Below are 54,780 nucleotides of genomic sequence, written 5' to 3'. Positions count from 1 at the left end.
CACTGCTTCGCAAGCGCCCGAACGCACAGCCGCCAGCGGCTGGGCCGGACCCCGGAGGGGGGTTTACGGCGTCCCCCGCAACCGGACCCACCCCGCCATCCCACAGGAAACCCGCTTTTGACGTTGACGTTGACGTTGATTTCAGCAGGTGCAGGGCTGCAAGCCCTGCAAGAAGACCCAACTACTCCGGCGGGGTATCGCGTACCAGGTGGATGTCAGTCGGGGTCGACAGCGGGATCCCCCGCTCGGCCAGTATCTGCAGCAGGCTGAAATACAGATCGCTGCGCGTGCCATACACCTGCCTCGGGCTGGCCACGTAAGCGAAACTGTTGAACGTGATCTGGCCGCCGGCAATGCTGTCGATGAACACCGACGGCGCCGGCTGCGCCAGCACCGCCTGGTGCGCGCCATAGGCATCCAGCAGCGCCTGCTTCAGGCCCGCCACGTCAGTGCTGGTCGGCACCGCGAACTGGATCTGGATGCGGCCCTGGTTGTTGCCCATCGTCATGTTGCGGATGGTCTTGGTGATCAGCTCCGAGTTCGGCACGATCAGCGTCGACTTGTCGCCCACCTGGATCTCGGTCGATCGCACGTTGATGCGGCGGATGTCGCCTTCCTGGTCACCCAGCTTCACCCAGTCGCCGATCTTCACCGGGCGCTCGGCCAGCAGGATCAGGCCCGACACGAAGTTCTGGATGATCGCCTGCAGGCCAAAACCAATGCCCACCGACAACGCACTGGCCAGCAGCGCCAGGTTCTTCATGTCCAGGCCCATCGCGGTCAGCGCCCACAGGCCCACCAGGATGATGCCCACGTAACCGGCAATGGTGCTGATCGAATTGCGCGCGCCCAGGTCCAGCTCGGTCTTGGGCAGGTAGGTGTCGGTCAGCCAGCGCTGCATCAGCTGGGTCAGGCCTACGCCCACCAGCAGCACCAGCACGCCGGTCACGATGCGGCCCGGCTGCAGCGTCAGGTCCTTGTTGATCGTGATGCCGTTGGCCAGCGCAGCGATGCGCTCGACGATCGTGCCGACGTTGCCGAACGGCGCAGCCAGCGCCAGCAGCGCGATCAGCACCACCAGCGCGCGCAGCATCGCCGACAGCAGCACGCCGGCCTGCTCCAGCCGCGAAACACTCAGGCCGGTACTGAGCAGGATGGTCTGCCCGACCTTGCTGTCGGCGTTGAGAAGCCAGGTGCTGAAGTCATCGACGAACTTGAACAGCAGCATCGCCGCCAGCACCACGATGGCACCGCCAATCAACTGCTCGTTGACGAACTTGGCGAAGTTCACGTAGCCCAGCAGGCTGGCGATGATGGCGGCGGTGACGGCCAGGTTGCCGGCGACGCGCGCCAGCACCAGCCAGCTGCTGCGACGTACCGGCACTGCCGCACCCACGCCATCGGCCTGCGCCTCCAGCTTGGCCTCGGCTTCGGCATTCTGGCGGCGGTGCAGGCGCGACAAGGTGACCAGCATGGCCATGATCAGGCCAAGGTAGGTCAGCGCGATCACGCCGTCCAGCGCCACCGTGGTGACGTCGCTGGTGCGCGTGGCCCGGTCGATGGCCACCAGCACCGTGCTGAACCAGGCCAGCGCGGCCGCACCCCAGGCGTACTTGCGCAGCTTCAGCGCGGCGGTGTCATCCAGGTTCAACAGCCGCCACGATGGCCGCGTCGGCACCAGCAGGCAGGCGCTGAGCGCAGCAATGAAGGCCGCCACGAAGGTGGCCTGCACCACGCCGTCGGCCACGTTCTGCAGGCGCGGGGCGATACCACCGATGGCGTTGAGCGACGCGATGAACACCACCACCGCATAGCCCGGCAGCAGGGTGCCGACCAGCAGCAGCCACATGGCCAGGCCGGAGCGGCGCAGGCGCCCGTCAGGTGCACGGTCGGAGGCGGCGAAGCGCCGGCCCAGCGCGCGCAGCCACAGGCGCAGCGGGAACATCATCACCAGCGCGGCCAGCAGGCCCAGCAGCGGCGTCCACCAGCCTTCCTTGTTCAGCGCGGCCACCAGGGCATCACGGCCCTGTGCGGCCAGCGGCGTGACCCGCGCGATATCCACCGGCAACTGCTTGGCGACCTTGCGCCACAGCGACGGCGACAGCGGCGAATCGACCTTCTGGCCCAGTTCCTCGGTGCGCTGCGCGGTGCGCTGCTTCTCGATGTCGGTGGCCAGCTGGCCGGCACGCACGGCGCTGGCTTTTGCCTGCGCGATTGAAGACGCCAGCGCATCACGCTGGCGGGTCAGGTTGCGCCGCTGCGTCGCCAGCTCCGGCGGCTCGGTGGTGCCCTCCGGTGCCGTGCCCAGCTGGGCCAGCTGCTCGGTCAACTGGTCCAGCTGCGGCTGCAGGCTCTTTTCCAGGGCCTCGGCATCGCGGCGTACCTGCGATGCGGTCTCGGACAGCATCGCCAGCGTTTCCGTGGCCTCGGCGGCATCGCGCTTGCGATCCACCTCTTTCAGGCTGGCATCGAACTGGGCCAGCTGCTGCTTCGGCGTCGGGTCATCATCCTGGGCCAGCACCGGCGCAGCCAGCAGCAGCGCGCCACACAACAGCAGCGCCAGCGAAGGGCCACGCCCCAGGATCGTTCGGAAGAAGGAAAGCAAGCCAGCCACACCGGTTCGCGCGGACCACCGCGCCTGCGCGCGACTATACGGCACGGCGGGTAAAGGCTGGATGGAGGGCGCTGCGAACCTCGGCGACGGAGGTAGAGTCGACCGTTGGTCGACTGCCGCGCGCAGCGCGGGATTTCCAGGGCGTCCCGCCGGAAGCAGTCGACCAGCGGTCGACTCTACCCGGCCCTCAGTACTTCAACCGCAGCTCTTCCACCTGGGGCTGCTGCAGCGCGTACCAGTCCTGGAATTCCTCTTCGCTGATCTCATCCGGCGCGTACACCGCGATGGGATGCCAGTCGTGGTCGGTCGGCAGCGGCTGCCGCGGGCCGGCGCGCAGGCTGTAGCTGACGCCTTCGTAATCGACCACATCGTCCACCTGCGGCCACTGCTCGCGGGCAAACGCGGTTTCACTCTTCAACAGGATCACCTGGTACATCGGCACCTCCACTTCGCGGGTATGGGAAAAAACGCGGCGCTGGCGCAAGCATAGCGCCGCACCGACGGGCACTGGCACGCCGCGCGGGCGACGCAATGTTCTGGACGTGGCGCTCGCCCCGGTTTCACCTGCCCATGGCGAGCCCGACGGCAAGGTGGGACACCGTTTCCCCCAGCGCTGAACACGATGACCGACCACCCGCCGCTGAAGACCGTCGCCGACCTCAAGCTGCCCCGCTACCTGGGCACCTGGTACGAGATCGCACGCCTGCCCATGCGCCACGAGCCGGACGGCTGCACCGATGTGTCCGCCCACTACCAGCTGCTCGACAACGGCAATGTGCAGGTGCACAACCGCTGCCGCATAGACGGCGAGGTGGAGGAAGCCATCGGCGAAGCCTGCCCGGTGGACAATGACAGCGCCCGCCTGGCCGTCAGCTTCCTGCCCAAGGGCCTGCGCTGGCTGCCCTTCACCAAGGGCGACTACTGGGTGGTGCAGGTGGCCCCGGACTACAGCGTCGCCCTGGTCGGCAGCCCGGATCGCAGGTACCTGTGGCTGCTGGCCCGCGAACCGCAGCTGGATGCCACCGTGCGCGACCATTATCTGGCCACCGCGCAGCAGCAGGGCTTCGATCTGTCCGAACTGATCCACACCCCGCATACCGGCCACCCCACTGCCTGAGCCCCCCATGGACCTGAAGAGCGGTTACCCGTGGTGGGCCGTAAGCAACGGGCTGATCCAGGCCTTCCCGCCGCTGCAGCAGGACCTGCGCTGCGATGTGCTGGTGGTGGGCGGCGGTGTCACCGGCGCGCTGATCGCGGATGAATTGTCGGGCCACGGCCACGAGGTGGCGCTGATCGAGCAGCGCGACATCGGCTGGGGCAGCACCGCCGCCAGCACCGCGCTGCTGCAGTACGAAATCGACACCCACCTGCTGGACCTGGCCGGCCAGTACGGTGCCGACGCCGCCGAACTGGCCTACCGCGCCTGCGCCGATGCCATCCCGGCCCTGGGCGAGGTGGCGCGCGGGCTGAGGAACGTCGATTTCCAGCGCATGGACAGCCTGTACCTGGCCAGCCGCCACCGCGATGTGCCGGTGCTGATGGCCGAGGGCGCCGCACGCCGGCAGGCCGGGCTGGATGCGCGCTGGCTGGAACCGGACGACCTGCAGCAGCGCTTCGGCGTGGACGCCGGCGGGGCGCTGCTGACGCGCCAGGCCGCGCGGGTCGATCCGTATTGCCTTACCTATGGCCTGCTCAAGCGCGTGCGCCGCCGCGGCGGCCATGTGCATGACCGCACGGTGCTGCACCGCCTGGACGCCACCGCGCGCGGCGTCACCGCCCGCACCGAGGCCGGGGCGACGATCCGCGCCCGGCACATCGTGCTCGCGATGGGCTACGCCAACCAGCGCTGGATCGACCAGCGGGTGGCACGCAACCGCAGCAGCTATGCCTTCATCACCGACCCCATCGATGCCGGAGTGCTGGGCCCGCTGCAGCGCACGATGGTGTGGGAAAGTGCGCGCCCCTACCTGTACCTGCGCGCCACCGGCGAAAGCCGGCTGCTGGTGGGGGGGCTGGACGATGCCATCGACATCCCGGCGCGCCGCGACCGGCGGGTGCAGGGCAAGGCGAAGCAGCTGATGAAGCAGCTGCAGCACTGGTTCCCGCAGCTGGAGCCGACCCCGGCGTTTTCCTGGGCCGGCACCTTCGCCGAGACCGCCGACGGCCTGCCGTTCTTCGGCCCGCATCCGCAGTGGGGGCCGCGCGTGCACCTGGCCATGGCCTACGGCGGCAACGGCATCACCTATTCGATGATCGGTGCGGGGCTGCTGCGGGCGCGGATCGAGCGGCGCCGGCACCCGCTGCAGGATCTTTTCGGGTTCGACCGGGTCTAAGGGAATCCGGGCCTGGCCCGGATCTACCACAAGCCGGCGGCGACAGGCATCATTCAAGCTGCGCCTGTTAGCGTCGGCCTGTACCGCCGCGCGTGGCGCGGTCCCTGCCCGTTGGAGCATCGTGATGATCCGTCCCCTGACCCTGCTGCTGTGCCTGGCCAGCCTGCCCGGGACCGTCCTTGCCCAGTCCGCCGCGGGCGCCACGGCCCCGCAGTCGAACGGCCTGGACCTGTCCGTGCCGCAGGCACCGATGCGCTACCTCAACGACCCGACCGTGCAGCAGGACCCGCCCGGCACCTATTACGGTGACAAGAGCGGCCCGCGCGTGCACGACGATGCCAGGATCGCCGACGTCACCGACGACAAGCTGAAGGTGTCCGGCAGCTTTACCACCGGCATCGGCTACTCCAAGGGCTACGGCAACTCGCACTACAACGCCGCTACGTTGAACCTCAGCAAGAACTACACCACCGATGAGGGCAAGACCCGCGGGGTCAACCTCAACATCCATGTCAGCGAAGGCAACGGCCCGGGCTTCGGCCCATATGGCGGTGGCTTCTATGGCCGCGGTGGCCCGGGTTACTGGGATTACCCGCCGCCGTACGGCTGGTAAGCACCCGCTGCGCTCGCCGGGCATGGCCCGGCGCTACCGCCAGAGCCCACGCTCGGCTGCGCCGTGCGCCCGCCGGGACCGACGTCAATCCAGCCAGCCATCACGCTCGCTGTGCAGGATCCGCCCATCGTGCCCGCTCAGGCGCACTTCCACGCGCTGGTTGCGGGCGTTGCGCGCTTCCAGCGACCAGGTCGCGCCATCGCGTTCCAGTGAATGGATCTCACGCAGGCCATGGGCCTGTGCCTTGGCCAGCACCTGCTCGGTGCCCAGCAGCGCGCGGCCATCGTGCTCGTCGAAAATCTCGCCGGTCTTCGGGTCGACATAGACCTCGCTGAAGCGGCCATCGGCACGGCTGACATCCGCCTCCCACAGGCCATCATCGCGCTCGATCTCATGGATCTGCGTGTAGCCGGCCTTGCGCAGGGTCTGCTCGACCTGGGCCATGCCCAGCGGTGCCGCCTGCGCGGCCGGGGCGAAGGCCAGGGCGACGACGGTGGCGAGGGTGAGCGACTTCAACATGGGGGTTCTCCTGTTCGGTGCCGGACCATCCCGGCACCGCCACGATGCCCGGCCTGGCTAACAGCCCCTTAGCCAGCGCTGTTAGCCAATGGTTAGGACACACCGGCACACTCGCGCCCTCCTCCCTGTATTGTCGCAACCGACCGTGCTGCTTCCTTTCGCCCTGCCGCTGCTGCTGGCCCTGGCCAGCCCCACGACCGCCGCCCAGCCTGCCAAGGACCCGGCGCAGGATGTCGCGCGCCGGGCCGTGCAGCAGGGCCGCTATGTCGCGCTGGAAGGCGTGGTGCGCGATGCGCTCACGCGCCACCCCGGCCAGCTGCTGGAAGTGGAACTGGACGATGGCGTGTACGAGGTGGAAATCCTGCGCGCCGACGGCGTGGTGGTGGAGCTGGACTATGATGCGCGTAACGGCAGGCTGCTGAAGACGGAACTGGACGACTGATGCGCATCCTGCTGGCCGAAGACGATGCGGCGCTGGCCCAACGCCTGCAGCCACTGCTGGAACAGGCCGGTTACGTGGTGCAGGCCGTGGCCGATGGCCGCCAGGCCGAAGAGATCGGCCAGATCGAGGACCTGCAGGCCGCCATCGTCGACCTCGGCCTGCCCGGGCTGGATGGCCTGAGCGTGATTGAACGCTGGCGCGGCAACGGCCGCAGTTTCCCGGTGCTGGTGCTGACCGCCCGCGGGCGCTGGCACGACAAGCTGGCCGGTTTCGATGCCGGCGCCGACGACTACCTCACCAAGCCATTCCAGGCCGATGAACTGGTGCTGCGCCTGCGCGCCCTGATCCGCCGCAGCCATGGCCACGCCAGCCCCCGCCTGCAGTGCGGCCCGCTGCAGCTGGACGTCAATGCCGGCCGCTTTGAAATGGGCGGGCAGGCATTGGCACTGAGCCCGCAGGAGTTCCGAGTGTTGAGCTATTTCATCCACCACGCCGGCAGCGTGATCAGCCGCGACCGTCTGGGCGAGCAGATCTTCGAAGGCGGCTACGACCCCGATTCCAACGCGCTGGACGTGCTGCTGGGGCGCGTCCGCCGCAAGCTGGGCGTGGACCTCATCCATACCGTGCGTGGCCAGGGTTGGCGGCTGGCCGAAGCATGAGCGCGCGGCAACCCTCGCTGCGCCGGCGGCTGCTGCTGGTGGCCGGCATCGGCCTGGTGCTGGTCTCTGTGCTGGCCGGCGTCCTGCTGGGCGAGCTGTTCAAGCGCAGCGCGCGCGACCGCCTGGATGGCGAGCTGCAGCAGGACATGCTGACCCTGCTGGCGCAGGCCGAGATCGATCCGGACGGGCAGCTGCGCTTGCGCCAGGAGCCGAACGACGCGCGCTTCCAGCGGGTGTTTTCCGGTGCGTACTGGCAGATCGCCGACAGCCACGGCAAGGTGCTGCTGCAGTCGCGATCGTTGTGGGACCAGACCCTGCCCGCCACCGCAGCGGGCCCGGCCGAGCGTGACCTGTCCGGGCCGATGCAGCAGTCGCTGCGCGCGCGCGTGCAGCAGGTGCGCCTGCCGCGTGCCACACAGGCGTATGTGGCCCTGGTGGCACATGACCGGCAGGCGCTGGATGCCGATGTCGCCGCCTTCCGCAACCGCAGCGCGCTGGCGCTGGGCATCCTGGTGGCGGCGTGGCTGGCGGTGCTGGCCAGCCAAGTCCATTTCGGCCTGCGCCCGTTGCGTGGGCTAGGCCAGCAGATCGAACGCATCCGCCGTGGCGAGGCAGAGCGCATCGACCGCCGCCAGCTGGACCGCGAGATCGCGCCGCTGGCCGATGAGCTCGATGCCCTGCTCGACCACCACCAGCGCATGGTGGCGCGTGCACGCAGCAGCGCCGAAGACCTGGCCCATGCCTTGAAGACCCCGCTGAGCGTGCTGGCCGCCGAAGCCCAGGGCGAAGGCCGCGACTGGCGCCGCACCCTGCACGAACAGGGCGCGCGCATGCGTGCCAGCATCGACCGCTACCTGGCCGCAGGCCTGGCCGTCGACCATCGGCAAAGCAGCGAGGTGGCCCCGGCCGCCGAAGCCCTGTGCCGCTTGATGACCCGCGTGCATGGCGGCCGCCGCATCCGCTTCCAGATGGATGTGCCGCGCGGTATCGCCTTTGCCGGCGCCGTCACCGACCTGGAGGAAATGCTGGGCAACCTGCTGGACAACGCCGGCAAGTGGGCCCAGGGCGAAGTGCGCCTGCGTGCGCTGGCGCAGAACGACCGGCTGCACATCGAAGTGCGCGACGACGGCCCCGGCCTGGACAAGGCCAAGCTGGAAAGCGTCCTGCAGCGCGGCGTGCGCCTTGACGAGCGGGTGGAAGGCAGCGGCCTGGGCCTGGCGATCGCCGCGGAGATCGCGGCCAGCCACGGTGGCTCGCTGCGCCTGTCCAACGAGAACCCCGGATTACGCGCGCGGCTGGAGCTGCCGCTGGCGGCGCCGTAACGCTGCTGTAGAGCCGAGCCCATGCTCGGCTGGCTCCGCTGCAGCCAAGCATGGGCTCGGCTCTACAGTGGACCGCGAACGGCAGCCGAGCATGGGCTCGGCGCTACAGCGCTCAGCGGTGGTGCATCCACCAGCAGTCGATGGCATCCAGCGCGATGTGGATCATCAACCCGATGCCCACCAGCCGCGTCTTCTTCGGCACGCACAGGCCCGCATACACGGCGATGGCCGGTGCGGTGTGCAGCGGGTGGAAGCCGATGCTGCAGCGGTTGGGCGCGTAGATCGGGTCGGCCAGCAGATGGTCCAGGTCGATGATCCACCCAAGCAGCAACAGCAGCCAAGCGGACGCAAACCGCTTGCGCCAGAACAGCCATGCCAGCAGGGCTGGCACGGCGGCATGCAGGAACAGATGGAAGATCGCGCGCGCGCTCATCGGCACAGGTAGCGCCGGGCCATGCCCGGCGTTCCCATGGACATCACGCCAGCGGTTCGTCGGACAGGTAGGTGTAACCGGTCAGGCCGGCTTCCAGCGCCTGCGACAGCTCCTGCGCACGTTGGGGCGACAGCTCGGCCGCCGCCACGCGCTGGGCGTAGGCCGCACGCAGGTCGTCCAGCTTGTAGCCCACGTAGTCCAGCATCACATCGGTGGTGTCACCGCGGCGCTGCTGGGTAATGGCGTAGCCATCGGCATCGGCCACCACTTCCACCGCGTCGGTATCGCCGAACAGGTTGTGGATGTCGCCCAGGATCTCCTGGTAGGCGCCCACCATGAAGAAGCCGATGCGGTAGCTCTCGCCGTGCTTCATCGCGTGCAGCGGCAGCGATGTGTCCAGGCTCTCGTTCTCGACATAGGTCTTCACCATGCCGTCCGAATCGCAGGTCATGTCGGCGATGATGCCGCGGCGGTCCGGGGTCTCGTTCAGGCGTTCGATCGGCACGATCGGGAACACCTGGTCGATCGCCCACGCATCGGGAATCGATTCGAACACGCTGAAGTTGACGAAGTACTTGTCAACCAGGCGCTCGTTCAGTTCATCCAGCGCCGGGCGATGGCTCTTCTCGTCGTAGCTCAGGCGCGCACGCACGCCGTGGGCGATGGCGTAGAACAGATCGTCGATACGCGCACGCTGCGGCAGGTCGATCTGGCCCAGCGCGTAGCTGGCCAGGCCTTCGGCGTGGAAGTGCTGCGCTTCCTGGAACAGTTCCACCGCCGGGCGCGTGTCCAGTTCCTCGTGGATCTCGCGCAGGTGGCGGATCGAGGCCGGCTCGTCGTCGTGCTGGTCCGGCACGCGGCCTTCCTGCGCCTGTTCCACTTCAGAGACGTTGGCGATCAGCACCGCGTGGTGCGCGGTCATCGCGCGGCCGCACTCGGTGACGATGCGCGGCGGGGTCAGGCCGTGCTCTTCGCAGGCGTTGGCCAGCGGCTGCACGATGTTGCTGGCGTACGAATTGAGCCCGTAGTTGATCGAGCAGAAGCTGCGCGAACGGGTGCCTTCGTAATCCACGCCCAAGCCGCCGCCCACGTCCACGTGGGTGATCTTCGCGCCCAGCTGTGACAGCTCGACGAAATAGCGGGTGGCTTCGCGCATGCCGTTGGCGATGTCGCGCACGTTGGAGATCTGCGACCCCATGTGGAAGTGCAGCAGGTTCAGGCAGTCGGCGTATTCGGTATCGCGCAGCGACTTCCACAGGTCCAGCAGCTGGCGCGGGGACAGGCCGAACTTGGCCTTGTCGCCACCGCTGTTCTGCCACTTGCCGGCGCCCAGCGAGGCCAGGCGCATGCGCACGCCCAGGCCCGGCTTCACGTCCAGTGCCTTGGATTCCTCCAGCACCAGCCTCAGCTCGGACGGCTTCTCGATGACGATGAAGGTCTGCAGGCCCAGCTTGCGGCCGATCAGGGCCAAGCGGATGTACTCGCGGTCCTTGTAGCCGTTGCAGACGATCAGGCCACCCGGGCGCGACAGCGCCAGCACGGCCATCAGCTCGGGCTTGCTGCCTGCTTCCAGGCCGAAGCCTTCACCGTGGTGGCTGGCCAGGGTGCCGGCCACGCCGCGGTGCTGGTTCACCTTGATCGGGTACACGGCGGTGTAGCCGCCCGGGTACTCCCAGTCCTGCTGGGCCTGGGCGAACGCCGCCTGCAGCTTGCCCAGGCGCTGGCCGAGGATGTCCGGGAAGCGCACCAGCAGCGGCAGCTTGGCGCCGCCGGCACGTGCAGCGTCCACCACCTTGGGCAGCGACACCACCGGGCCATCTGCCCCGGTCGGTCTCACTACCATGTGCCCGGCCTGATCCACATCGAAATAACCATCCGCCCAATGCGGGATCGAGTAGGTCTTGCGGGCTTGGTCGAGGGACCAATCGGTCATTGCAGTCGGCCTTGTTGGCAATAAAAGGGGGGGCATGATAACGCCTATATGCCCACAGGTTCGTTATCATGCGCGCCCGCGCCCGTGGCAGGTCTGAACCTGAACGGGCCGATCCGTCCGGATGTGGCATCTGTGCCACGCGGCCCCGCCCGCCAGCCCGGCTTCAACCCTCCGAACAGGACCGTAATCCAATGACTGACAGCAGCAACTGGTACATCGAACACTTCGAACGCACGGGCTCGGCCATCGGCTTCCGCATCACCGGCAAGCTGGACGAGGTGCAGTCGCCGTTCCAGAAGATCGAGATCTTCCAGACCACCGACTGGGGCAACCTGATGACCATCGACGGGGCCATCATGCTGACCAGCAAGGACAACTTCTTCTACCACGAGATGATCAGCCACCCGGTGCTGTTCACCCACGCCGCGCCCAAGCGCGTGGTCATCATCGGTGGTGGCGACTGCGGCACCCTGCGCGAAGTGCTCAAGCACAAGGGCGTGGAGAGCGTGACCCAGTGCGATATCGACGAGCAGGTCACCGTGATGGCGCGCAAGCACTTCCCGGAACTGTGCGATTCCAACGATGACGCCCGCGCCGAGCTGCTGTTCGACGACGGCGTGGCCTACATGGCCAACTGCCCGGCCGGCAGCGTGGACGTGGTGATCGTCGATTCGACCGACCCGGTCGGCCCCGGCGAAGGCCTGTTCAACAAGGCCTTCTATGAGAGCTGCTTCAAGGCCCTGAAGGACGACGGCATCCTGGTGCAGCAGTCCGAATCGCCGCTGATGCAGCTGGAGCTGATCAACGAGATGCGCACCGAGATGGGCAAGGCCGGCTTCGGCTCGTTCAAGACCCTGCCGTTCCCGCAGCCGTGCTACCCCACCGGCTGGTGGAGCGTGACCATGGCGCGCAAGGGCGAGAGCGGCTTCGACTTCCGCCAGGCCGACTCGGCTGCCAAGACCTTCAACACCCTGTACTACACCGCCGCGCTGCACACCGGCGTGCTGGTGACCCCGCCGTTCGTGGCATCAGCCCTCAAGGGCTGATGGCAAGGTGTGCCGACCAACGGTCGGCACCTACCGGGGCTAATGCGTGCCGACCAACGGTCGGCACCTACCGACAGCGCGGTTTTTTGCTTTGCGGTAGTGCCGGCCGCTGGCCGGCAACCCCATGAACAACCGTTCGGTCAGATCGCCCAGATACCGGCAATCACCGCTACCACCAGGCCCCACTTGATGACCTGGTAGGCCACCACGCTGCGCTCGCGCAGCGCCTTGGCCTTCAGGCGCACCTTGTACACGCCACCGAAGGCCTTGTTGACGCCACCGGTCGGATCACCCGGCAGGTTCGGCGAGGCACCGCCGGCCAGCAGCGTGGACGCCACCGCGCGGTTGAACAGGCCCGGCAGGCCGAAGCGCAGCGGGCGGGCGATATCGCAGAACAGGATCACGCGATCCTGGTCGGTCTCGTTGTGTGCGTGGTGGATGTAGGTCTCGTCGAACATCATCCACTCGCCGTCGCGCCAGCTCTTCTTCACCCCGTCCACCACGATGTAGCAGCCATCGTCGTTGGGCGTGCTCAGGCCCAGGTGCAGGCGCAGCGAACCGGCGAACGGATCGCGGTGTGGGCGCAGTTCACTGCCCGGCGGCAACTGCGCGAACATCGCCGCGCGCACATCGGGAATCGATTCGATCAGCGCCACGGTCTTCGGGCACATGGCCTTGGCCGACGGATGCGACGGGCCGTACCACTTCAGGTAGAAGCGCTTCCAGCCACGGCGGAAGAACGAATTGAAGCCGGCATCGTTGTAGCTGCTGGAGGCGGCGATCTTCTGCGCGTCACGCAGGGCCAGCGCCTCGTCGCGGATCACCTGCCAGTTCTGCCGCAGCGGCTCCAGCTGCGGAAGCTCCTTGCCCGGGTCCAGGAACGGCGTGGTGGGCACCTTCGAGAACAGGTACATGATCACGTTGATCGGGGCCATGAAGCTGGAGTGGTCCAGCAACTGGCGCGACCAGCGCGCGCGGACCTTGCCGCGGTAATGGATGTACAGCACGCAGGCCACGAACAGCGCTGCCAGGACAATCTTGATGATCAAAGCACTTTCCTCCAGCGGGCGCCGGACAGGGAAACGAACGATGCGGCCGCGCGGCCTGCACCAGGTGGGGACGCGGCAGGGGACGGTGACGTGCCGGGTGGGGGCGGCCGCCGATGTCGCGGGTTAACAGCTTATGGTCGGCAGCCAATGCCCCCGGGTCAAGTTACCCAAGCACCCTGTTCAGCATCACGTAGCTGAACAACCAACCTACACTGGTACGGATGCCCGCCTGCGACCACGCCCCCTACCCCGCCCTCAGCGCCCGCTATGCGGCCTTCTTCCCGGGCCAGCCAGCCGCCACGCCACGCAGCGAGGCCTTCCAGTGGGCTGGGGGAACCCTGCGCCTGGACCGCCACGGCCCGGCCGATGCCGACGCGACCGTGGTGCTGGTGCATGGGGCCGGCGGATATGGCCGCATGTTCGCCCCACTGGCCGCCGGCCTGGCCGCAGCCGGGCATGAAGTGGTGGCTTGAGCCCCGCGGCCTGGCAAGCCGTCGATTACGGCACGTGGAAGCAGGCCCTGCTGGCCCTCATCGAGGCCGAGTACCGGCGCCGGCCGCGCCCGATCGTGCTGCTGGGTGCCAGCATCGGCGGCTACCTGGCCTATCTGGTGGCGGCCGAATCGCCGTGGGTGCAGGGTCTGGTGGCCACCACCCTGGCTGACCCACGCGACCCCGACGTGCAGGCCGCGCTGGTGCGCCAGCCGTGGATGCGCGCCCTGCTGCCCACGCTGCGCCCCGCCAGCCGCCTCACCCGCGGCCTGCGCGTGCCGGTGCGCTGGTTCACCCACATGCAGCGCATGTCGCGCGACCCGGCCCTGGCCGCGCTGGTCTGCGCCGACCCGCTGGGCGGCGGCAACCGCGTGCCGCTGGGCCTGCTGGCGTCCCTGTTCGACAGCGCCCCGGCGCTGGAACCCGAGCAGTTCCAGCGCTGCCCGGTGCTGATGCTGCACCCGGCCTGCGACGACTGGACCCCGGTGGCGATCAGCGATCGCTTCTTCCAGCGCCTGGCCGCGCCCAAGCAGCGGGTACTGCTGGATGAATGCGGCCACTTCCCCATCGAGCAGCCCGGCCTGGACCAGTTGCGCGACGCACTGCTGCCGTTCGTGCGGCGCATTGCAGAGCAGTTTGCTGGCAAGCCATTGATTGAAAAGGCCGTAAGCGCTAAATGAGACGAAATTGTCCGATCAGGCGCGACGAACTGTTCCAGCCACGGCCCCGACATTTCTCCGACAAAACGTGGATTAGCGAACTCGGCGGTACTAAAATTCACTTAACGAAAGTTTAGCTACCTCCCCCCAGTCGTACCGGTTCGCTTGACGCTGCAGCGCCACCCACCGGGTCGTCGTCCGAGACCCCGCCATGACTTCCACTGTTTCCCCCTCCCCGTCCTGCGGCGATGACGCCGTCGCCCCGCTGCTGCTCAAGCGCGGTGATCGCTTCCTCGCCCCCGATGTCTACCGCACCTGCCTGGACGGCCGTCCGGCGGTGGTGAAGGACTACTCGCGCTACCGCGGCACCCCGGTTTCGCTGATCGCCCGCCTGATGGTGCGCCGCGAAGCGCGCATCCTGCAGCGCCTGGGTGGCTGGAAGCATGCCCCGGCCCTGCTTGGCACCCTCGGCGGCCTCGCCCTGGGCATGGAATTCATTCCGGGCCAGACGCTCAGCACCGCGCAGGCGGTGGGCAATGAAGTGTTCGACCAGCTGCAGCACGCACTCAGCCGCCTGCACGCGGCCGGCATCACCCACAACGACCTGCACGGCACCAACGTGGTGGTGAGCGGCGGCGTGCCGGTGCTGCTGGATTTCACTTCGGCCTGGCGCGCCCCGCGCTGGCTGCGCCGCAACCCGCTGAGCCGGCAGATGCGCCGCAGTGACATGAAGAACCTGCTGAAGATCCGCCAGCGCGTGACCGGCCAGGCGCCGAGCGCCGCGCAGGCCGCGCTGGTGGCCGACCCGGGCTGGGTCGCCGCCGTGCGCCAGGGCTGGAAGCGGTTCTACAAGTGGGCGAAGCGGTAGAGTCGACCGTTGGTCGACTGCCCTTCCATCCGCACCCGAAATGCCCGCGCTGCGCGCGGTAGAGTCGACCGTTGGTCGACTGCCCTTCCATCCGCACCCGAAATGCCCGCGCTGCGCGCGGTAGTCGACCAACGGTCGACTCTACCCAGCCGCGTCCAGACGCCACGCGGCGCGCTTACAGCGCGTCCGCGTCCAGCTCGCCGGTACGAATACGCACCACGCTGCCCAGGTCGTACACAAACACCTTGCCGTCGCCGATCTTGCCGGTGCCCGCCGCCTTCACGATCGCCTCGACCACCAGTTCCACCTGGTCATCGGTCACCGCCACTTCCAGCTTCACCTTCGGCAGGAAGTCGACCACGTACTCGGCGCCACGGTACAGCTCGGTATGGCCCTTCTGCCGGCCAAAGCCCTTCACCTCGGTCACCGTGATACCGGTAACCCCACGCTCGGCCAGCGCTTCGCGCACGTCGTCGAGCTTGAACGGCTTGATCACCGCCATGACCATCTTCATCGTCGATCTCCTGTATTCCGGCGTGGAGGATAGCGCCTGAACGCACCCGGCGTGAAACCGCCGCCGCCTGTGCGGCCGCGCGGGTCGGCAGTATCCTTATGCGCGAACGGCCTGCCAGGCCACGGAGTCCCCCATGATCGACCTGAACCACCTCGATGACCTTGCCCGCCGCCTGAGCGACCTGGTCCCGCCGGGCCTGCGCGAATCGCGCGAGGAACTGCAGGCCACCTTCAAGACCGCGCTGCAGGCCGGCCTGGCCAAGCTGGACCTGGTGACGCGCGAGGAATTTGAAGTGCAGCGTGCAGTGTTGCTGAAGACGCGCGAGAAGCTGGATGCGCTGGAAGCGGCTGTGCGTGAGTTGGAACAGAGTCGCCCCCCCGAGGCCTGAGCTGTCCACGCCGGGCAACGGACGCCCCTCGATCCCGACAGGAGTCACGATCATGCTTCGATATTCTGCTCTGCTGTTCGCGCTGGCCCTGCCCGGCACTACGCTGGCCGCCGACGGCCTGGACCCGGCAGCCACCGAACGCTGCGTGGCCTGGATGAAGGAGCGCCCCTCCAGCGCACCGGCCGAGGTCCGCACCGTCGCGCCGGATACGCTCTGTGCGGACTTCACCAGCAGCCTGACCAAGGAAAGCCGCGATGCGTTCCTCACGCAGATGTCGGCCATCCCTGCAGGCGTCACGCCACAGGTGATCGTGCGCTCGATGGGCGGCGACGTGGAACTGGGCATGGACATCGGCGATGCCATCCTCGACCGCAAGGCCAGCGTCCACGCGTATCAGTTGTGCGTGTCGTCCTGCGCCAACTATCTGTTCCTGGCCGCACCCACGCGCCACGTCATGCCCGACAGCGTCGTGCTGTTCCATGGCGGCGTGGTGCCACGCATGACGAAACTGCCCGACCTCACCGCCGAAGGCCGGCAACGCCTGCAGGCCAGCATCGAACGCCAGGACGGTTTCCTGCGCCGCGCGGCGGTGTATCCGCCGTTGTTCGAGTGGATGGACCGGCTCAACGAGCCCGACGCCAACCTCATGCACCACTGCCCCGCAGACCGCACGATCTCATTGATCCAGCTTTCAGATGCCGTGCTGGCAGGCATCGGCGCACCCGTGGCGAGCAACGAGGGCCCGCGCAGCCAGGAGGCAGTGGATGCGCTGGTCGCGCGCTATGGCCCGGCGATGGCGGTCTGTTACTGGGACCAGCCGGTGAAGCGCTGACCTGCTCCCCGTGAGCTGGGCCACGCTCAACGGCAGTAGTACGGCGTTGCCACGAAATGCAGCACCTTCGACGGCGATGCAGCAATCGTTGCGGCATCGCCGAACGTTGCATAGTTGATCGTGCGCCGCAGCGTCGCGTTGGGGGCAATGCGATGCTCACCGCAGCCGCCGGGGCAATACACGCTGGAGAAACTGCTGCTCGGCGCCAGCGCCTGTGCATCGATCTGCAGGTAGGTCGATTCCTGCGACACAACAAAACCGCCGATGTCATTTGGCCAGTTCTCGGCAGAGACGCACATCGCACGCGTGTCCAGGGAGGTCAACGTGATCTCGAATCGGCGCGCGTCAGCGTTATCGACTATATCCAGCCGGAATTTTTCCGCCGGCGGACGCTGGAAGGGGGTTGCGCAGGACGCCTGCAACACCGCCAGTCCCAGCAGCATGCAGCGCCGGGCCGCGGTTGCGGTGACACCCAGGCAAATGCGTCCTCGTGGCCATGCCATACAAAAATCCCTCCCTTCCCCAGCGGCGCGCGACGTCCGTCCTGTGCTCAGTCGCACAGCCGGGTAAACGAATCCAGATCGCCGCCCCGGCCGGCAAATACTGACTGGAACTGGGACTGCACGTCCTTCTCCAGAACATCCAGCACCGCAGGCGACAGACTGGAGGCGTAGCGACGCGCATCCGCAGCAAATGTACCGGAAAGAGCGGGATCTTCGATTCCCATCTGCATGAGCCTGGAAATCCGGTAGGCCAGTGCAGGCTCGAGCGGCAGCGTCATCGTCGCATGCGGGTGTGCGTTGAGTTGGCCGGCAGCGGCGCGCACCATCAACCAGCTGCCCCTGGCAATGCCCGCGTCGATCAGGATGCGGGCCTGCGCGGTGTAGGCGCCTGCAAACCGCGCGTAGTCCGGCGTTCCCTGCATGGGTTCCGCCCAAGGCAGTGCGACGAAGCAGGCAGCGGCACGCGCGTCGCCGGTCGCTGCATTGTCCAACGCCAGCAGGTACACCTGCAGTGCCGCCTTGTCAGGCGCCACGCTCTGCTGCCAAGGCGCACATTCTGCACGGCGCGCATCGAGCATGCGCACGTTCTCAAGAAAGCGCGAGCGCAGCGGCTCCGGCATCCCCGACGCCCGCGACCGCAGGGATGACGTTGCATCGGGATCGATCCCATCGCTTCCCAGGAGCGATTCGAACTGGCGCCTGGCAAGGCAGTGGCGCACATAGCGATAGGCGGAAGCGGACGAGGCCTGCTCGGCCGGTGGAATGCCCTGCAGCAGCTCAGCACTGGTGTCGCGCGCGAGCTCGTTGATGGTCGTGGTGGCAGCGGCGAGGTTGCCCGCACCGGACAGGCCCACGAGTACCCAGCCCATCGCAATCGTCTTGACGCGCACTCCGGCTCCTTGCCAATCGTGGTTGGGCACGTCCGCAACAGCGGCGGCATGGCTTCCAGCCCGAGCTGCTGCAACTCTACCCTGAAGCCGACCGCCGCCGCCCGGAAAAACCCTAGACCGCGCGCCTGCAAATCCCGATGGCCTCGCGCCGTCGTCGGGCGGCACCATCAAGCGCCCCTTCGCAGGAAACCACACATGAGCCTGGCGCTGGTCTACAGCCGTGCCCGCGCCGGGGTCGATGCCCCGCTGGTGCGGGTGGAAGTGCATCTGTCCGGCGGCCTGCCGGTTACCCAGATCGTCGGCCTGGCCGAAGCCAGCGTGCGCGAATCACGCGAGCGCGTGCGTGCCGCCCTGCTCTGCGCGCGCTTCGATTTTCCGCAGCGGCGCATCACCTTGAACCTGGCTCCGGCCGACCTGCCCAAGGAAGGCGGGCGCTACGACCTGGCGATCGCGCTGGGCATTCTTGCGGCCAGCGGCCAGGTCGAGCCGCAATCGCTGCTGCCCTATGAGTTTCTCGGGGAGCTGGGCCTGACCGGCGAACTGCGGCCCGTCAGCGGCGCACTTCCGGCCGCCATTGCCGCCGCCGAGGCCGGGCGCATCCTGGTGGTGCCGCCGGGCAATGCTGCCGAGGCTGCGCTGGCCGAGCATGCGGATGTGCGCGTGGCCCGCACCCTGCTGGAATGCTGCGCCGGGCTGGGCAATCCGCGCCTGCTGCCGCCGGTGGAGCGCGTGGATACCACACCGCTGCCCCTGCCCGATCTGGCCGACGTGCGCGGGCAGGCACATGCGCGGCGCGCGTTGGAAGTGGCCGCCGCCGGGGGCCACCACCTGCTGCTGATCGGCAGCCCCGGCTGCGGCAAGACCCTGCTGGCCTCGCGCCTGCCCAGCCTGCTGCCGGACACCGAAGAGGACGAAGCACTGCAACTGGCCGCGATTGCCTCGGTGAGTGGCGAAGGGCTGGACCCGCGTCGCTGGCGGCAGCGTCCCTTCAGGGCACCGCACCACAGTGCCAGTGCGGCGGCATTGGTGGGTGGTGGCAATCCACCCTGCCCCGGCGAGATTTCGCTGGCACACCACGGGGTGCTGTTCCTGGACGAGCTGCCGGAATGGAATCGCAGCGCACTGGAAACGCTGCGTGAGCCCTTGGAATCCGGGCATATCCGCATCGCGCGTGCGGCGCGCAGCGTGCAGTACCCCGCACGCTTCCAGTTGGTCGCGGCGATGAACCCCTGCCCGTGCGGGTGGGCGGGTGACCGCAGCAATCGCTGCCTGTGTACGGATGAGCGCATCACCCGCTACCGCGCGCGGGTGTCAGGGCCACTGCTGGACCGCATCGACCTGCATATCAGCGTGGCACGTATGGATGCGGTGGAACTGCGGGAAAGCACGCCACTGGGGGAGCCGAGCGCGGTGGTGCGGGCACGCGTGGAGGCGGCGCATGCACGACAGCGCGCGCGGGGTGGGTTGAATGCGCATCTGCCACCGGCGGCGCTGAGGGCGTGTACGCGGTTGAGCGAGGCCGATCAGGATCTGCTGGAGCAGGCGATTGAACGCTTGCAGCTCTCAGCGAGGGCGATGCACCGGATTTTGCGGGTGGCACGCACGATTGCGGATCTCGATGCGTGCGACGGGATCGGGACGGCACACCTCGCGGAGGCGATCGGGTATCGCCAGCTGGATCGGGGCAAGGCAGGAACATGAGAGTCTCCTGTCTATCCGCCTCGCTGTTGATCGCAACAGCGCTCAACGCCCTGACCGGGCCACGTCTCAAAGCGGCGTCGGCTTGTTGTAGGGTTCTGCCCTCACCCGGTGAAAGCGGGGGCGAACTTGTCTGATAGTGGAGAGTACAGACACAGCGCGAGGATGATGCCGTTCAGCAGAAGTGCGTCCCCTGCCCTGGCTTGGATCCAGATGAATCAGCCAGTGCTCAGATGAGCCCGGCCAACCTGCCTCAGCCCGATGCGAACGGATTGATGTAACCGCGACGCGCCGCCAGCTCGCACACAATCTCGGCAGACACCGCACGACGGCCGGCGTGCACCGCACGAACCGGGTCGACCAGTTCAGACCGGTAGGCAGGGCGTATGTCGGTTGTTCGAGGGTGGCGGTGGCGCTTCAGGAATCAGCGCTCCCCCTGGAATACGGACGTCCCGCGCCCGGCATCTGGAACGTAAACAAGGTTCCCGCGCCTTCAGTCGACGCCACGTCGAGCGTCCCGCCATGAGACCTGGCGATTTCCGATGCGATGTAGATGCCCAGACCCAGGCCGGGCCTGGGCAGCTCGCCCTGCTCGCGGGAAAACGGGCTGAAAATGTTGCCCAGCCGCTCCGACGGAATGCAGCCGGCGTTGTGCACATCCAGCGTCAGAGCATTGGATGCGGCGTGAACCCTCAGCGTGACAGGCGCAGATCGCTCGCCGTGCTGGGCGGCGTTCGTCAGCAGGTTAGCCAGCAGCTGCGAGAGCCTGCTGGGGTCGCAGACGACGCTGCCCTCGATCTGCATCTGAACGCTGATGTCCTGGCGACCGGTAGCGATCGCCACCTCCGCGGCCACGCGTTCGAGATCAGCCTGCAACGAATGGCTTTCGCGCAGCGAGATCGGAATGCCGCCACCCAACCGACCCCGGGCGAAATCGAGCACATCGTTGATCAGCCCATCCATGCGGGTGACGCCCGATGCGATGTGCGCGAGCATCTGCTGCTGACGCTCGGAAGTCGCCTCCATTTCCAGCGAATCCGCAGCCACGCTGATCGCCTGCAGCGGGCTGCGGAGGTCATGGCCCAGCACCGCAATGAACTGATCGCGCAGGTCTGAAACCCGCTGTGCATCGGTGAGTGCCGTCTCTGCTTCCAGTAGGCGATCCTCCTTGTCGAGGTAGTTCCCGACGAGGTCGGCAAGCAGCTCCATGGATCGCCGGACATGGGCTTCATCGAAGTTGCCCGGCGACGAATCAATGGCACAGAGGGTGCCGAAGAAGCTGCCGTCCGGGCGATGGATCGGCACGGACGCGTAGCTCTCAAGCCCGTAGATCCGCGGGGTGTGGTGCTTGGAATACAACGGGTGCGCACTGGCGTGCGCGAACACGACCGAGGTGGGCGACTGCCTGATCTCGTCGCAGATGGTGGTTTCCAGGACCAGCTGCCCGCCTGGAACCAGCCCAAACCCCAGGGTGTCCAAGGTGGCGCAGGCCGTCCAGGTCGTCTCGGTTACCCGGGCAATCGCAGTGAATCTTGAGCCGGTGATATAGGCCACGGTTTCAAGGATGCGCGGCACCGCCTCGATACGACCAATCTCAGCGATGTCGTTCAGCAGATTGGGATCGGTCAGGGTATGCATGTAGGGGCAGTCGGGCGCGGTGGCGCATCATCCCATGAAACCGCCTGGGCAGCCGGGATGACCCCGGTCGCGAATGAATGTCCGCTATCGGCCAGCAGCAGACAGCAACAGCCGCGCCGGGTTACTTCCGGCATTCGCCGTGGTTCCTGTCCAGCCCTCATCGTAGGCGCTCATTCAAGCCAAGGGATGGCCGATGCGTCGCAGTGCGCTGTGGGCGGTAATGCTTCTGTTCTCACCCGTAATTGCCAGTGCATCTGCACCCAAGGCGCGTGCCTGCGAGGATGGCACGTCAGCCGCCTTGCGAGAATCACGGTGCGCCACGGTGGACGTTCCACTTCGCCATGCCGATCCATCAGGCGAGCAGATAGCGCTGTTCCTGCGGCGCATACCGGCCAGCGCGGATGTGCCCAGGCGAGGCGAGGTCTGGCTGATCTCTGGTGGCCCGGGCGAGTCAGGGGCATCCCTGTATCCCCTTATCCCGACTTACCAGCGTGCGTTCCCCGGGTTTGATCTTGTGATCCCCGACCACCGGGGCACGGGTCGGTCATCGCGGATCTGTCCCATCCAGGAAGCACCTGAAAGCCCGGAAGGCACAGGGTTGGCAGGTGCCGAGTGGGGCCCCTGCATCGGCAGCATGTATGCCAACCTGCAGCGCACGTCCGCTTTTTCCATTACCGAGGCTGCGCATGACCTTCGCATTCTGATGTCACAGGCAGATGGCAGCGGGCAGGTGTTGCTGTATGGCGTCTCCTACGGCACCCAGCTGGCGTTGCGTTCGCTCCAGGTCAATGAGCTTCATGTGGATGGCCTCATCCTCGACGGACTGGTGCCGCCCGAGACCACTGAAACATGGGATCTCAGCCGGCGCACCGCGCTGGTTGACCAAGTCGGGCGGCAAAGCATGGATGAACGTAGCCTCCAGCAGTATCGGGCGCTGCTGGCGGTGAAAGATGCAGCCTGGAAGAAGGTGGTGCCGGGTGGCGACCTGCGCCGGTTCTTCGCCGCGCTGCTGAGCTTCCCTACGCTGCGCGATCAAATGCCGAAGATCGTGCAGGACCTTTCCGAGGGTGATACCCGCACGCTGGCCGCCACGGTGAAGGACTGGAATGCCGCGCTGGCGCAGCTGGGACAGGCAGGAAACAACCAACCCGCCCTGCCGCTGGTGATGCTCATTGCTGCCTCGGAGAACAACGCACGACCGGAGCTCAGCATGGAGACCGTGATCGAAGAGGCCAAAGATGCGTTGTTCGTCAGTCCCATTCCCGGGCTGCTCGTCAGTGGCAGTGTCCCGCGTTACCCGCGTGATGCCTGGTTCGGAAAGACCCCGCACACCCTGCCCCGGACACTGATCCTGCAGGGGACGCTGGATCCGAATACCGCCTACGCCGGTGCCCAGGAACACGCTGCCTTGCTCCGCAGGTCGGGGCCTGTCACGTTCCACACGGTGGACCGCGGCGCCCATCTGCTGCCGTTGGTAGCGCCAGGCTGCTTTGTTGCGGCTGTCGGCAGCTTCATCAAGGGCGGCGTGGTCAGCGAGCGCTGTGGAGAGTCCTCGCCGGAGTGAGAGGGCTCCCGGGGGTTGGCGTATTTCCAGGGAGTGCTAATCGAGCGCGAAGACAAAGGGTCAGGCCGAGACCTCTCCTTCACTGTCCGTTCGACGGATTTTCCCGGACACCCCTTTAGCCTGCAGGCTCCTTCACGACGGGATGCCCACATGGCCATCAAGACAGCGGAAGACCTCTTCATTCATGAACTCTCCGACATCTACAGCGCCGAGAAGCAGCTGACCAAAGCGTTGCCACGCCTGGCCCGTGCAGCCGACAACCCCGCGCTGGCCACGGCCTTTGAAACCCACCTTGAGGAAACGCAGGGCCAGATCGAACGCATCGACCAGGTGGTGGAAGTACTGGGCATCCGACTGAAGCGCATCAAGTGTGCGGCAATGGAGGGTCTGGTCGAGGAAGGCAAGGAGGTGATCGATGCTATCGACAAGGGCCCTGTGCGTGACGCCGCGCTGATTGGTGGCGCGCAGAAGGTCGAGCATTACGAGATTGCCTCATACGGCACGATCGCGGCGCTGGCCAAGCAGCTGGGCTACAAGGATGCGCTGCCGCTATTGCTTGAAACCCTTGAGGAAGAGAAGGCCACCGACGAGAAACTCACGTTGCTCGCCAAGAGTGGCGGCAACGCGAAGGCCGCTCAGGCAGCTTGACCGGGCGCTGGCCTGCCATGGCGCCGCCACCAAGCGGCGGCGTCTCTCTTGCCTGCACACACCGAGGTCGCCTGCATGCATCCAGACATCCTAGGCTGGGCGGCCACCATGGTACTCATGGCCACCCTGATCCGGCAGATGGTCAAACAGTGGCAGTCTCCTCATCCGGAAGCCGTGTCGAAATGGCTGTTTCTGGGCCAGATGACCGCCTCCACGCTGTTTACGATCTACAGCGCGTTGCTAGGCTCAACCGTGTTCGTCGTCACCAATGCGCTGCTGCTGTTGACCGCGGTGGTCGGCCAGGTACTGGCGTGGCACCGCCGCCGAAATGCGAGCGCAGATATGGATGGACGCTCACCATGAGCACGAAAAGCGCGCTGATCATCATTGACCTGTTCAGCCTGTTTGATTTCCCCGAGGGCCGCGCGCTCGGCCCGCCGGCAGTCCGCGCAGCGCACAAGGCCGCGATTCTCATGGCTGCGTTCGACGAGCGGGATCTGCCCGTCATCTTCGCCAACGACAACTTTGGCGATTGGAGGCGTGACTTCCCGGGCCTGGTTGAGGCGTGTCGCCGTCGTGGTGGGCATGCCGCAGACATTGCCGAACGCCTGGCGCCGCAGCCGCGGCATTACTTCATCCTCAAACCCAAACATTCCGCGTTTCTGGCAACACCCCTGCCCGTGCTGCTGGCGAAGCTGGGTGTCCAGCGCCTGATCCTTGCCGGCATGGCACTCGATTCCTGCGTTCTGGCCACGGCGCTGGACGCCAATTCGCGTGAATATGAGACTGTCGTCGCATGGGAAGCGACCGCCGCCCTGCCGGATCGACAGAAGCCGGCGCTGCAGCTGCTGCAGCGCTCCGGTGCCGCAAAGGTGCTGGGCATGCGCGATGTCATCGCACTGCTTGATGCATAGCGCCCGGCATCCCCGGGCGCAGATCAGCCCAGATGAGGCTGCACCACCGCGCTCAGGTGATCCATGGCAGCCCAGGGGCTACCTTCGCGGCCTGCCCGCCTGACGAAGCCCCGCCAGTCTGCATATGCCGCCTGGCTCAACTCGTCTGAATCGGCAGGCAGCAGCCGCATGGACCAATACGGGAACATCCGGCGACCTACGCGACCGCGCGCCAGCTCGACGATTTCGCGATGGCTGCTGGCACCCAGAATGCGCGAATAGGCCACGCCCAAAGCATCTTCCGGGCCTTCGATGTACTGCAGAAAGCGCTGCCCATCGAACAGCAGCACGCCGGTGATCCCAGCATCATGATTGAATCGGGCCGCGTCCTCGACCATCGCGGTCAGGCGCTGTGGATCAAGACCGGGGAGTGCCTCGCTGGCGTAGGCGATTGCGCGGTTTGCCATGGTGCTTGCGGATGGGTTTGTCTGCAAGGAAATGTACGGATCCCGCGTCAAGGCCGGGTCTTTGCGTGGCTCCTTTGCTGTGAAACCGCAGCCGTCACGCAATCTGTACCGTTCATGTTTACTCTGTGAGGAGATACTCAACAGGTCTTCACATGCAGCGTTGCGATCTACCGGTGTCCTCTCCCGATTCCCAAGCGTACCGCCTGCTGCAGGACAGCGCCTGGGTGCACGCGGGTTTGGCTGAATCAGCGCCCGCAGAACTCCGCACCGTGTTGACGATGATCCTCGACTGCCCCGAGCCGCTGTGGATCGCGTGGGGGCCGGACAACCTGTTCTACTTCAACGACGCTTTCTCGCCCTGGATGGGAAACAAGCTGGACGGTGCCATGGCCAGCCCGGTCAGGGTTGTCTGGCACGACGTCTGGGATGAGTTGGGCGGCGCGATTGCCGATGCCATGGCCGGTACCCATCGCAGCTTCCGCAACCTGCGCGTGTTCATGAATCGCGATGGCACGCGGCGGGAGACCTTCTGGACGTTCTCATACTCGCCCATCCGCATCGCTGACGGCAGCGTCGGCGGGATTCTGTGCGTGGTCAGCGACCAGACCGAGTTCGTCTCCGAACGCACTGAGCACTCACGGCAGGTGGAAGCCATCAGCGAGGAGGCGCGGCTGGCCCATGCCGAACTGGTGAGGGCGCGCGAGCAGCTGCGGCAATCGCAGAAGCTGGAAGCGATTGGCCAGTTGACCGGCGGTGTCGCCCACGATTTCAACAATCTTCTGCAGGTCATCACCGGTTCGGTGGACATGCTGCGTTACGGCAGCCCTCGCGACGAGAGGCAGAATCGCCATATCGAGGCCATCGGTGCAGCGGCCGACCGCGCCACCAGCCTGGTGTCCCATCTGCTGTCGTTCTCGCGCAGGCAGACTTTGTCACCGGAAGTATTCGACCTCTGTGCGGGCGTTGAAGGACTGGCCGACATCATCCGCACCCTGCTCGGCGGGCGGGTCGCCCTGCAGCTCGAGCTTCCCGACGAACCCTTGCATGTGCTGTTGGACAAGACACAGCTGGACACCGCGCTTATCAACCTGGCGGTAAATGCGCGCGATGCGATTGCCGAGCACGGCACGGTGTGCATCTGCGTGCGGCGGGTGGAGGCGATGCCATCGGTACGGTTCGCGCCACCGCTGAAAGGCACGTTTGCCGCGGTCTCTGTCAGCGATGACGGGTGCGGCATTGAGGCTTCGGTGATTACCCACGTGTTCGATCCGTTCTTCACCACCAAGGGCGTGGGTGAAGGCACCGGACTGGGGCTCAGCCAGGTGTTCGGCTTCGTCAAGCAGTCCGAGGGCGAGGTGGATGTTGAAAGCAGGGTAGGCGAAGGCAGCACCTTCGTGCTCTATCTGCCGTTGACACAGCAGACGCCTGCGGCCGTCGGTATTTATGAGATGCAGTCGCTGCACGACGCCAAGGGGCTGAACGTGCTGGTGGTGGAAGACAACGTGGATGTCGCTGCATTTGCTGTGTCTGCATTGCGCGAGCTCGGCTGCGGCGTCTTCCTTGCCCGAAACGGCAGCGATGCGTTGGCCGAGCTGGAGCAGAACCGTCAGCGCTACCACTCTGTTTTCTCCGACGTGGTCATGCCGGGCATCAGCGGCCTTGAGCTGGCCAAGATGCTTCGCGAGCGCTATCCCGATCTGCACGTAGTGCTGACCAGTGGCTACAGCGAGCTGCTGGCACGCGAGACCGATCACGGCTTCGCGCTGCTGCGAAAGCCCTACACGCTGGGTGATATGGCCCGGGCGATCAGCCCGCCCAGAATGTCCTGTGCGGCGATTGACTCTGCTGGGAATGAAACGGTTTGGCGCACGGTGACGTGAATGCAACGGAACTCCGCAGCGGCTTCAGCGCGCCGCCGGCCCTCCGTTTCGCAGTTGCTCAGCCTCTGCGAGCAACAAGACTGTTCACACGGAACGTTACTTGCCCCCAGATGGCACTATCGCAGCCGGGGGACGGCGGGGAGCGCCTTGGATCTCCGCTTCCAACCAGAAGCTGACGCTCGCGACTTACGCAACTTCTCTCGCATCACTCTTTCGAGGCAGGTAGGCAGCCAAGCCTACCTGCAGACTGGTGCCTTCTACAGAGGAAGGGCAATGAGATGAGCGCCTCCAACCGCAAGACGGCCAGCTTTGGCGTGCCGTGGGAATCGGCTTATGGATACGTCCAGGCCGTACGCGTGAACAATTCGATCTTTGTGTCGGGCCAGCTTTCGCACACGCCGGAGGGCCAGCTGGTAGCGCCGGCCGCATTGGCTGCTGATGGGAAGCCTGCCAACTTCGACACCATGGAGGCGCAGATGAAGCGCACCTATGAGAACGCCGAATTGCTGTTGGCCGAGCTGGGGGCGTCGCTGGCGGATGTGGTGGAAGAAACCCTTTTCGTAATTGATGTTCCGGCCGCGTTCGCCGCCAGCGGAAAGGTCAGGCCAGCCGTTTACGGGCAGACCGTCCCGCAGGTGGCCAGCAACCTCATCGGAGTGTCCGCGCTGGCCTTCCCCGAACAGCTGATCGAAATTGCCTTCCGCGCTGAAGTAAACTCGTAGCATTCCCCCCAGGGAGACGTAGAACTGCAATGGAAAGCCCGTGTGCCGCCAGGCTGCGGGCTTTACTCACGCTGCCGTATCTGCTTCGCTGCTCACGCAAGTGGGCATGGCTGCCCGACTCCAGAGCGACGTCCGCTTCCGGCCAGAAGCGGACATTGGCCTCAGGCCCCTTCAGTGAGGTGACTGGGGAGGCTGCGTCTCCTGCTCAAAGAGAGTACGCAGCTGGAGCTTTAGCCCTAAATCGCTCATATCACAGTCGGAATCAGCCCTCCGCGAGTTGCGAGGGCTGGGCAGACAACCAAGGTGAGGGAGTGGTTTTGAAGAGATTTCAGATTGGAGCATCTTGTGCGCTGACCAAGCGCGTGCTTGGGCTCTCAATGGCGGTAGCTCTGGGCTTGCCGCTGGCAGCAGCGGCAGACCCAGCAGCGGATGGGGCTGCCTCGGCCGACAGTCGCGCGCAAGCGCTGGTCGCGCGGATGACACTGGATGAGAAGATCCAGATGGTCCATAGCTATTTCGGCATGGACAGCGAGAAGCTCAAGCAGCCTAAGGGCGCGCTTGGCTCTGCAGGCTACATCGCTCCGATTGAGCGATTGGGAATCCCGGCCCAGCAGATAGTTGATGCGGGTATGGGCGTGACCAATCCTGGCGGCATCCGCAAGGGTGACTTCGCTACTGCGATGCCTTCTGGTCCGGCCAATGCGTCGACCTGGAACCCGGATCTGGCGTTCGCCAACGGTGCCACGATGGGGCGCGAAGCTTGGCAACAGGGCTTCAACGTGCTGCTGGGAGGCGGCGCAAACCTGCACCGTGATCCTCGCAATGGCCGCAACTTCGAGTATGCCGGCGAAGATCCGCTCCTGGCTGGCGTCATGGCTGGCAACGTGATCAAGGGCGTACAGAGCGAGAAGGTCATCTCCACCCTCAAGCACTTTGCCTTGAATGACATGGAGACCCGGCGCAATTTCCACGATGCACTGCTGGGCGAGAAGGATCTCCACGAGTCCGACCTGCTGGCCTTCAAGATTGCGATCAAGACGGGGCAGCCCGCGTCGGTCATGTGCTCCTATCAGAAGACCAACGGTACATACGGCTGCGAGCATGAGTATCTGCTGGGTGACGTCCTGAAGAAGGAATGGGCCTACCCTGGCTATGTCATGACTGATTGGGGCGGTGGCCATAGTTCGGCAAAGGCAGCCATGGCTGGCCTGGATCAGCAGTCCGCAGGCGAAGTGTTTGACCCTGAGGTCTACTTCGATAAGCCTTTGCGCGCTGACCTGAAGGCCGGCCGAGTGCCGATGTCCCAGCTTGACGACATGGTCAAGCGCATCCTGCGCAGCTTTATCGCCGTTGGCGCGCTGGATCATCCCCCTCAGCGTCAGCCCATCGATGGGCCGGCCGGCGTGGCCACCGCCCAGCGCATCATTGAAGAAGGTGCAGTTCTGCTGAAGAACGAGCGCTCACTGCTTCCCCTGCAGAAGCCCAAGAAGGTGGTGGTGATCGGTGGGCATGCCGACAAGGGTGTTCTGTCCGGCGGCGGATCTTCGCGCATCGACTTCACGATGTTCGGTGGGAACGCTGTGCCGGGTCTGACTCCAACTTCTTGGCCAGGCCCGGTGGTCTACCTTGCCTCTGCACCCTTGGCCGGCTTGAAGCAGGCAATGCCGCAGACGCAGATCGAGTACGTGGATGGCACTGACCCGGTGAAGGCCGCTGAGATGGCAGCGAAGGCTGACGTGGCAGTGGTGTTCGCCACCCAGTGGGCGGCTGAGTCGGTTGATCTGCCGCATATGGATCTGCCCGAGGGCCAGGACCAGCTGATCTCGGCGGTGGCCAAGGCCAATGCAAAGACGGTGGTGGTGCTGGAGACCAACTCTGCGGTCCGCATGCCGTGGCTCAATGAGGTAGGCGCCGTTCTACAGGCTTGGTATCCGGGAGTCGGCGGCGGCGTTGGTATCGCTCGTTTGATCACCGGCGAAGTCTCGCCTTCGGGTCGCCTGCCGATCACCTGGCCGACGGGTCTGGATCAGCTCCCGCGTCCCGTTGTCCCAGGCTTGGGCTTCAACCCGGCCGTTCCTTCTGACGATGTCTTTGACTATCGAATCGAAGGCGCGAATGTGGGCTACAAGTGGTTTGAAGTGAAGGGGATGAAGCCCCTGTATCCCTTCGGCTATGGCCTGAGCTACACAAGCTTTGCCTACGACTCGTTGAAGGTCTCGGCCGATGGCAATCAGGTCACTGCGACGTTCCGGGTACGCAATACCGGAAAGCGCGAGGGCTCTGCAGTACCGCAGATTTACGTACGTATGCCCAGTGGGCACTCGACGCCTGTTCGTCTTGCTGGCTGGTCCAAGGTCAAGCTTGGCGCCGGGCAGACCTCAACGGTTACGGTAAAGGCTGAGCCGCTGACTCTGGCCGACTATGACGTTGCAACCAAGCGCTGGGTGGTTCCCGCCGGGGAGTACACCATTGAGCTTGCCGACTCGGCGACGGATGTTGTTCAGTCGGCCAAGGTCGATCTGAGTCAGTCCTCGCTGAACTGATGACCTGAAGAGAGAGGGGCGCAGATGCGCCCCTCTCTTCTCAATTACGACAGTACGAACCGGGCTGGAATGCCCGTCGTGCAGGATGATGCAATCCAGACGTCAAAGGCGCCTGGCTCAGCTCGGCGTACGCCGTCCACGTCAGTGAATTCGAGCATGGATTCGTTGAGCAGGAAGGCAACTTCGATCGCTTCACCTGGCTTGATGGCAATCTTGTCAAAGCCCTTCAGCTCGCGGACCGGTCGAACCCGGCTGGCCACCCGATCATGGATGTACAGCTGGACCACCTCCTCGATCAGCCGGTCGCCATCGTTGCTGATGCTTGCACTGACTCGGATGGCCGCGCCTCGTTCGAGCACCTCAGAGCTGACTGCTGTCGGGCCATATGTCACCTTGCCGTAGGTCAGGCCGTGACCAAACGGGTACAAGGCTTCGTGGGTGATCTCTCGCCAACGTGTCTTGAACTCCTTCATGTCGGGAAGTTCTGGACGGCCAGTGCGGGTGTGATTGTAGTAGTAAGGCTGTTGGCCGGATTCCTGCGGGAAGGAAATGGGCAGGCGACCGGAAGGACTGTAGTCGCCGAACAGGACGTCAGCCGTAGCATGTCCGGTCTGCGAGCCCAGGAACCAGGTGATCAGCAGAGCGTCGGCATTGCGCACGCCGCCGTGCAGCGCCAAGGCGCGGCCATTGCGAACCAGAGCGACAACGGGCTTGCCAACCTCGGCAATCGCATCTGCAAGCTTCTGCTGTGCAGCGGGCAGGGTGATCTCGATACGCGACTGGGCCTCACCCGAGTACCGCTGCGGCTCACCCAAGGCCAGGATGACCAGGTCGGCTGCCTGAGCCGCTTCGATCGCAGCCTTGATACCACCCTCGATGTCCCCCTCCAGGCTGCAGCCATCAACGAAGTGCAGGTGATCTTCGTTCTCTACTGCTGCACGCAGGCCGTCTTCAAGTGAGACGTAGCGGCTGGCGTCGCCAAACAGCGTCCAGCAGCCCTCAATGTTGTCTCGATCACGCCCAAATGGGCCGATCACCGCAATGCGCTGGCCTGCCTTCTTCAGAGGCAGCACGTTGCCTTCGTTCTTGAGCATGACAATCGAGCGCTTGGCCGATTCACGCGCCAAGGCTTCGTGTTCAGCCTGCTGCTCTGCGGAAATGTCGGGCATGCGCAGTGAACGATAGGGATCGTCCAATAGGCCAATACGTTCCTTCAACTCCAGCATGCGACGCACAGCCTGGTCCAGGCGCCACATCGGAACGGCCCCCTCCCTGACCAGGTCAGGAAGGTGTTCAAGGTAAAGGCCACTCTGCAGACTGAGGTCCAAGCCCGCCATGAAAGCCTTCAGTACGGCGTCCTTCATGTCTTCGGCGTAGCCGTGGGCCACCAGTTCCATCTCTGAGGTGTAGTCGGAGATGGTGATGCCATTGAACTTCCATTCGCCGCGCAGAACATCCAACAACAGCGGCTTGTTCGCGCTGGCCGGAACGCCATTGATGTCGTTGAACGAGCTCATCACGCTGGCAACGCCGGCATCGACGGCGGCTTTGAACGGTGGCAGGTGCACGTCGCGCAGCGTCTGCGGGGCAATGTCGACAGTGTTGTAGTCCAAGCCGGCCAGGCTGGCGCCATAGGCGACGTAGTGCTTGGCCGTGGCCAGCATTGCGTCTTCAGCGGTCAGATCACGTCCCTGGAAACCTTCGACGCGGGCAGCACCGAATCGGCAGGCCACCAACGTGTCCTCGCCAGTGCCCTCGGCACCGCGGCTCCAGCGCTGATCACGTGTTACGTCGATCGCTGGTGCATAGGTCCAGTGGATGGCCGCTGCGGTGGCTTCGATCGCCGTGGCACGCGCAGTACGCCGAGCCAGATCAGGCTCGAAGCTGGCAGTCTCGCCCAAAGGAATAGGGAACACCGTGCTCATGCCGTGGATGACGTCTGCGGCCAGAATTACCGGGATGCCCAGGCGGCTCTCTTCCAGGGCCACGCGCTGCAGCTCGACAGCGCCTGCCTTGCCCTTGCCATTGAACAGCGAGCCGACGTTGCCCTGACGAATCTGCTGCAGGACCTGATCAGCGTTCTGCTCATTGGCAACAGGGTTGATGTCTGGTGCGAACGGCCGAACCATGTCTGCCGTGACGTTGAGCTGTCCAATTTTCTCTTCCAACGTCATCTGCGCCATCAGCGCGTCAATCCGATTACTCATTCCGCCCTCTTGTAAACGATTACATTCGGACAATGAGAGCGGGTGTAGCGCTAAACCTCCACCCTGCCCAAGGTAATGGGGGAAGCTGATGAGGTCCGGACAATCAGGTCATACGGTAGTACCAGCTCGCCCGAAGGTAGTTCGCCCTTGCCCATGAGGTTGGCAAGGATGGCGGCAACTGCGGCGTCGGTCATGGCCCCCGTCGGCTGTGCAGCCACCGTCAGAGGGGGCCACGCTCGCCGGGAGGCGGCGGTATCGTCGAATGCGGCAACGGATAGATCTTCAGGGACCCGAAGTCCGGCTCGCTGGGCCACCCAAAGGACCCCCAGGCCCATGTCATCGTTGCTTGCCAGGATTGCGGTGGGGTGTGGCTGCTCAGCGATCAAGGATTCGGCCGCCTCGCATCCGGATTGGAAGGAGAAGCGGCCTGAGCGAACAAGTGATGGCTCGATGCTCAGGTCATGGCTGGCCATCGCGTCCTGATAGCCAAGCAAACGCTCATGACTGTCGCCGTGATCCATGGGACCGGTGATGAAGGCAATCCGCCTGTGACCAGCCTGGATCAGGTGCGTAGTGAGCTGATTGGCTGCCCCCCGATTGTCTATACGGACGGTCTGCATTCCCTCCAGGGGAGCTGCGCCCGCGATTGCTGCAGCTGGGATCCCGAGACGCTGGAAGTAGTCCGATCCAGAAAGGAGCTCGGCATAGGGGGGAACCAGGAGCAAGCCCTCGGCCCCAGCTTCGATCGCTTCCATGACCAATTGTTCGGCATGGTCGACAGTGGGCAAACGCCCCTCGCGCACGACCAGCTGAGCGCCGACCGTGTTGGCACTGGCCAGGGCGGCGAGCAGCACTTCGGTCAAGAAGGGGGAGCGTACATCGGGGTAGAGAAGGCCAAGCCGGGTGCCAGCGGCACCTGCCAGCCGCCGGGCTGCGACGTTTGGGACGTAGCCAGTGGCCCTGATGGCTTCTTTGACCCTGGAACGGGTCTCTGCGCTGACCTTTCCGCGGCCATTGATCACATTGGACACGGTCATCGTCGACACCCCAACCCGATCCGCTACGGTCTGGAGCGTCACGGCAACGCGGATACGACTGGCGCGACGAGCCGGCATGAAAAGTCCAATCAGGTGAGATTTAGCGCTAAATGAGGCCCAATGTACCGCAAACATGGCCCGATGTAATCGTTTACTCATGGCCGGATCTCTTCCTATCTATCAGCCTTCGTCATGCCGATCGCACCCACTTTCAGCCCCCGAGCTCAGCAGTACGCAACTCGCGCCGCGTTCTTCATCCCTGGATTCGCTTCGGCGATCTGGGCGGTACTGGTGCCGTTTGCCAAGGCCAAGACGGGCGTGGACGACGGCGTCCTTGGGCTGATCCTGCTGTGCCTGGGAGCGGGCTCCCTCACCGCAATGCCTGTGGCCGGCGCCTTGGCGGGTAGGTTCGGTTGCCGACGCGTAATGATTGCCACCGCGATGGTCATCTGCGCCAGCCTGCCGCTTCTGGCAATTGCGGCCAATCCCTGGCTGCTGGGTGCCTGCCTATTCGTATTCGGCGCTGGCATGGGAGCGATGGACTGCGTCATGAACATGCAGGCGGTTGTAGTTGAGCGGGAGTCTGGCCGCGCAATGATGTCCGGGTTCCATGCCTTCTTCAGCATCGGTGGCTTTGTTGGCGCCGCAGTGATGACTGCATTGCTCTCCGCGCACGTAGGGCCGCTGGCGGTGTGCATTGCAGGAAGTGCCGTAATGGCTCTACTGGCCGCAGCGGCGACCTCGCACTGGCGGAGTGAGCCGCTGCATCAGGATGGTCCGATGATCGCCTGGCCTAAAGGCGTCGTTCTCTTCCTGGGCATTTTGGCCTTCATCGTCTTCCTGGCGGAGGGCGCAATGCTCGACTGGAGCGCGGTCTTCCTCGCTGACGTCCGCCAAGTCACACCCTCCATGGCTGGGGTGGGCTATGGCACTTTCGCTCTCACCATGACGGTTACCAGACTTTTCGGTGACTCCGTTGTCGAGCGCCTGGGACGCATTCGTTCCATCGTCGTAGGCGCTCTCTTGGCTACGATAGGCTTCGTCGTACTGACCTGGGTAACACCTTGGCAGGCCTCGTTGGCCGGCTATGTTCTTCTGGGGTTGGGCTGCGCAAACATCGTACCCGCGCTGTTCTCGCTGGCGGGCAACCAGACTCGTATGCCAGAGGGCGTCGCAATCACGGCCGTCACCACGCTCGCTTACTCAGGCGTTCTGGCTGGGCCGGCATTGATTGGACTGGCCGCGCACGGAATCGGACTGATCGGTGCCTTCATGGGCGTCGCCGCGCTGTTGGTGGGTGTCGCGCTGTCTACGCGGTGGCTGAAGGTTTGAGAAAACGGGGGCAGAGCTCGCCGGATTGGCGGGATCTGGCGCAACGACTTCAAGTTGCCTGACCGACTATGTCTGCTTTCGGCCAGAAGCGGACATTGGCGTGTCCGACCGCTATCGACCCTAAGTCAGGCCGCAAGAACCGAGCTTAGTTCCGCTCTTTGATGTTCCAGGATCTAGTCGCCAACACGGACTTAATCCATAGCTCATCATCCGCGCTCGAAGAAGGGCTTTGCAGGAGGAAGCTGACGCGCATACGCTAATCCGCATGACCTACCGGATTCCATAGCATGGGCATTCTTGGACAAACGCTAACCCAGGACGCCGTGCGAACGGCCGATTGGGTGCGTCACGTAGACGGATTAGGCGATTGGCCGACAGGCGCGTCGCAGCACTATACGCATCTGCTCCGCGTTACCCAGGAACTGGATGCGCAAGGCCGTGCCACAGAAGCGGCGATTGTTCGCCTGCTTGCATCGACCGTCTCGATGCGACTGAGCGCCGGCACCGTTAGCAACCTATTCCACCCGCTTTTCCGAATAGGCGACAGAGTAAGCACGTTGATCGAAGACTACGATGCCAACGACGTCGCCTGCCTCCAGGTGCTATCGGAGGCCGTCGAAGATCCTTGGCTCAAGGCCAGGCTCGCCGATGTCGCATGCGTCGCGGGGCAGGGCCTCGGGATGAAGATGTGGCAGTACGGACAGATCGCAGCCAGAGCCTACCTCGATCATTGCGAGCAGGTCATGTGCGGCGAGAACGCTGTTGCCTCACGCGAAGAAATGCAACGCGGTCTTGAGCTTACTTCCACGTATGCAAAGCGCGACGTGGATCTGCACAACAGTTACTGGAGCTTGATCGAAGCTGCTATCCACCACTCGCTCGCGCAGGGCTGGCCGGGTGTCTTTTTCCCACTTTCGGAACTTGTTCGGGGGCGCAACCGAGCGCTAGGGCTGAGACTCGCCCCGGCTTTTGAGGATCACGCAGCCTGCCTTGCCGCGCAAGGTGACGGCTATCACCCCGACAACGCGCAGACCTGTTATGAGATCGCCGCTAGGTTCTGGGAAAGGAATCGAGACGATTCTGCGGCACGGAGGTGTCAGCAGGCGGCCGCCGAGGTTTTGGTTGAACGTGCGCGGCTACCGGCCCAGGCGATGCTGAAGGCGGACTGGTTGGCCGAAGGAATAGCCAAGCTTCGCCAGTACGGCGGAGACCGCGCCAGAATCCGGGACCTGCAGGAAGAGCTCGCTGACGTCCGCAGGACGATCCTGGACGAGATGCACCTTCACGAGTTCCCGATGGATCTCGGGGAATTGATCGAGCACGTGCGCGCGACTGTAATCGGCCCCACCGACCACGAAGGACTAATGCAGTTGGCCTATGGCATTGGGCATGGCGCCACGTACGACAATGTCCGGCAGTCTGTGCTCGACAACAATGCTCGTCATCCGCTCGCCGACTTCTTTGTCCGAATCAGCTACAACGAGAATGGGATTCCTGTCTCCAGGCGGGAATCCTTCGACCGAACGAATGAGGACCACGTCTTTCAGAAGATGATCGAGCAGGTTCGAGAAATCGACGCCACGGTCGCAATGCCTGGCATCTTCGAGGCCATCGACATCTTCAACGAGAAGTTCGAGCCGTCCCTAAACAGCCTCTTGCTCTACCTGCATCAGTCCCCGAGCGTTCCCGATGGCCATGAAGACTCGATCGCACGCGGCCTGACAGCAGGATTCAACCATGATTGGTTAGAGGTTGCCGCTTACCTGATTCCGCAGGCCGAGGCGATCGTGCGCAACATCTTCAGGCGTGAAAGAAAGAACACCCTAGTCGACCGCGGCGACGGCACTGAAGAGGAGATGTCCCTCAACCAGCTTCTGGAAAGCGCCCCTGCCGACGAGGTTCTTGGCAAGGATTTCGTTCTCCAGCTGCGTGCGATCCTCACTGAGAAATCTGGCTTCAACCTGCGCAATCTCTACACCCATGGATTGCTTAGCGACGATGCTCTTCACAACGCCGGGTTGTACAACTTGTGGTGGGTTTTGCTTCGTATGGTCTTGTTCGTTCCCTGGGGCCATGAATGGATGCACGGGCGAATAGAGGAAAAGCGGCGAAGTGCAGTCAACGGTCACGATGAAGCGGCTATCGAGGCCAGAGGCGCAGCCCCGTAACGTCCGCTTCGGGTCGGTAGCCGACAGTGGCATCCTTCCCTGCGGTCGATCTGGGCCCGATGTCCGCTTCCGGCCAGAAGTGGACGTTCAAGACTCGGGAACCAAGCCTCCCCGCGGAGCGCGGTTGGGCTTGAATGAACTGTCAGGCGCCAACCTGCGAACCGAAGCCGACAGGAAGCAACCGAACGTCCGTAGACATGCAGATGCCATTTCCCCCGGAAAGTGGCCGTACACCCAAGATGGTGCCCTGCTGCGCGAGCTCTGCCTGGACAATGACGACAGGCTGTTCAGCGCCATCCTCCAGTAGCTGAACTGCGCAGCATGGAAGGGTCATTGGAGCTGGAGTGGAACCACCCTGTACGTAGAAGACGGCAGAGCCGGCCGCAACATCAGCCTCGGTCGCTGGGCGGCCGACCACGCACGGTGTGGCATGCCAATCGGTTGCCGAAATGGGACCCCAAAGTTCAGTCATAGCTGTACTGGCACCCAACTGCCGAGTAGACGGACCCGTGGGTCCGGTCATGCGCGCTAGCCACGATGCACCGAGTTGCGCGCCTCCCCTTGATACAGCTCGATCTTAGGGCGGCCGGGTCCGGCTAACAAGCCAGTCCAGCGGCAGGCTTGGTGGCCGCGCCAATGGCTGCTATGGGTCGGATGCTGCCTTGTCGTGCCCACGACTGTTTTCGGCCAGAAGCGGACATTGGCCTGCTAGCTCTCGGATGGCGGCTTAGCCGCCCCATCAGGCTCTCGGAGCTCGGCTCGGATTTCCTTCGCGAACCGCTTGGCCGATTCTGGCCAACCAAGCTCCATGGCCCCCACGCAGCCCCAGCAATCTCCGCCGCAGTCGGCAGAGAGCAGATCGGCAGAGACATCAAACTTTCGACCGCAAATGTTGCACCGGTTGCTGATCATCGACATGTTCCTCATCAGAGAACCGAGCTGCTAGGGAGACTCACGTCAGCTTCCGGCCAGAAGCGGACACTCAACGCCTGAGCTAAGCCGAGCCGCGAAGCGACTTCGGCTTGAATGAGTTGTCAGGCCCCCGGCGGTGCTAAGGCCAGCTCATCGGCCGAGAAATCGCTAAGCCAAATTGTCTCACCAGACGCACTGACGCACTCAACAACGTATCGGTCGGGCTGGCCGAATCCACGCAGTAAATCTACGACAGCACCTCGGTCCCCAACCTGGGGCAGCGCCTTGTTGATCTTGAATGGATCGTAGAACGTTGGCGGATGCCGAATCTCCGTAACGACCACTGTGGAGTACTGAGAGATCATCTGACGAGGCCTAACTCTGGAATTAAGCCTACCCGCGCAGTGGGCTCGGCTTGAATGAACTGTTAGGCCACAAGCTATGGGAACTTCACTTGCGACCCGTACACGACCTCACCAGCCTGGACTCGCAGCTCAACGTCCGCAAGGCGCTGATAGATCCTGCGCCAGTGCCGCACCCAATGCACCAATAGCGGCAGGCCGAACAGAACGTAGCTGACCGCCGCCAGGAAAATGGCCGCAGAAACCTCTCCAGGGCGTACCCAAAGCCATACCGCGACCACGAAAGCGCTGAAGATGATTCCGCCGGCACCTGCGGCAAGAATTGATCGTAAACGCATGACCGATACGGCCTTGCGGACATCGGAGAGATCATCAAGCGAGATGCGATCAGAGCTGTCCATGCGGCTTGATTACCTTTTAGACGGACCCCGGAGTCCGGTTACACGACTTACCCACAAAGCACCGCATGGCGGGCTCTCCCCATGGTACAGCGCGATCCCTGGTCGGCCGGGTCCGGCTGACAAGCCAGCGTACAACCAGACCCAGCAGACTCGATGGACAAGCTTGGGCTTGGCCAAAGCTTCGATCTCCCCACCTCAGTGCACCGGGCCCAGATTGCTGGGCATGCCCTTGCGCAGCACCGACAGATACCGCAGATACTTGCCAACAAAGATCCCGGTGAACCCACCGGACAACAGCAGATAAGCAGCACTGAAGCTGCCGTTGGCACTCAGCGCAGGCGACACCGCAAGCGCCACCTCGAACCCGTACTTCACCAGGAACGTGACCAGCAGCAGCGGCAGCAGGCTGTAATCCGCGCTGCGCCACAACCGGCCCGTCGCTTCATCCACGGTCAGCGTCGCCCGGCGCAGCAGCACCCAGCCAAGCATTGCACCCGCACAGATGCCGGCGAGCCACTCGCTCCACGCCACCAGCGAACCGCCGTAGCGATGGCTGATCGACCAGATGCCCCACACCGTGAACAGCGCCGGCACGATCGCCAACCTCCGCAGCGAGGTCTGGCCTGGCCGCATGGCCGCGACGCCACGGGTGATGAGGTACGTCAGGATCACCCAGACCCAGATCGGGGTGTGCGCAAGGATGGGCTGCAGCAGGGTCACGGGAGGTCCTTTCAGTGAGTGCCCGCACGGAGGGCGGTGGGTGGCGCTCACTATTGACGGACCGGACGCGCTGAACAAGTGACAGGTGTCAGCGACCGCTTCCTGGCCGGCGGTCGACGTCCTGCATGCCCATGCTGATCGCAGCTACCGCGCCTGAAGCTCTCCCAGGTCCAGATGCCTGGCATATGAGCGCTGGCTGCTGATCTGAACCACGCTGGTCTCGAATCTTTGGCCGTCCCTGCACTGGACGATGAAGTGGTAACCCTTGGGCTCGGGACCGGCTACGACCATCATGGGAACCGAGAACACGCGCCCAACGGGTTTCGACGAAACCACGTTGCCGCTTTCCCCGAGCATGCTCAGCTCGCAACCGAGCGCGCCATCATCACTCTGGCCTGTCGGCACGCTTCCCGAAACGCGCACGACCATATCGCCGCCGAAGGTTGCGCAACCAGAGAGCACAGCCAAACCCGCAATGGTAGCCATCGCATACTTCACTGTCGGCACTCCTGTTTGCCTGCAATGCATGTGTTGAATGCATCCGCGTTTGCATCTGCAGATGCGGCATCACTTCCGGATCTGTTCCCCGGGCGGGGCCATTGCTCATGCACCCCGCAACATAGGCTATTGGAATCAGCGCTTCAAGGCATTACCCAGCGCCTCACCCAGCGCCCCCACCTTGTCCCCATACGGCGCACGCAGCCGCAGGTTCGACGCCCCATCCTTGGCCTGCACCACCACCGCCTTGCGGTGGCTGAACTGACGGAAGCCATGCACGCCGTGGTAGGCGCCCATGCCCGACGCGCCCACGCCACCAAACGGCAGTTCTTCCACTGACGCATGCGTCATCACATCGTTGATGACCAGCGCACCGGACGTGGTCTGCTGGGTAAATGCCGCCTGCCCTTCCGCGGTGTCGCCGAAGTAATAGGCCGCCAACGGGCGCGGATGCGCGTTGATGTAGGCAATCGGCTCTGCGGCAGCAGCGTAGGACATGACAGGCAGCAGCGGCCCGAAGATCTCTTCCTGCATGATGTCCATGTCGTCAGTGGCGTTCAGTACCAGGTGCGGCGCGATCTTGCGGGTGGCCGCATCAAACGCTGGCTCGCCTGCCGGGGCCAGGGAAATGATCGCCGCGCCCTTGTCGGCCGCGTCGGCCAGCAGGCCGACCAGACGGTCGAAGTGGCGCTGGCTGACGATGGAGGTGTAGTCCTCGTTGTCCTGCAGGGTCGGGAAGATGCGGGCCATGAACTGGTGCGCATGCTCCACCAGCGCGGCGCCGCTGCCCTCGGGCACCATGAGGTAATCCGGCGAAAGGCAGATCTGCCCCGCATTGAACGTCTTGATGGTGAGGGTGCGTTCGATGGCGGTCTGAAGGTCTGCATCGGGCGCCACCACCACCGGCGACTTGCCGCCCAGCTCCAGCGTCACCGGCACCAGGTTGTTGGCGGCCGCGCGCATCACATGGCGGCCGACGGCGGTGCTGCCGGTGAACACCAGATGGTCGAACGGCAGTTCGCTGAAGGCCTTGCCCACCTCGGCATCGCCCAGCACCACGCCCAGCTCCATCGGGTCAAAGTAGACCGCGATCAGTTCGGCCAGCAGCTCAGAGGTGGCCGGGGTCAGTTCGGACGGCTTGATGAGCGCCGAGTTGCCTGCCGCGAACACGCCGGCCAGCGGGGCGAAGGCCAGGTTGATCGGGAAATTCCACGGGCTGATGATGCCGACCACGCCCAGCGGCTGGTGTTCGATGCGCGTCTGCATGCCGGCTACCGGGGCCTCCACGTCTTCGCTCTGCATCCACGTGCCCACGTTGGCGGCGGCATGGTTGAGCGTGGCGGCGGTGGTGCCCACGTCCACCAGCAGCGACTGGTAGCGGCTGCGCTGGCCGAAATCCCTGGAAATGGCCTCGGCGATGCGCTCGCGCTGCTCCAGCAGCAGCCTGGCGGCGCGCTGCAGGCGGTCGCGGCGCTGCTCGAGCGTGGCCGGGCCCTGGGCAATCTGATGGGCGCGCATGGCCCGCAGGATCGTGTTCAGTTCAGTGGCGTGGGTGCTGGTATCCATCTGGGGCAGCCTCTTGGAAGACGTGGGGGAGGACGCGAAACCCCTTGCAGCACAGGGGTTTTCGCCATGGAGTGAAGGCTACGCCCCCTGCCCGACCCCGGCCAACGAGGCTTTCGATGAAGGGTCATAAATAATGTTATGGTCCGCCCCATGTCGCTATCCCGCCTGCGCACCTTCATCGAGGTCTACCGCCAGCGGTCGATCAGTGGCGCCGCGCGCCGCCTCAACCTGACCCAGCCTGCGGTGTCCCAACACATCGCCGGCCTGGAAGCCTCGCTTGGCCGCACCCTGTTCCATCGCCTGCCCAGCGGCGTAGACCCCACGCCGGCCGCCGACGAACTGGCGGCCGATGTGGGCGACAAGCTGGACCAGGCCGAGGCCGCACTGGCCGCTGCGCGCACCCGTTCTGATGAAGTGGCCGGCGCGCTGCATATCGTCGGGCACGCGGATTTCCTGGCCGAAGTGGTGGCCGCCGAACTGGTGCCGCTTATCAAGGTGGGCATGCGCGTGCGGCTGCAGACCGGCAGCACCAGCGTGGTCTGCCAGATGCTGCTGGATGGCTCGTGCGACCTGGGCATTACGGTTTACCCGCCGGAAGATGATCGGCTGCGCTGCGAGACGGTGCGGCAGGAGCCGCTGCTGGCGGTGGCTGCACCGGAAGTCGCGCAGCGTATCGCCGCGCGTGCGGATTGCGGTGCGGCGTTGTGCGAGGAGCCGTTGCTGGCCTACAGCCTGGATCGGCCGCTGGTGGATGCGTGGCTGCAGTTCAACCAGCAGGATGTGCGCCCGCCGCTGCCTGCGCTGCTGGGACAGGATCTGCGTGGGCTGCAGCGGCCGCTGCAATTGGGGGTGGGCTGGACGGTGCTGCCGCACTATCTGTGTGCGGATGCGTTGAAGCGCGGGACGCTGGTGGAGATTGAAGGGCCTGTGGGACGTGCGAGGCTGGATTATTACTTGATGTGGACGGCGGCGGGGCTGAGGCAGCCGCGGGTGGCGCATGCTAGGCAGGCTTTGCTTTGGAGGTTGCGGTCGGCTGTGGGAGAAGAAACGAAGGACGTTTGACGCCGGGTGACTGGCGGGATCAGGAAAACTATCGCGCTCTCATTTTCACTTGGAGGCAAGACGAAATGGCATTCCGAAGGATCCACTCCGCTCGTTCGACCATGGCCACGATGGCTAGAGCAGGTCGGATGCTCGCCCTAGTGTTTCTGACGGCAGCTTCCATGGGTTGTAGCGCTTCTACAGGAGACGAAGGCGCCAGCAGCAAGTTCGCACCTTTGGAGATTTCGGGCGTACGTCCTGGCGCAACCATGGATGCGATTGTCAGTCAACTTGGCAAGCCTTCGAAGAGAAGAGCATCAGATGGATTCATTGTGAGTTCGTTTGACTACCCGGAACTCACTGTTGGGTTTGATGAGTCTCGAACAGTCGCGCTGATCGAATCACGATCCTCAACTGCATGCTTGCTTACGAAGGTATGCCCTGGTGGAAAGACTGAAGAAATCATCGAGCAGATCAAAACAGGTGGGTACAGCTACCAGCACCAAGGCGAGAGACTGATCTTAAATGGCGACGGTTGTTGGGGAGGCGTCCACCTGTCCGGAGGAGTCGCAGAAAGCGTGATCATCCGCTGTTCACCATGAAATCAATTAAGTAAAAATTGACCCCCAGAATGGCGCGATATGGAGACGCTTCAAGAGCTTGCTGCCACTAAATCAGCACACTCCGCCGTCATTGCCCAGGAAATTGATGGGGCGTTCCAGCTACTCCAGCACATGACTCATGAGATCATTCGATCAGTCCTTGACATCAAAATTGATCATTAACGCGATGTAGAAAAGGATCCGATGAACTGGAGCTCGCTATTTCGCCGTGACGACCTGCGCAACAATTGCACCGACGGACAGAGCGAGAGCGATCAGCGACACCCCGAGCGACCATGCGAACTTCGAATGCTCTTGCTCCTGAGCAGCAAGCACCGCGGTCAAATATGGAAGATTCACCGCATTTCGAAGCTCTCCCACAGCGGGAGCGAATAGGTGCACAGAAGTGTTTTCGCCAGTCTTATATCGATACTTATAATCGATATGGTAGTACAGATAGCCAAACAAGATATTCCTATCGCAACCAAGCTTCTGCGCCACTGCATCAATGTCGATGGCGATCATTGTCTTGCCCAAGCTTGGACCTTTGACTGGAAATGCACCCTCGTACATGTCGAAGATACAACGAAGGACCTGCCGCTCGGTTGGTACGGAATTTGCCATATTGGCTGCCACCTGTGCTAGGCCAGACCGCAAAGCGGCATCGGCTCAAATTGATTTTTGGTCGTCAACAACGATTGACTGAGAGCGCCGCGCGTAGACCGGTCGAAATGGGTCCGAAGTATCGGTCGCGATCTTGTACGTGAACTCCAGAACCGTTCCTCTCAAGCGGATATCGAACGAACGGATACCTACAAAGAATGGATTATGGCCCAAGTGAATAATTGGACAGAAGCGTTCCTGCAAGGGCTCCAGCGGATAGCTGCTTGGCGACTTCTTGAAGGCAAGTCGATCCTCAATAGTTCCATACTTATCTACATATAGCTGCCTCATGAACTGCACCACAAACTTCTGGTTACTACGAGGTGAAAGCAACGACAACAAGCGCTTTTCCCCGGACGGATAACGGTCTTCAAAGATGACCCAGCCAGAACCATGTTTCATAGATTGCCAGCTACGGTTTGAACCCAGTTTGGGTCGGTCTACGGATTGTGTGGTGGCAACTCCCGCTGGTCAATCGCAATTCCCCTAGCATAGTCAATTGCCCACTTTGATCCCGACCTCTTCGCTGCGTTGGATCAATGGGGCTACCCAGGGCAGTGAGACAGGTCCGGGAAGAGCTGGACAACAGCCCAGTCGACAACAACAGGCGTCGAATTTAACCAGCCCGCCATGCCGGCGATTCAGTTAGTCTAAGCCCGCTGGGCATGCAGCTTGCCGTGGCCCGTGCCGATCCGAACTCGCAGACTCGGTACGGTAGGAATTTGGCCGCCTTTGCTAATAGGAGCGTCTGCGCCCCAGCAAGAACGATCAGGACTACCGCAGATGAAATCTCGGCGCAGGTAAGGAGAAAGGGGAATGGAACGGCTCCAGGCAGACCAATCAAACGTCCAGCCAAATGCCCACATAGGTCTATAGCGACCACGCCCCATCTTACGACTCCCTGCTAGTCCTCCCAGCGATCTTCGCTATAGGCCAAGAACAGCAGCTCAACTCCAGCAAACCGCTGACACCAAGCGCCACCACTAGGCTTTCATCGCCTAACGGGCTGCCTCGATAAGGCATTGGGTTTAGTAGATAACAAATATGACCTTGCGACGGCTACTGAATCGCTGCAATCTCACCGTTTTCGAACCAATCGCTTCCCCTGATTCTGTTTAGCGCAGATGCGGGGTCAGAAGACCAAAGAACGAGGGCCAGCGACTCTTGGGCCCGGCTGCAGGTGACGTACAGGAGGCGCAATGTCCGGTCGATGGTCGTCTCCTTTCCTTTCCCTACATTCTCCATATCCGATTTACTGAGCTTGACGCCCCCGAAAATTTTGTCATACGAAATCAAATTGCCACCCGCTAGCTTATCGTCCATCACGACCATGACGTGAAGGAACTCTGAGCCTTTAACCACTTGGTGGGTGGCAAGCTCAGAATTTCCCGCGAGATAAGTGCGGTATTTCGTCAGTTGACTCCATGGGGTTGCGAACAGCGCACACCACCCCCTACGCATGCGGTCCTTCTTTGACTCATCCTCGCCTCTGGCCGGAACTGGCGGCGCAGGAGATTTGTCATCAAAGGCCTCCGAAAGACGATGGTCGACCTCAAACAGGTTTGCGCGCAGGACGGGCGCGAGAACTTCTTCAACTGTAGCTTCAGGATTCCTGCTGGCAGCAGCGAAGGCAGAGATGGCTTGAAGCATCTCATCGGAACGCTTCGCGCGCTTGACCCCGTCCTCCGGCATGTTTTCGAGACGCCCGAAGCAGCGAAACACCTCGGTGGCCTTGAACTCGTCCAGGGCACCATCGGCACCGACACAGGCCTCCAACTGCGCGAGTTCATTTAAAAGCATCTGTACAGCGGAAGGTCCCTTGTTCTCACCACTCCCTGTCGGTGCGGCCGAATTTGCATCGATCAAAGCCATCGCACTGTATGCGTCAAGAAATGAACCACGAGTTGCGACGAGCTTGTGCTCCAGGGCTAGCAGCTGATATCGACCGCGAGCCCAGGCATCAGACCCGATCGCTTGACGCATCTGGTCTGCGCACCAGTGTTCGCCGGCGACTTTGTCCTCCGGCGAGAGTGATGTGTCGCCGACAAAGATCCTGACTAGCCCCCCATTCTTCTCAGCTCGCGGATGCTGCTCGACGCCATCGGCGGGCTGTGTGCGGCCCTCGAGCTCAGCTTCCCATATTCTGTTGATGAGCGTGACGATTCGACGTTGGCTGCGATGATTCATCTGCAGCTCTGGAGTCGCCCAACTCTTCGGAACTAGGCTTGGGAGGTCCGAATGACCGTCGGTATAGATGCGCTGCCTATGATCACCAAGCAATCCAAGGGTAAGGCCGGTATCCCTTGGCTCCGCGAAGCACATCAAAGCATCCAGCATCCCCTTCATGGTGTCTTGCGACTCATCGATGAGAATGATGGGGTGGCGATCCTTCAGGATGGTCTGCAGAGTAGGCCTGTTCCGCAGCAGCCAGGCTGTTGCGTCCAACACATGCTTGTGGGCAAGCGCCCCTGCACCGTGCGTCTCGCGATCAGGGTTGTAGATGAAAACCTCGGTCAGCTTGAATGCCTCGATGTCTTCCCTGATTTCATCCAAGTGCCGCTGCTTCGCTGGCGTGATTCCCCTCGGCTTGGCCGCCGCATCTGCCGTTTCCTTTTCGAGTTGGGCTTCCTTGATAGCGACGAGCGCCTCACGGATGTCATCGTTGAATCCACTGATGAGTTCCCAGCAGAATGCGTGGATTGTGGAGACGCCCACCAAGTCGTTGTCTCCGAGACGCCCATTGATGACCGCGACAGCGTTCTTAGTGTATGTGACCACACGTATAGAGCGGCCATACATCCGCAATCGCCGGGCAAGTTCCCCACCCTTTTCGTGCTGCGTAACACCCGTCATTCGACGCAAAACCTCCACCAGAGTCCGGGTCTTTCCGGACCCAGCACCGGCAAACAGGAAGTAGCTGCGCGGAGGCTCCTCTGTGAGATAGCCACAGATCTCCTCGACAACTCCAGAGTCACGCTCATTGTCGGCGAGTGTGGCGACTTCGTTCATACCAGCGGCTCCTTGCCAGGCTCGAGCTGCGCCTGTAGCCAGGCTAGTGCATCTGCGATGTACTTCGGGCAGGCAACTGGCTCGTCAGAGGACAGCTTCTCGAAGATGCTTGCGGCAAACTCACCTTTGTTGAGCGAGCCGTGCATTACCTTGTGGAGCGTCGCGACCGTCTCACCAACGCTCCCAGCATCGGCCACTGCTTTTGCTACAGAGCCAAGAGCTCCGGTTGGCGGCTCGACCTCCACGCCATCATCATCAAGCTGCTCTTCCATGAGGCCCTTGAACCAATTCATGTTCGTAAGAACTAGAGAGTCTTCAAAGGAGCTGGGCCAGCTGCCATCAGCTTCAGCAACCGGCAACTGCCAAGCGAATCGCACTAGGCAATCTTCCGTCTGACTCCAAACCAACTGAGCATCGGTCGGATTTCTGAAATCATCGAGCTTCTGGAGCTTGGGATGCCAGCCACGGAGTGTCGGATTGCCACACTGGAGGCCGGCTTGACCGCTATTCGCAACCGCGACCAACCTCTTGGTCGGCTCTCCGTTCTTCTTGATTTTTCCGTCTTGTTCCTCGCAAGGATCGACGTCGGTAATGATGACGGTCGGAATCCGGAGTTTTTCGACGAGTGGCTTCAGCCGGTGGGCATGGCTCCCTCCGATATCAAGGAAGGACACATACCGGTTGCTCAGCCCCTTGAAATCCCGCTCGATGAAAAGAGGGACGAGCATGCGCTCAGCGACACCTTCCACAAAAATGGCGGCGTTGGCGAATAGGAGGTCGGTGTGCTGGACGCGGAAGTACCGCTCCGCAAACTGACGTGTCCTCTTGTCATCACCAAAGACCTGCCCAAGATTCACGACCTCGGTCGTTGGCATTGGGCTCGCCGCGCTCTTTGCAATGCGTCTTACATACCGGAGACGATCAAAGTCCTCGGCGTGCGCTAGATGACTCGAGTGGGTACTGATCAGTAGCTGACTCTTGAGCGCTGAAGCGTCTGCCCCCGTCGGGCTTATTAGCTTGTGCGCCTTATTAGGAAATATGCGCTGTACTTGGACATGGAGGTGCGCCTCAGGCTCTTCAATCATCACAAGGTGGACCGGCGCAGGGGAGCCTTTTTCCGGCTTTAGCCGGGCGGCCTTGAATGACACCAGCTGGTAGCTGAGGGACTGAAGGTTCTGATACCCGAGTCCGATGGAATGCTCAGGAAGGAGTTCTTCGAGCGAATCCTTCTGCATGCTGTACTGGACCGCAGTTCCATGGTCTAGGAGGTCACCCGTCTGGATGCGAGTGCGAAAACGAATTTCTTGAGGATCATGCAACCCTGGGTAGCCAAGCTCCTTCACCTCCTCAACTGAGTCGGCAATTGCTTCGTGGATCTTCTTGTCGAGATCCCTCTGCGCCTCCGCTACCGCCTTGATGAGGTCCGCTCGATGCCCATGCCCCGTGCTGGCGACGTTCAAGTGCTGACGGGCGAACTTGAGGAGCTGGTTGGAGAACATTCCAACTCGATGTGGGCCAGATGCGGACCGCGAATCAGCTTCCTCACCGCCCAGCCCACGCTGAGCAGCTACGAAGTCTACCCGCATCACTTTGGACAGATGCTTCCGTTCGATCTGACTTGCGTTAACAGCAAGCGTCTGGCTGACGTAGGTCTTGAAGCCAGTTATTGGGTTGTTCTCTGCATCTAGCTTATATGCACGGACCTGGCCGAGTTTCGAAGGTTCACGGAGCCAGAAGTCCAAGAGGTCTATGGGCCATGCCAACGAGTCAGCACCCATTTCCCTCACTGGTTCACGCGCCGTACGATATGTCCAGGCGAGTTGCTTAAGCTCTTCAACGGTCGACGCCGGTTCCAAGCGCAGCCGGACACCAACGGCACCTCCCTTCCAACTGAACTTGGAAAGGAATGGTGCGACGTAGTGGTACATGCCCGCCGCCGCATCGAACCAGAGATCCAAGGTGGGCATGGTCGAGAGAAGGGTCTGAAGCTGCTGCTCCCACTGTTCCTCGTCTCCTGGCACGGTTAGAGGGTCTTCCGCCAAGGCTTCCCATGCTTTTCCAAGAGCTCGCAGTTTGGGCCACTGCGAGAGGCTTATGTCAAAGGAGCCGAAAGGGGAGCCGTCCGCGAGGAAATGACGGAGAGCGGCGAGCACTGAGGTCTTCCCGCTGTTGTTCGCTCCGACCAGAATAGTGGTCTTCTTGTTGACGTCCAGTTGAACCTTGCCGAGGCGCCGGAACTGACAAAGCTCCACAAATCGAAGTGTGATGCCTCCGGAAACCGAATTGAGGGAACCCGCGTCTGGCATTGAGGCACCTTTTAATCTGAGCTAATCGAGGGGTCACAAATATTAAATTCCCTAAGCCCCCGGGAAGCGAGGCCTCATGTCACCAATAGTGGCGAGAGGCTGACTATCGTTTATAGCTATATTTCCGCACAAATCGCTCACCAAACTATGCCACGGACTGGCACCGGGGAGGCGAGAGAGCGGGAATAGTAGACTCCATTCGATGCGAGGGATTTTTTTATCTATTCGGCTGATAGATCATTCTTTCAACCAACCGCAGACGGCAAGACGGACAGCCGCATTACAAGTACACCAGACACAAATTAAGGGCCCCAACATTTATATTTAAACTGAATATTGGAATTAATTTCCAAGCTTCAATCTCTCTACTTCTTGGGCTTTGGGGGTGCTGGAGACGGAGGCGTGCGTGGCGTCGCGGCCTGCTGTCCACGCGCAGGATTGTTTGGGTTGGATCCTTTGGAATCGTTCGCGTAGGTAGATCCGGCTCGACCCGGCTTATTTGGGTTGGACATCTATTCCTCCTTCTCTCATGAACTCGACGAATTCGATCTCAGTAACGCTGACAAGCATGCTGTCAATCTGAGGCAGCTCAATATAGGATCCGTCGTCATGCCACACGGGATCCTGCAGCAAGAGCTGTCCGGCTGATGGGCTAACAGGCCATTCTTTTGGCCATCCTTGCAGGCGACGTCCATCCTTGAAATTGAGAATTACTGGCCGCTTCAAGGAAGAAAACGCGCAGAACCACTCTGACGGGTGTGAAGTGCGCAACGTGAGACCCCAGCGGTCCCTGAGCCACCTGTGGGGTATGTCCTTATTAGCGCACACAGCGACGCACGCACCTACGAGCAATGCGACGACGAGAGATGCCACCAGCCTTGCATCCCTATTCCATGGGAGCAGTGGATAGCATTCTCCAATCCATATCAGGCACCACTTTAGGAGTGGGAGGATTGCCTGAACAACGAATGTGAAGATCAGGGCTTCAACAACCCGCTCCAGCTTTTCGGGGCGGGAATGAGAAGTGAGTCCGTAAAAGACCCAAGCCGCAACAAAGCCTGGCAGTAGAAACACTAAAAGCGAGATTACGCTGGCTGAAAGCTCAGGAACTCCATCCATCTGAGGGCGCCGCTCCTTTTCCGCCTAAATGTGACATTCGTCGCGTTATTTCCTCCCAGCATTTTTATCACGCCGCCCGTCTGCAGCGCAACGCTGCTAAGAAGGATTGGTGGAGCGAAACTGCTGCGTCCGAGTTGAATCACGGACTTCCGCAGAGGGTGGCGGGACGATACCGGCTTGTACTCAGGCCATAAGCGGACTCAACACCAGAGATCGCGCAACTTAGCCTGCTTCCGCTGACTGACGCGCTCCAAAATGCGCATGTCGCATTTGCCCTGCTCAGGCTCAGATAACTGCACTACCTGACGCCAATAGCCCTACGCCCCCGAAAGCCCCGGCCCGTGTGCCTCTCGCACCAGCGATCGCCCATGCGACAATGCCAAAAGCGTCATGGGTTTTGGCGGCATTGACCCCATCCCTTGCCATTCCCAACTACATCCAGCAACTCTGGCACCGCCACCGAAAACGGGTGGCCGGGACTCGAAAACCCGTTGTTGTGATGAAGTTTGCGCTCACCAGTCGGTACCACCTCGCGTGGTGCCGGCTGGTGATCCGTCTGCCGGCTATGGCGGGCGGTGCGTGGGGGCCTTGCGCCCGCCGGCGATCATCACACACCGGTTTTCGAGCCACGCATCGTCCGCCACCTTTATCGGTGGCGGCTTCTGCCTGTTTGCACGGAGCCAGCCATGACCAAGCCGCATTCCCCCTCCCCGCGTCCCCACCAGGACGCCCCCTCTTCCTTCGATTTCAACAGCCTCATCGCCATCCTGCAGAGCATTGGTGCCGGCGCTGCCTCCGATGGCCAGCCCTGGCCCGAGCGCCACCAGGTGCGTGGCCGGCAGATCGCCCTGGCCGATGCCGACTGCGCGCTGGCGGGCCAGCGAATCGTGCAGGAAATCCTGCTGGCGGCCATTCGCGCGCAGCAGAACGGCGACCCTGACGAGTACGTAGGTGACCGCGTGCTGGAGGGGCTGGCGATGGCCGCGCTGGCGCTTACGGCGTTCATCCAGGAACGCGTGCGGCCGGTTGAGTGAGGGCAGGTTGGGCTGCGCCAGGTGCATCCACGGACGCCGTGGATCCACCTGGGTCGCCCGCCAACGGTGGGTCAGAACGCCACCTGCGCTCGCACCCCAACGGTGTTGCCCGAATCAGGCCCTTGGAAGGTGCCCACCTTGTTGTCGGTTTTCCAGTGCACGTAGTTCACCATCAGGCGCGACCAGTTATTGAGGTACCAGTTCATGCCCACTGTCCACGCGGTGCCTTCACCGCCGCGCGCGGCGTCCAGGTAGTCATAGCGGTCGTAGCGTGCGGCCAGTTCAAACGCGCCCCAGCCGCCTTCCTGCACGGGCCGCAGCACGCGGGTGGTACCCCATACGCCAGAGCGACGGCTGAAGCCCGGTCGTTCGCCGGTAATGAGCCAGCCGGCATAGACGGAGGTCGCTTTCTGGTCCACCGCGTCCACCGTGCTCGACTCAATGGTGCGCACGGTCTGTTCGGCAAAGCCCCACAGGCTGCGGTAGACCCCGCCCAGCTCAAGGCCCCAGGCGCGGTTGTCGGTGACATTGGCGATGGAGCTTGCCGACACGCGTACGTTGCCGTTCCAGCCCAGTGCCACGGGCGATGTCTTGTTGATGCTGGTGACATCGGTGCCCAGGTCTTCATACCAGTACCAGCCACCCAGGTGCACAAACCCCTGCTGCCCGCGCACCGGGTTCCAGTGCGCACGCGCGAGGTAGGCGATGGTGTCGCTGGCGGTGCTGTCATTGCCGATGTCATCGCCGGTTACCGCCAGGCTGGCATGCCAGCCCTCGCCGATGACCTTGGTAGTGAGGCCGAGGCCGTAGTAGCCGCTCTGCTGCGCGCCCACAGACGCCACCGCGTTGCGAGACATGAACGGCGTGGTGGTGCCGCTGCTGCCGCCATCCAGGCCACGGTCCTTCAGTTTGTTGCCCAGGTAGACCTCGGTGGGCAGCGTTCCCAGCCGGGTATCCCAGGACAGGTAAGTGTCTTTCAACGACACCTCGTTGCCGGCAAAGTCGGCATCGATCTTGTAGCCCAAGGGGCCCATCTGGCCCTCTGCGCCCAGGCGGCCACTGGCCAGATCGGTGCCGGTGATGTTGCGCGCGGCGAACCCGGAGGCGTGAGTACTGGTGAAATCCACCAGCACCCGGCCGCGCGGGTGGAAGGTGAACTGTCCATCGCTGCTGCGGAACTCCGGCCCGCCCTTGCGCCAGCGGACATTGCCACTCCCCCCGCCGCCGCCCCCGGTGGCTGCCAGCTGCGCCACCTGCGCCTGCAGCAGTGCCATATCATCCTGCCGCGTGCTGGCGATGGCGACAGAGACCTGTGCCTGCACCGGGTCGGCGGCGGCCGGGGCAGCCCGCTCCAACGCGGCCAGGCGGGCGTTGAGCGCCTCCAGCAATGCCGATTGCTGGCGGAGCTGCTCAGCCTGCTGCTGCACCTGGGCGCGCAGTTCGGCTTCGGTCGTTGCTGGTGCCGCAACAGCATGCGGTGCAGCCAGCGACAGGCAGCCAACGGCAGCCGCAGTGAGCGCGGCACGGTTCAGAACGTTCATTGTTTTCTCCCGAGGGAAGTGAGGGTCGCGCGGCTCAGTCGCCGCTGCCGTCGTCGTCGCGCACAGGCACCACGCCCTGTAATGGCGCGGGCACTGCCGGGCTGATCGGCATCAACGCCTGTGGTGCAACGCCCAGGTAGCCATGGCTGCGGGCCCACGTGGCAAACAGGCGCGGCCATTGGCCCACCAGTGAGCCCGGTGCACCCAGGCCCCAGCTGTGCCCGCCTTTCTCGAACAGGTGCAGCTCGACCGGAAGCCCTGCCGCATGCACGGCCTGGTACAGCGCCAGGCTGTGGCCCACATCCACTGTGTGGTCGTCCACCGCCTGCGCCAGGAAGACCGGAGGCATATCCGTGCGCACGTGGGCTTCCACCGAGTAGGCCTGCTCGGCATCGGCCTGGCTGCCCAGTTCACGCCGCGAGCGGGTCTTGTCCAGCGGCGCGCGCATCGACACCACCGGGTAGATCATGCCGAGGAAATCCGGCCGCGCCGAAAGCTGGTCGGCCGCATCCACGGGCGCGTAAAACGGTGCATCGAAGCGCGTGGCAACTATGCCGGCGAGGTTGCCCCCTGCCGAAAACCCGATCGCACCGATCCGCTGCGGGTCTACGCCCAGCCCGGCGGCGCGGGCACGCAGCAGGCGCATGGCGCGTTGCCCGTCCTGGAACGGTGAGACCGGCGCCCAGCCATCAGCGGGCAAGCGGTAATACACGACTGCGGCGGTCACGCCCAACGATTGCAGCCATTGCGCGGTGGGCGTGGCGGCACTGCCGATCTGGATACGGAAGTATCCGCCACCGCCGAAGATCACCACGGCCGTTCCATTGGGTTTTGCAGGGCGGTAGATCTCCATGCGTGCATCGCTGACGCCAGAGACGGCGCCCTTCGCACTGCCCTCCGCGCCGGTCTTTTCCGGCCCCAGCGCGCGTTGATGCCAGTGGTCCTGCGGCCATAGCGGCACGACCTCGGGCGGGCCTGCGACAGGCTGTGCGCTGGCCTGTACGGCCACAATCGCGCCCAACAACAGACCGGCCCACGGCCAGACGGCGTTTCTCACTTTCTGCTTCATCGTCCCCTCCCAAGGATGCGACAGGCAGTGCGTGGGCATGGATGCCCATGCTGCCGGCCGATTGTCTGCACTTGCAGACGGGAGGGCGATAGCTAATTGGGACTACCGCCTGTGCGGGTGGTCGCCATGGCCACGGGGCAGTTCAACGCCCCTGCGCGGGTGCGACGCTGGGCCTGCGCGCGGCGACAGTCGCCAAGCGGCGGCTGACGAGGCCGTAGAGGTCCTGCAGTTCGACCGCGCGCTCAGGCGTCATGTTGCTGCCGAAGAGGACGCGTGCGAGTGCCGCTTCGTGGGTGTCATCGGGGAAGCGCTCGCGGGCGCGGTAGACGTTCTGGAAGACCAGCCAGGCCAGGCGGAGGCCGCCGCCGGGCAGCGGGCGCACGAGACGCTCGTAGGCCTGCCAGAACTGGTATTCGGCCTGCAGGTCGACCGTCGGCGCCGCGTAGGGCACCGGACGCGGGCGTCCGTGGGCACGCGGGCGGGTGGGCAGGTAGACGGGATCGGGCTGGGCCATGCTGGACAGCATGCCCCAGCAACATTGTGGGAACCTTGCGCTGGTGCCGGAATATCAGTGCAGGTTGTGCAAAGTGTGGTGGTGGAGCCCGCTTTGGTAGATGCAAACCTTGGTTGGCAGGGTTCTCCCGGCGCCGGAGGCATTCCGCCGGGCATGGCCCGGCGCTACCGGGGTGCGCGGGGAGCATCCACGCATGGCGTGGATCTACTGGGGCAGAGTCCTCCGCATTCGCGGAGGGATCCGACCCCGGGTAATGCGTGTGCCGTTTTGGTAGATGCCAACCTTGGTTGGCAGGGTTTTCCCGGCGCCGGAGGCATTCCGCCGGGCATGGCCCGGCGCTACCGGGGTGCGCGGAGAGCATCCACGCATGGCGTGGATCTACTGGGGTAGAGCCCTCCGCATTCGCGGAGAGATCCGACCCTGGGTAATGCGTGTGCCGCTTTGGTAGATGCCAACCTTGGTTGGCAGGGTTTTCCCGGCGCCGGAGGCATTCCGCCGGGCATGGCCCGGCGCTACCG

49 protein-coding genes and 1 pseudogene are annotated in these 54,780 nt (G+C 63.6%); 25 read left to right on the top strand and 25 right to left on the bottom strand.

Features of this window, described 5'->3' with window-relative positions:
- Positions 1–181: 181 nt before the first annotated feature.
- Together AC3WL7_RS17310 and AC3WL7_RS17305 are read right to left on the bottom strand one after the other, a co-directional pair.
- Positions 182–2,614: a DUF3772 domain-containing protein gene (locus AC3WL7_RS17310; protein ID WP_492751949.1), complete on the bottom strand. Its 2,433-nt coding sequence runs from the start codon at positions 2,612–2,614 to the stop codon at positions 182–184.
- 187 nt (positions 2,615–2,801) lie between these two features.
- Positions 2,802–3,050 (bottom strand): hypothetical protein, encoded by a 249-nt coding sequence (locus AC3WL7_RS17305; protein ID WP_079223952.1) that lies wholly within the window; start codon positions 3,048–3,050, stop codon positions 2,802–2,804.
- Between the two features lie 186 nt (positions 3,051–3,236).
- Between AC3WL7_RS17305 and AC3WL7_RS17300 the strand changes: the two genes are divergently transcribed.
- The 3 genes from AC3WL7_RS17300 (at position 3,237) to AC3WL7_RS17290 (ending at position 5,560) form a co-directional block, all read left to right on the top strand.
- Positions 3,237–3,731 carry a lipocalin family protein gene (locus AC3WL7_RS17300; protein WP_492751947.1) on the top strand — a complete coding sequence of 165 codons (495 nt, stop codon included), beginning with the start codon at positions 3,237–3,239 and terminating at the stop codon, positions 3,729–3,731.
- A gap of 7 nt (positions 3,732–3,738) precedes the next feature.
- Positions 3,739–4,947 carry an NAD(P)/FAD-dependent oxidoreductase gene (locus AC3WL7_RS17295; RefSeq protein ID WP_492751944.1) on the top strand — a complete coding sequence of 403 codons (1,209 nt, stop codon included), beginning with the start codon at positions 3,739–3,741 and terminating at the stop codon, positions 4,945–4,947.
- Positions 4,948–5,071: 124 nt separating this feature from the next.
- Positions 5,072–5,560, top strand: coding sequence for a hypothetical protein (locus tag AC3WL7_RS17290; RefSeq protein ID WP_079223958.1), 489 nt, complete (start codon positions 5,072–5,074; stop codon positions 5,558–5,560).
- A gap of 84 nt (positions 5,561–5,644) precedes the next feature.
- Here the strand turns inward: AC3WL7_RS17290 and AC3WL7_RS17285 are convergent, their stop codons facing one another.
- On the bottom strand, positions 5,645–6,079 hold the full coding sequence (locus AC3WL7_RS17285; RefSeq protein WP_295520101.1) for a PepSY domain-containing protein: 435 nt from the start codon (positions 6,077–6,079) through the stop codon (positions 5,645–5,647).
- 148 nt (positions 6,080–6,227) lie between these two features.
- On the opposite strand from AC3WL7_RS17285, the gene AC3WL7_RS17280 reads away from it, so the two are divergent.
- The 3 genes from AC3WL7_RS17280 to AC3WL7_RS17270 are packed head-to-tail and all read left to right on the top strand — an operon-like array spanning position 6,228 to position 8,502.
- A complete protein-coding gene (locus AC3WL7_RS17280) occupies positions 6,228–6,521 on the top strand; it encodes a PepSY domain-containing protein (protein WP_079225415.1) in 294 nt (97 codons plus the stop codon).
- The gene (locus AC3WL7_RS17275) at positions 6,521–7,180 is read left to right on the top strand and encodes a response regulator transcription factor (protein ID WP_492751938.1); all 660 of its coding nucleotides are present in this window, start codon (positions 6,521–6,523) and stop codon (positions 7,178–7,180) included. Before AC3WL7_RS17280 ends, AC3WL7_RS17275 begins: the two co-directional genes overlap by 1 nt.
- Entirely contained in the window at positions 7,177–8,502 is a 1,326-nt protein-coding gene (locus tag AC3WL7_RS17270; RefSeq protein ID WP_295520097.1) for an ATP-binding protein, read from the top strand. The genes AC3WL7_RS17275 and AC3WL7_RS17270 overlap by 4 nt, the downstream gene beginning before the upstream one ends.
- Before the next feature lie 112 nt (positions 8,503–8,614).
- Here the strand turns inward: AC3WL7_RS17270 and AC3WL7_RS17265 are convergent, their stop codons facing one another.
- Positions 8,615–8,935: a DUF6122 family protein gene (locus AC3WL7_RS17265; RefSeq protein WP_079223965.1), complete on the bottom strand. Its 321-nt coding sequence runs from the start codon at positions 8,933–8,935 to the stop codon at positions 8,615–8,617.
- 43 nt (positions 8,936–8,978) lie between these two features.
- Entirely contained in the window at positions 8,979–10,868 is a 1,890-nt protein-coding gene (gene speA, locus AC3WL7_RS17260; RefSeq protein WP_492751930.1) for an arginine decarboxylase, read from the bottom strand.
- A gap of 191 nt (positions 10,869–11,059) precedes the next feature.
- Between speA and speE the strand changes: the two genes are divergently transcribed.
- A complete protein-coding gene (gene speE / locus AC3WL7_RS17255) occupies positions 11,060–11,914 on the top strand; it encodes a polyamine aminopropyltransferase (RefSeq protein WP_079223969.1) in 855 nt (284 codons plus the stop codon).
- 140 nt (positions 11,915–12,054) lie between these two features.
- Here the strand turns inward: speE and AC3WL7_RS17250 are convergent, their stop codons facing one another.
- Complete coding sequence (locus AC3WL7_RS17250) at positions 12,055–12,960, bottom strand: aspartyl/asparaginyl beta-hydroxylase domain-containing protein (protein WP_174208738.1); 906 nt, start codon at positions 12,958–12,960, stop codon at positions 12,055–12,057.
- Between the two features lie 224 nt (positions 12,961–13,184).
- Between AC3WL7_RS17250 and AC3WL7_RS17245 the strand changes: the two genes are divergently transcribed.
- From AC3WL7_RS17245 to AC3WL7_RS17235, 3 genes are all read left to right on the top strand, one after another.
- Positions 13,185–13,436 carry a hypothetical protein gene (locus AC3WL7_RS17245; RefSeq protein WP_492751925.1) on the top strand — a complete coding sequence of 84 codons (252 nt, stop codon included), beginning with the start codon at positions 13,185–13,187 and terminating at the stop codon, positions 13,434–13,436.
- The gene (locus tag AC3WL7_RS17240; protein WP_492751923.1) at positions 13,433–14,134 is read left to right on the top strand and encodes an alpha/beta fold hydrolase; all 702 of its coding nucleotides are present in this window, start codon (positions 13,433–13,435) and stop codon (positions 14,132–14,134) included. The genes AC3WL7_RS17245 and AC3WL7_RS17240 overlap by 4 nt, the downstream gene beginning before the upstream one ends.
- Before the next feature lie 190 nt (positions 14,135–14,324).
- Positions 14,325–14,981: an RIO1 family regulatory kinase/ATPase domain-containing protein gene (locus AC3WL7_RS17235; protein ID WP_313419111.1), complete on the top strand. Its 657-nt coding sequence runs from the start codon at positions 14,325–14,327 to the stop codon at positions 14,979–14,981.
- A 175-nt stretch (positions 14,982–15,156) separates the two neighbouring features.
- Here AC3WL7_RS17235 and AC3WL7_RS17230 read toward each other — a convergent pair whose 3' ends face one another.
- Entirely contained in the window at positions 15,157–15,495 is a 339-nt protein-coding gene (locus AC3WL7_RS17230) for a P-II family nitrogen regulator (protein ID WP_079223976.1), read from the bottom strand.
- A gap of 133 nt (positions 15,496–15,628) precedes the next feature.
- Between AC3WL7_RS17230 and ubiK the strand changes: the two genes are divergently transcribed.
- Together ubiK and AC3WL7_RS17220 are read left to right on the top strand one after the other, a co-directional pair.
- Complete coding sequence (ubiK, locus tag AC3WL7_RS17225) at positions 15,629–15,883, top strand: ubiquinone biosynthesis accessory factor UbiK (RefSeq protein ID WP_492751919.1); 255 nt, start codon at positions 15,629–15,631, stop codon at positions 15,881–15,883.
- 52 nt (positions 15,884–15,935) lie between these two features.
- A complete protein-coding gene (locus tag AC3WL7_RS17220) occupies positions 15,936–16,715 on the top strand; it encodes a hypothetical protein (RefSeq protein WP_492751917.1) in 780 nt (259 codons plus the stop codon).
- Between the two features lie 26 nt (positions 16,716–16,741).
- Here the strand turns inward: AC3WL7_RS17220 and AC3WL7_RS17215 are convergent, their stop codons facing one another.
- Both AC3WL7_RS17215 and AC3WL7_RS17210 read right to left on the bottom strand, forming a co-directional pair.
- Positions 16,742–17,158 carry a hypothetical protein gene (locus AC3WL7_RS17215; protein WP_492751915.1) on the bottom strand — a complete coding sequence of 139 codons (417 nt, stop codon included), beginning with the start codon at positions 17,156–17,158 and terminating at the stop codon, positions 16,742–16,744.
- Between the two features lie 107 nt (positions 17,159–17,265).
- The gene (locus tag AC3WL7_RS17210; RefSeq protein ID WP_492751913.1) at positions 17,266–18,108 is read right to left on the bottom strand and encodes a hypothetical protein; all 843 of its coding nucleotides are present in this window, start codon (positions 18,106–18,108) and stop codon (positions 17,266–17,268) included.
- A 195-nt stretch (positions 18,109–18,303) separates the two neighbouring features.
- Here AC3WL7_RS17210 and AC3WL7_RS17205 point away from each other — a divergent pair, with 195 nt between their 5' ends.
- Positions 18,304–19,809: a YifB family Mg chelatase-like AAA ATPase gene (locus AC3WL7_RS17205; RefSeq protein WP_492751912.1), complete on the top strand. Its 1,506-nt coding sequence runs from the start codon at positions 18,304–18,306 to the stop codon at positions 19,807–19,809.
- Positions 19,810–20,223: 414 nt separating this feature from the next.
- Here AC3WL7_RS17205 and AC3WL7_RS17200 read toward each other — a convergent pair whose 3' ends face one another.
- Positions 20,224–21,444, bottom strand: coding sequence for a GAF domain-containing sensor histidine kinase (locus AC3WL7_RS17200; protein WP_492751910.1), 1,221 nt, complete (start codon positions 21,442–21,444; stop codon positions 20,224–20,226).
- A gap of 322 nt (positions 21,445–21,766) precedes the next feature.
- On the opposite strand from AC3WL7_RS17200, the gene AC3WL7_RS17195 reads away from it, so the two are divergent.
- The 4 genes from AC3WL7_RS17195 (at position 21,767) to AC3WL7_RS17180 (ending at position 24,570) form a co-directional block, all read left to right on the top strand.
- Positions 21,767–23,008, top strand: coding sequence for an alpha/beta hydrolase (locus AC3WL7_RS17195; RefSeq protein ID WP_492751908.1), 1,242 nt, complete (start codon positions 21,767–21,769; stop codon positions 23,006–23,008).
- 150 nt (positions 23,009–23,158) lie between these two features.
- A complete protein-coding gene (locus AC3WL7_RS17190; RefSeq protein WP_108770300.1) occupies positions 23,159–23,656 on the top strand; it encodes a YciE/YciF ferroxidase family protein in 498 nt (165 codons plus the stop codon).
- Between the two features lie 75 nt (positions 23,657–23,731).
- Positions 23,732–24,019 carry a hypothetical protein gene (locus AC3WL7_RS17185; protein ID WP_492751904.1) on the top strand — a complete coding sequence of 96 codons (288 nt, stop codon included), beginning with the start codon at positions 23,732–23,734 and terminating at the stop codon, positions 24,017–24,019.
- Entirely contained in the window at positions 24,016–24,570 is a 555-nt protein-coding gene (locus tag AC3WL7_RS17180; protein ID WP_492751902.1) for a cysteine hydrolase family protein, read from the top strand. The genes AC3WL7_RS17185 and AC3WL7_RS17180 overlap by 4 nt, the downstream gene beginning before the upstream one ends.
- A gap of 23 nt (positions 24,571–24,593) precedes the next feature.
- Here the strand turns inward: AC3WL7_RS17180 and AC3WL7_RS17175 are convergent, their stop codons facing one another.
- Complete coding sequence (locus AC3WL7_RS17175; protein WP_492751900.1) at positions 24,594–25,016, bottom strand: BLUF domain-containing protein; 423 nt, start codon at positions 25,014–25,016, stop codon at positions 24,594–24,596.
- 152 nt (positions 25,017–25,168) lie between these two features.
- Between AC3WL7_RS17175 and AC3WL7_RS17170 the strand changes: the two genes are divergently transcribed.
- The 3 genes from AC3WL7_RS17170 to AC3WL7_RS17160 all read left to right on the top strand — a co-directional run bounded on the left by AC3WL7_RS17170 (position 25,169) and on the right by AC3WL7_RS17160 (position 30,161).
- On the top strand, positions 25,169–26,896 hold the full coding sequence (locus AC3WL7_RS17170; RefSeq protein ID WP_492751897.1) for an ATP-binding protein: 1,728 nt from the start codon (positions 25,169–25,171) through the stop codon (positions 26,894–26,896).
- Positions 26,897–27,174: 278 nt separating this feature from the next.
- A complete protein-coding gene (locus AC3WL7_RS17165; protein WP_492751895.1) occupies positions 27,175–27,618 on the top strand; it encodes a RidA family protein in 444 nt (147 codons plus the stop codon).
- A gap of 377 nt (positions 27,619–27,995) precedes the next feature.
- Positions 27,996–30,161, top strand: a complete 2,166-nt coding sequence (locus AC3WL7_RS17160) for a beta-glucosidase family protein (RefSeq protein WP_492751955.1) — start codon at positions 27,996–27,998, stop codon at positions 30,159–30,161.
- Between the two features lie 44 nt (positions 30,162–30,205).
- Here the strand turns inward: AC3WL7_RS17160 and AC3WL7_RS17155 are convergent, their stop codons facing one another.
- The gene (locus AC3WL7_RS17155) at positions 30,206–32,368 is read right to left on the bottom strand and encodes a glycoside hydrolase family 3 N-terminal domain-containing protein (RefSeq protein WP_492751893.1); all 2,163 of its coding nucleotides are present in this window, start codon (positions 32,366–32,368) and stop codon (positions 30,206–30,208) included.
- A gap of 50 nt (positions 32,369–32,418) precedes the next feature.
- Entirely contained in the window at positions 32,419–33,483 is a 1,065-nt protein-coding gene (locus tag AC3WL7_RS17150) for a LacI family DNA-binding transcriptional regulator (RefSeq protein ID WP_492751891.1), read from the bottom strand.
- Between the two features lie 114 nt (positions 33,484–33,597).
- Here AC3WL7_RS17150 and AC3WL7_RS17145 point away from each other — a divergent pair, with 114 nt between their 5' ends.
- Together AC3WL7_RS17145 and AC3WL7_RS17140 are read left to right on the top strand one after the other, a co-directional pair.
- Entirely contained in the window at positions 33,598–34,737 is a 1,140-nt protein-coding gene (locus tag AC3WL7_RS17145) for an MFS transporter (RefSeq protein WP_492751889.1), read from the top strand.
- Between the two features lie 287 nt (positions 34,738–35,024).
- Positions 35,025–36,905 (top strand): DUF7380 domain-containing protein, encoded by a 1,881-nt coding sequence (locus tag AC3WL7_RS17140; RefSeq protein ID WP_492751887.1) that lies wholly within the window; start codon positions 35,025–35,027, stop codon positions 36,903–36,905.
- A 1,351-nt stretch (positions 36,906–38,256) separates the two neighbouring features.
- Here AC3WL7_RS17140 and AC3WL7_RS17135 read toward each other — a convergent pair.
- The 4 genes and pseudogenes from AC3WL7_RS17135 to AC3WL7_RS17120 all read right to left on the bottom strand — a co-directional run.
- Complete coding sequence (locus tag AC3WL7_RS17135) at positions 38,257–38,580, bottom strand: hypothetical protein (RefSeq protein ID WP_492751885.1); 324 nt, start codon at positions 38,578–38,580, stop codon at positions 38,257–38,259.
- A gap of 195 nt (positions 38,581–38,775) precedes the next feature.
- A complete protein-coding gene (locus tag AC3WL7_RS17130) occupies positions 38,776–39,294 on the bottom strand; it encodes a DUF6622 family protein (RefSeq protein WP_492751953.1) in 519 nt (172 codons plus the stop codon).
- 150 nt (positions 39,295–39,444) lie between these two features.
- Positions 39,445–39,798: a hypothetical protein gene (locus tag AC3WL7_RS17125; protein ID WP_492751883.1), complete on the bottom strand. Its 354-nt coding sequence runs from the start codon at positions 39,796–39,798 to the stop codon at positions 39,445–39,447.
- Between the two features lie 135 nt (positions 39,799–39,933).
- Positions 39,934–41,379, bottom strand: a pseudogene (locus tag AC3WL7_RS17120) (coniferyl aldehyde dehydrogenase); the annotation flags it as partial.
- A gap of 135 nt (positions 41,380–41,514) precedes the next feature.
- Between AC3WL7_RS17120 and AC3WL7_RS17115 the strand changes: the two are divergent.
- Together AC3WL7_RS17115 and AC3WL7_RS17110 are read left to right on the top strand one after the other, a co-directional pair.
- Positions 41,515–42,426 (top strand): LysR family transcriptional regulator, encoded by a 912-nt coding sequence (locus AC3WL7_RS17115; RefSeq protein ID WP_492751881.1) that lies wholly within the window; start codon positions 41,515–41,517, stop codon positions 42,424–42,426.
- A gap of 128 nt (positions 42,427–42,554) precedes the next feature.
- Positions 42,555–43,007, top strand: a complete 453-nt coding sequence (locus AC3WL7_RS17110; RefSeq protein ID WP_492751878.1) for a hypothetical protein — start codon at positions 42,555–42,557, stop codon at positions 43,005–43,007.
- Between the two features lie 219 nt (positions 43,008–43,226).
- Here AC3WL7_RS17110 and AC3WL7_RS17105 read toward each other — a convergent pair whose 3' ends face one another.
- The 5 genes from AC3WL7_RS17105 to AC3WL7_RS17085 all read right to left on the bottom strand — a co-directional run bounded on the left by AC3WL7_RS17105 (position 43,227) and on the right by AC3WL7_RS17085 (position 50,104).
- Positions 43,227–43,631 (bottom strand): hypothetical protein, encoded by a 405-nt coding sequence (locus AC3WL7_RS17105; RefSeq protein ID WP_492751876.1) that lies wholly within the window; start codon positions 43,629–43,631, stop codon positions 43,227–43,229.
- Between the two features lie 45 nt (positions 43,632–43,676).
- Entirely contained in the window at positions 43,677–44,072 is a 396-nt protein-coding gene (locus tag AC3WL7_RS17100) for a hypothetical protein (RefSeq protein ID WP_492751874.1), read from the bottom strand.
- Positions 44,073–44,729: 657 nt separating this feature from the next.
- The gene (locus AC3WL7_RS17095; RefSeq protein WP_492751872.1) at positions 44,730–46,679 is read right to left on the bottom strand and encodes a UvrD-helicase domain-containing protein; all 1,950 of its coding nucleotides are present in this window, start codon (positions 46,677–46,679) and stop codon (positions 44,730–44,732) included.
- Positions 46,676–48,985 carry an AAA family ATPase gene (locus AC3WL7_RS17090; RefSeq protein ID WP_492751869.1) on the bottom strand — a complete coding sequence of 770 codons (2,310 nt, stop codon included), beginning with the start codon at positions 48,983–48,985 and terminating at the stop codon, positions 46,676–46,678. The genes AC3WL7_RS17095 and AC3WL7_RS17090 overlap by 4 nt, the downstream gene beginning before the upstream one ends.
- 495 nt (positions 48,986–49,480) lie before the next feature.
- Positions 49,481–50,104: a DUF6338 family protein gene (locus AC3WL7_RS17085; protein ID WP_492751867.1), complete on the bottom strand. Its 624-nt coding sequence runs from the start codon at positions 50,102–50,104 to the stop codon at positions 49,481–49,483.
- A gap of 686 nt (positions 50,105–50,790) precedes the next feature.
- On the opposite strand from AC3WL7_RS17085, the gene AC3WL7_RS17080 reads away from it, so the two are divergent.
- Complete coding sequence (locus AC3WL7_RS17080; RefSeq protein WP_079223998.1) at positions 50,791–51,138, top strand: hypothetical protein; 348 nt, start codon at positions 50,791–50,793, stop codon at positions 51,136–51,138.
- 71 nt (positions 51,139–51,209) lie between these two features.
- Here AC3WL7_RS17080 and AC3WL7_RS17075 read toward each other — a convergent pair whose 3' ends face one another.
- From AC3WL7_RS17075 to AC3WL7_RS17065, 3 genes are all read right to left on the bottom strand, one after another.
- Positions 51,210–52,679 (bottom strand): OprO/OprP family phosphate-selective porin, encoded by a 1,470-nt coding sequence (locus AC3WL7_RS17075; protein ID WP_492751865.1) that lies wholly within the window; start codon positions 52,677–52,679, stop codon positions 51,210–51,212.
- Between the two features lie 34 nt (positions 52,680–52,713).
- A complete protein-coding gene (locus AC3WL7_RS17070; RefSeq protein WP_492751863.1) occupies positions 52,714–53,748 on the bottom strand; it encodes an alpha/beta hydrolase in 1,035 nt (344 codons plus the stop codon).
- A 142-nt stretch (positions 53,749–53,890) separates the two neighbouring features.
- The gene (locus AC3WL7_RS17065; protein ID WP_283220418.1) at positions 53,891–54,274 is read right to left on the bottom strand and encodes a hypothetical protein; all 384 of its coding nucleotides are present in this window, start codon (positions 54,272–54,274) and stop codon (positions 53,891–53,893) included.
- Positions 54,275–54,780: the final 506 nt, after the last annotated feature.

The sequence above is a fragment of the Stenotrophomonas sp. FW305-3-2-15-E-LB1 genome (genome assembly GCF_058787375.1).
The sequence above is the reverse complement of the archived record's forward strand: the minus strand, read 5'-3'. Positions and strand labels throughout refer to the sequence as shown.

Excerpts from the sequence above, each read along its gene's own strand:
- AC3WL7_RS17065 (WP_283220418.1), bottom strand. The coding sequence starts at position 54,274 with ATGCTGTCCAGCATGGCCCAGCCCGATCCCGTCTACCTGCCCACCCGC.
- AC3WL7_RS17275 (WP_492751938.1), top strand. The coding sequence starts at position 6,521 with ATGCGCATCCTGCTGGCCGAAGACGATGCGGCGCTGGCCCAACGCCTG.
- AC3WL7_RS17100 (WP_492751874.1), bottom strand. The coding sequence starts at position 44,072 with ATGAAACATGGTTCTGGCTGGGTCATCTTTGAAGACCGTTATCCGTCC.
- AC3WL7_RS17145 (WP_492751889.1), top strand. The coding sequence starts at position 33,598 with ATGCCGATCGCACCCACTTTCAGCCCCCGAGCTCAGCAGTACGCAACT.
- AC3WL7_RS17190 (WP_108770300.1), top strand. The coding sequence starts at position 23,159 with ATGGCCATCAAGACAGCGGAAGACCTCTTCATTCATGAACTCTCCGAC.
- AC3WL7_RS17305 (WP_079223952.1), bottom strand. The coding sequence starts at position 3,050 with ATGTACCAGGTGATCCTGTTGAAGAGTGAAACCGCGTTTGCCCGCGAG.
- AC3WL7_RS17200 (WP_492751910.1), bottom strand. The coding sequence starts at position 21,444 with ATGCATACCCTGACCGATCCCAATCTGCTGAACGACATCGCTGAGATT.
- AC3WL7_RS17215 (WP_492751915.1), bottom strand. The coding sequence starts at position 17,158 with ATGCTGCTGGGACTGGCGGTGTTGCAGGCGTCCTGCGCAACCCCCTTC.
- AC3WL7_RS17075 (WP_492751865.1), bottom strand. The coding sequence starts at position 52,679 with ATGAACGTTCTGAACCGTGCCGCGCTCACTGCGGCTGCCGTTGGCTGC.
- AC3WL7_RS17165 (WP_492751895.1), top strand. The coding sequence starts at position 27,175 with ATGAGCGCCTCCAACCGCAAGACGGCCAGCTTTGGCGTGCCGTGGGAA.
- ubiK (WP_492751919.1), top strand. The coding sequence starts at position 15,629 with ATGATCGACCTGAACCACCTCGATGACCTTGCCCGCCGCCTGAGCGAC.
- AC3WL7_RS17290 (WP_079223958.1), top strand. The coding sequence starts at position 5,072 with ATGATCCGTCCCCTGACCCTGCTGCTGTGCCTGGCCAGCCTGCCCGGG.
- AC3WL7_RS17235 (WP_313419111.1), top strand. The coding sequence starts at position 14,325 with ATGACTTCCACTGTTTCCCCCTCCCCGTCCTGCGGCGATGACGCCGTC.
- AC3WL7_RS17090 (WP_492751869.1), bottom strand. The coding sequence starts at position 48,985 with ATGCCAGACGCGGGTTCCCTCAATTCGGTTTCCGGAGGCATCACACTT.
- AC3WL7_RS17155 (WP_492751893.1), bottom strand. The coding sequence starts at position 32,368 with ATGAGTAATCGGATTGACGCGCTGATGGCGCAGATGACGTTGGAAGAG.
- AC3WL7_RS17295 (WP_492751944.1), top strand. The coding sequence starts at position 3,739 with ATGGACCTGAAGAGCGGTTACCCGTGGTGGGCCGTAAGCAACGGGCTG.
- AC3WL7_RS17220 (WP_492751917.1), top strand. The coding sequence starts at position 15,936 with ATGCTTCGATATTCTGCTCTGCTGTTCGCGCTGGCCCTGCCCGGCACT.
- AC3WL7_RS17080 (WP_079223998.1), top strand. The coding sequence starts at position 50,791 with ATGACCAAGCCGCATTCCCCCTCCCCGCGTCCCCACCAGGACGCCCCC.
- AC3WL7_RS17085 (WP_492751867.1), bottom strand. The coding sequence starts at position 50,104 with ATGGATGGAGTTCCTGAGCTTTCAGCCAGCGTAATCTCGCTTTTAGTG.
- AC3WL7_RS17150 (WP_492751891.1), bottom strand. The coding sequence starts at position 33,483 with ATGCCGGCTCGTCGCGCCAGTCGTATCCGCGTTGCCGTGACGCTCCAG.
- AC3WL7_RS17140 (WP_492751887.1), top strand. The coding sequence starts at position 35,025 with ATGGGCATTCTTGGACAAACGCTAACCCAGGACGCCGTGCGAACGGCC.
- AC3WL7_RS17175 (WP_492751900.1), bottom strand. The coding sequence starts at position 25,016 with ATGGCAAACCGCGCAATCGCCTACGCCAGCGAGGCACTCCCCGGTCTT.
- speA (WP_492751930.1), bottom strand. The coding sequence starts at position 10,868 with ATGACCGATTGGTCCCTCGACCAAGCCCGCAAGACCTACTCGATCCCG.
- AC3WL7_RS17170 (WP_492751897.1), top strand. The coding sequence starts at position 25,169 with ATGCAGCGTTGCGATCTACCGGTGTCCTCTCCCGATTCCCAAGCGTAC.
- AC3WL7_RS17205 (WP_492751912.1), top strand. The coding sequence starts at position 18,304 with ATGAGCCTGGCGCTGGTCTACAGCCGTGCCCGCGCCGGGGTCGATGCC.
- AC3WL7_RS17105 (WP_492751876.1), bottom strand. The coding sequence starts at position 43,631 with ATGGCAAATTCCGTACCAACCGAGCGGCAGGTCCTTCGTTGTATCTTC.
- AC3WL7_RS17230 (WP_079223976.1), bottom strand. The coding sequence starts at position 15,495 with ATGAAGATGGTCATGGCGGTGATCAAGCCGTTCAAGCTCGACGACGTG.
- AC3WL7_RS17095 (WP_492751872.1), bottom strand. The coding sequence starts at position 46,679 with ATGAACGAAGTCGCCACACTCGCCGACAATGAGCGTGACTCTGGAGTT.
- AC3WL7_RS17070 (WP_492751863.1), bottom strand. The coding sequence starts at position 53,748 with ATGAAGCAGAAAGTGAGAAACGCCGTCTGGCCGTGGGCCGGTCTGTTG.
- AC3WL7_RS17180 (WP_492751902.1), top strand. The coding sequence starts at position 24,016 with ATGAGCACGAAAAGCGCGCTGATCATCATTGACCTGTTCAGCCTGTTT.
- AC3WL7_RS17270 (WP_295520097.1), top strand. The coding sequence starts at position 7,177 with ATGAGCGCGCGGCAACCCTCGCTGCGCCGGCGGCTGCTGCTGGTGGCC.
- AC3WL7_RS17245 (WP_492751925.1), top strand. The coding sequence starts at position 13,185 with ATGCCCGCCTGCGACCACGCCCCCTACCCCGCCCTCAGCGCCCGCTAT.
- AC3WL7_RS17300 (WP_492751947.1), top strand. The coding sequence starts at position 3,237 with ATGACCGACCACCCGCCGCTGAAGACCGTCGCCGACCTCAAGCTGCCC.
- AC3WL7_RS17160 (WP_492751955.1), top strand. The coding sequence starts at position 27,996 with ATGGCGGTAGCTCTGGGCTTGCCGCTGGCAGCAGCGGCAGACCCAGCA.
- AC3WL7_RS17135 (WP_492751885.1), bottom strand. The coding sequence starts at position 38,580 with ATGGACAGCTCTGATCGCATCTCGCTTGATGATCTCTCCGATGTCCGC.
- AC3WL7_RS17285 (WP_295520101.1), bottom strand. The coding sequence starts at position 6,079 with ATGTTGAAGTCGCTCACCCTCGCCACCGTCGTCGCCCTGGCCTTCGCC.
- speE (WP_079223969.1), top strand. The coding sequence starts at position 11,060 with ATGACTGACAGCAGCAACTGGTACATCGAACACTTCGAACGCACGGGC.
- AC3WL7_RS17110 (WP_492751878.1), top strand. The coding sequence starts at position 42,555 with ATGCTCGCCCTAGTGTTTCTGACGGCAGCTTCCATGGGTTGTAGCGCT.
- AC3WL7_RS17185 (WP_492751904.1), top strand. The coding sequence starts at position 23,732 with ATGCATCCAGACATCCTAGGCTGGGCGGCCACCATGGTACTCATGGCC.
- AC3WL7_RS17115 (WP_492751881.1), top strand. The coding sequence starts at position 41,515 with ATGTCGCTATCCCGCCTGCGCACCTTCATCGAGGTCTACCGCCAGCGG.
- AC3WL7_RS17265 (WP_079223965.1), bottom strand. The coding sequence starts at position 8,935 with ATGAGCGCGCGCGCGATCTTCCATCTGTTCCTGCATGCCGCCGTGCCA.